The organism is Pseudarthrobacter sp. RHLT3-21, from assembly GCF_059383495.1.
In genome coordinates, this window is record NZ_JBWZCI010000022.1 from 1 (window position 1) to 57,314 (window position 57,314).

Below are 57,314 nucleotides of genomic sequence, written 5' to 3' on the forward strand. Positions count from 1 at the left end.
TCATCCGCTCAAAAAAGGGGGCCAACATCCAGGTTCCGAGCAACTGGTAAGACTCTCACTGCCCGAAATCAGACACCTCCTCACACGGATCGCATGGCCCCGAGACCATAACCCACACCACGTGATCCGCTGCTCATTCTGGCGACGAAAACACCAACACCGCGCCCAACAATGTCACTACAAAACCCGCGGCCACACTACAAACGCGACTGTAGTACTAGGCGGGCGGGCGAACCGAAGCCTTGAACCGCCGTCGGGAATTTGCGAGGTGGCTGCGCATGGCGGCCGAGGCGGCGGTCTCATCGCCGTCGGCGATGGCGGCGGCGATGGACCGGTGCTCGTGCACCACCTGGTCAAAGTGGTCCCGTGCGTAATGTTCGACGCCGGTGAGCAGCCGGGTGCGCGGCATCGCGATCATGGTCTGGCCCAGGGCGGCGAGGCAATCTGAGTAGAAAGGGTTGCCGGAGGCGGCCGCGATGGAACGGTGGAATTCGAAGTCGGACTTCATGGCGTGGCCAGGGTGGTCAGCGCTGGCGGCAAACTGTTCCAGGGCGGCGTTGACCGCCCTCAGCTGGCGGTCGGAGTGGTTGCGGGCGGCCAGAGCCGCGGCCTCGGCCTCCACGCCCATCCGGAACTCGAGCAGATGGAGGCGGTCCTCCACGCTGGCCACGGGGCGGCTGCCCGGGACTGGCTGGGGGCCGTCGTCCGGCGGGGTCAGCGCGAAGCTGCCCCGCCCGCGTTCGGTTTCCACCAGCCCTTCGGCCTGGAGGCGCGTCAGCGCCGAGCGCACCACGGTGCGGCTGACACCGAAGTCGCCCATCAGCGCGTTTTCACTGGGAAGCTTGTCGCCGGGCTGGATGACACCGTCCACGATGCGCGTGCGAAGGTCGGCGGCGAGGTCCGCGGTCAGATTCCGGCTCATGCGTTCAAGGTTACGCGCCGAACTCCACGGACTCGGTGGTCCAGGCGCGGGCCTGGTCGCTGAGGGTCACGCCCAGGCCGGGACGGTCCGGAACCAGCATGCGGCCGTTCTTCGTCTCGAGGCGCTCGTTGAAGAGCGGATCCAGCCAGTCGAAGTGCTCCACCCACGGCTCCCGCGGGTACGCTGCGGCGAGGTGCAGGTGGATCTCCATGGCGAAGTGCGGTGCCAGGCCGAGTCCGCGTTCGTCCGCGAGGGCGGCAAGGCGCAGGAACTGGGTGATGCCGCCGACGCGCGGTGCGTCCGGCTGGATGATGTCGCAGCCGTTGGCGTTGATGAGGCCCTTGTGCTCGGCCACGGACGCCAGCATCTCACCCGTGGCGATGGGCGTGTCCAGGACGTTGGCCAGGTGCGCGTGGCCCTCGAAGTCGTAGGCATCCAACGGCTCTTCGATCCAGATGAGGTTGAACTGCTCTAACTGGCGGCCCATGCGCAGGGCGGTGGCGCGGTCCCACTGCTGGTTGGCATCCACCATCAGGGGAACATCCCAGCCGATGTGTTCGCGGATGCCGGCCACGCGGCGCAGGTCCTCGGCGGAATCCGGCAGGCCCACCTTGATCTTGATGCCGCCGATGCCTTCCTCAAGGAGGACGGTGGCACGGTCCTTGACCTCATCAAGGGAGGCGTTGAGGAAGCCGCCGGAGGTGTTGTACGTCTGGACGGAGTCCCGGTAGGCGCCCAGGAACTTGGCCAACGAGAGGCCGGCGCGCTTGGCCTTGAGGTCGTAGAGTGCAATGTCGATGGCGGCCAGGGCCTGGGTGGCCACACCCGAGCGCCCCACGGAGGCGCCGGCCCAGAGCAGCTTGGTGTAGATCTTGCCGATGTCGTTGGGGTCCTCGCCGAGGAGCCCCTGCGCGACCTCCTTGGCGTGGGCGTACTGGGCGGGACCGCCGGCACGCTTGGAGTAGCTGAAGCCGATACCGCTGTGGCCCAGTTCCGTGGTGATCTCCGCGAACAGGAACACCACTTCGGTCATGGGTTTCTGGCGGCCGGTGAATACCTTGGCGTCACTGATGGGGACGGCCAGCGGCAGGCGCGCAGTGGATAGCTTTACGTGCCGGATGACATCGACGGTACTCATGGGTGCTCCTCGAAAGCAGGCTGTCCGGGCTGCATTGCCCTCCTGCTTAGGGTACAAGTATTCAACTTGTATTACAAGTAGGACTTGCTTATCCCACGAGCCAGGCCACGGCCAGGAGTGCCCCCACGCTCAGCACGGTGGTGCACAGGATGACGTCGCGGGCCACTGTCATACCGCGGCCGTAGGGGGAGGCAAAAAGGAAGACGTTCTGCGCCGTGGGGAGCGCCGCCATGATCACGCTGGCGAGGAGATGCTGGCCCTCGAGCCCGAAGACAAAGCGGCCAAGAACCCACACAATCAGCGGCATTCCGGCGATCTTTAGGAATGTTGCCACAAGTGTTTCGGTACGGCCGTCGTCCTTCTGCAGCGGGGCGCGGCCGGCGAGGGACAGTCCGAAGGCCAGCAGGACCATGGGCACGGCCCCGCCGGCCAGCATGTCGATCGGCTTCTGCAGCAGGTCCGGCGCGGTCCAGCCCGTCAGGGCGACGGCCACACCCAGTGCAGAGGCGATGATCATCGGATTGGCGAACGGCTGCAGCAGCGTCCTCTTCCAGGAGATTTTGGATCCGGAGACCAGCCCCAGGACAGTCAGGTAGAACGGCGCCATCACCAGGAGCTGGACCAAGAGAACCGGCGCCACGTGCTGCGCTGTTCCCACGGCGTATAGGGACACCGGGATGCCGATGTTGTTGGCGTTGGCGTAGCTGCTTGCCATGGCGCCGACGGCGGTTTCCGCCGCAGGACGCCGGAAGAACAGGAAACTCGCCAGCCAATAGAGAAGCCCCACTATCGCTGCGGAGAGTAGCGCGAGCGGGGCATCGGTACCCAGGGCCGCGCGGATGTCACTGCCGGCCACCACCGTGAACAGCAGCGCCGGGTTGGTGACGTAGTAGGCGGTACGCGTCAGCGCTCCCTGGACTTCCGGCCCCAGGATGCGCAGCCGGGCGGCGAAATAGCCCACGGCAATGACGACGGAGACGATCAGGATTCCGGAGATGACGCCGCCCACAGATGAGCCCTTCTATCTAGCTATTGGAATTTCCGCACGGCCGGCACCTGCCCTCAGAGCCGGAAAATCCGACTTCCAAATGCCGTGGGTTACTGCAGGGCGGTCAGCGCGGCGAGGACGGCGGGCAGCAGCACGTCATTGCGGCCCCAGACCGGATCCAGGATTTCCACGTACCAGGAGTCGGCGAGCAGCAGCGCAAGTGTTTCATTGGTTTCGTCCGCCCAGTCCCGGATCTGCTCTTCCTCGACCGGAGTCTCGCTGGAGCCGAGGACGGTAACTACGTCGTCGCCGTCGAGCGTTACCGGGATGGCGGCGCTGCTGGCCTCGCCCGGGGCATGCGCCACAGTCACCAGCTCAGTTCGGGTGGAAAGGGCCAGGAGTTCCACGGCCGCCTCTGCACTGCAGAAGCCGGTCACGTACTGCCGCTGGGCGGAGTTTTCGGTCCGCAGGCCGGGCTGGGACTCCTTGGTGAACAGCCCGCTCCTGTTTAGGGCGGACAGCTCCGCCGCGATGGGTTCAGTTTCGGCGTCATAGCTGACCGTGAAGGTGGCGGCCTGGTACTCGCTCTTGCCCTCCAGCCAGCGCGCCGTCAGTTCCCCGGCCGCTGCAAGGGTGATGGCCTGCCGCCAGGCCCCCTTATCCTCCAGGCGCCTGCCGAACTGGTCACGGATTTCCGCTTCTGTGGGTTCCATCCTCGGATGCTACGGCGCCCCGCCGCCGGACTCCAGCGGCGGCGACACAGCAGTTAATGTCCGCCGGCGGTGATTCCGGCCGGGATCCCGGCCGCCCGTTCCGCCGCGGCCAGGGCAATGCCAAAGCGGACGACGGCGGGAGCGTACCCTTCGTGCGGCACCGCCCGCAGCTGATCTGCCTCCCGCATGGCGCGGATCAGAGCAGAGGTCTCGGGCAGCCGGACGTCCGTCATCGCCGGGTAGTCGATGCACTTGGCAGGGTCCAATTCGTAGCGGCTCCACCGCGACAGGAGCGCGTCATGTTCAGCCTGCGCCGCGGTGTGAACTGGCTGGTCCTGCCGCAGCTGTCGGCGGCGTGACTGCCAGGCCATGATCCGAGGACTGCCACGGTAAGCCGCCACTCCCGCCCCCGTCCCCAGCACAGCGAGGACCGCGCCGGACCACGGTGATGCGAGTGTGGGAATGAGGATCGCCGGAAGTGCCACAGCGGATCCCATAAAGACGTCCCAGAACACGGGGTCCGGGGCGCGGACGGCAGGGTCCGGCGTCGAATGCTGGCGGACAGCCAGGACCGTGGCAGCCACCGCGCACACCAGCACTGCACCCCAGAAACCCAGCTGCAACGCTCCAAACAGGACGGATTCTGCAAATGCCGGCACTGCGGCACCTCCCCGCGTCAGGCCCGGACCAGGATTCCGGACTGCTCCTTCCATTGCAACCCCTCCGGCCGCCGGGGTCAATGGGGGCCGGCTGCACCGGCAGAGTTTCCGCGCTGGAGGTTCCCGCGCCTGCTGCGGGCCGGGTAGCTTGGGACCATGAGACTGAAAATGTGTAGCATCCATGTCCAGGATCCGGCCGCCGCCCATATTTTCTACACCCGGACCCTCGGGTTCGAGACACTCATGGCGATGCCCGAGTACAACCTTTTTATCATCAAGGATCCGGGCGCCGATGCCGGTTCTGTCGGTCTGTTGCTGGAGCCCAGCGACAACCCGATCGGTGCAAACTACATGAAGGCACTGCATGACGCCGGGCTCGCGGCCATCACGTTCGGGGTTCCGGATGTGCAGGCCGAGTACAACCGGCTGGTGGCTGCGGGCGTGACCTTCCAGGGCGAACCGTCAGAGGATCCGTCCGGGATCAGTGCAGTCTTCGACGACGGCTGCGGCAACTTCGTGCAGCTGCACCAGGACTGACGCTGCCGGGACTGACTTCCCGCCAGGAATAACAGTTCACCAGGAACAACAGAGGCTTGTCCGCGGAACCGAATCGTCAAGGTTCGGATCCGCGGACAAGCCTATGAAAAGCGCAGGCTGTTTGGCCAGCGCAGGTGACTCAGAAAGCGGAGGCTACTCGGCCTGGGCGCGGGCCTTCTTGGCGTCCTTCTTGGCAGCCTCGTCCTTGACCCGCTGGGCTTCGGTGCGGACGGCGGCGTGGGTGGAGCGCTCGGTGACCAGCCATGCCGGGGGAGCCTGCAGCAGCGCGGTGATTTCCGCCGTCGTCAGCGCTTCCTCAACACCGCCGCGGGCCAGGCCGCTGATGGAGACGTTCAGCTTCTGGGCCACCACCGGGCGGGGGTGCGGGCCGTTGCGGCGGAGCTCCGCGAGCCACTCCGGCGGGTTGGTCTGGAGTTCGGCGAAATCGGCGCGGCTGATGGTTGAATCCTGGAACTCCTGCGGTGTTGCCGGCAGGTAGATGCCAAGCTTCTTGGCAACGGTGGCCGGCTTCATGGACTGGGAGTTTGCAGAGGTCATGGTTCAAGGGTATCTGCCTGCCTGCCTGAAAGGCACCAGCTCCGCAGCGGCTCAGCGCCAGCCCTGAGCCAGCCCCGCCCCAATTCCGGCATTGCGGGGCCGCGCGGGCGGTACTGTGAAGACGTGCCCGCAGACAATGAATCCCCGCAGAACGCCAGCCCCGACGAATCACCGGAGCAGGAGGCGCCGCGCGTGCTCCGCTTCGCCTATGTGGCCGGCGTGACCCCGGGCAAGTGGATCCGCCGCTGGGAAGAGCGCGTGCTGGACATCCCGCTGGAGTCGTTTATGTCCGACGACGGCGCCCAGCTTTCCGTATTAAGTGACGGTTCTGCGGACCTCAGCTTTGTCCGGCTTCCGGTGGAGCGCGAGGGCCTGAACGTGATTCCCCTGTATGAGGAACAGCCCGTGGTGGTGGCGCCCAAGGGGCACGAGATTTCGGCGTTTGAGGAAGTGGCCCTGGCCGACCTGTCGGCAGAGACTTTCCTGGACGTCGCCGAAATGGGTGGTCCGGAAGCGGCCATGCAAGTGGTGGCGTCCGGTGCGGGCCTCGTGATCCTGCCGATGTCCGTGGCCAGGCACTTCAACGTCAAGGACACCGTGGCCCGCAGGTTGACGGGTGCCCCCGTCACGGAGATCGCGCTGGCCTGGCCCAGCGATTCCACGGACGACATCATTGAGGAGTTCATCGGGATTGTCCGCGGCCGCACCGCGGCGAGCTCCCGGCAGCCCTCGGCCCAGCAGGAGAAGCCCAAGAAGGAACCGAAGCCGGACAGGCGCGGACCGGCCGTCAAGAAGCCGAAGGTGGCCCAGCGCTACGCGCCGAATCCGGACAAGGGCCGCGGCAAGGGTTCACGGAAAAAGGGCAAGCGCTAGCAATTTTGCCGGCGCCGCCGGCAATTTATGGTGGGCTGCTGGCAATGCCAGCCTTGCCGGCGCGGCCGGCAAGGCCGGAACTAGGCCGAGCAGGCTTCCGTCAGTGCGGCGATTGATTCGGCCGGCACCTGGTCTCCGGCCTCGGCGATCTGGCCCAGCGGCGTCGTAATTTCAGCGGGCACACCGGCAGCGTCCGCTGCGGACACCAGCCCGCCCAGCAATGCCTTGTCCTGAACGCTGACCAGCCCGTCCTCCACCACGGTGCAGACCTGCTTCTTGACCTCGTCCGAGGCTGCGGTTGCCACCTTGGAGGCGGCATCGTTCGCGGCGTTTTCAGCCACTTCCTGAACCGATCCGCAGGCGGAGAGCAGGAGCATCAAGGGGACGGCGGACAGGGCGGCAAGGCGGCGTTTCATCACTTCAGCCTAGCCGACCGCTGGGGTCTCGGTCCGCCGGCCGGCCCTGTGAAAGGCACCACCCTGCTGTAACTTGATGTCACGCGGACGTGCCGCAAACGGAGGAAAGGCCAACTCGCATGGGGAACAACAACGACCGGCGGCTGCCCCGGCTCGAAGACGTGGCAGCGCGGGCCAATGTTTCCCACCAGACGGTCTCGCGGGTGATCAACAACCATCCGAATGTCAGTGCGTCGACGCGGGGGCGTGTCGAGGCGGCGATTGCCGAGCTGGGCTACCGGCGCAACACGGCCGCGCGGAGCCTGGTGACCCGGCGCACCCAGACCATCGGCGTCCTTGCCTCCGAACTGGGACAGTATGGGCCGGCCAATACGCTGCTGGGCGTCCAGCAGGCCGCCCGGGAGGCTGGCTATTTCGTGAGCATTGCCGCGATCAAGGGGGCCGGGGCTGAGGCCATTTCCGATGCGGTGGGCCACCTGACGGACCAGGGTGCGGATGGCTTGATTGTCATCGTGCCGCACGACGGAACGCTTGAGGTGCTGGAAGGCCTGAACCTGCATGTGCCGGTGATCGTGGTGGGTGAAGCGGGCCATGGGCAATTGTGCGGGGTGATGTTGGACCAGAAGCTCGGAGCGCGCCTGGCGGTTGCCCACCTGATCAGCCTTGGCCATCAGCGGATCGGCCATGTCTCGGGGCCGCTGGACTGGATCGATGGCCAGGCCCGTGTTGACGGCTGGCGCGAGGAACTGGCGGAAGCCGGGCTGAGCGACGACCTCCTGGTCGAGGGCGACTGGAGCGCCGGCAGTGGGTACCGGATCGGGAAGCAGCTGGCAGAGCAGCGCAACGCCACGGCGGTGTTCGTCAGCAACGACCAGATGGCGCTGGGGCTTTTACGGGCGTTCGGCGAGAAAGGCGTCCGCGTACCCGAGGATGTGTCCGTGATCGGCTTCGACGACCAGCCCGAATCCGCCTACTTTATGCCCCCGCTGACCACTGTCCGCCAGGACTTCGAAGAACTCGGCAAACGCTGCATGGACCTGATGCGCGCCCAGGTCGAGGACGGCGCCGCCGGTGGCACCCTGGTGGTTGGCCCCGAGCTCGTAGTGCGCGACAGCACCGCCGCCCGGCCGCGGCTTACCTGAGGACCGGAGCCCCACTTGCGTAACGCGTCTGCATGAATTCCTTGACATGTTCTTTGTTAGCGCTAACAATTGGAGGGACTTCGCAATGCTGCGGAACACATTGGAGGATTTGATGGACGTCTCAGTGGACGGAACCGAAAACTTTGTCATTGGCGTGGACTACGGCACGCTCTCCGGGCGGGCCGTGGTGGTCCGCGTGAGGGACGGCAAGGAACTTGGCAGCGGGGTCTTCGATTACCCGCATGCCGTGGTAACGGATGTCCTCCCGGCGGATGTCGCGAATGTAGCGGCCGTTGCCGATGGGCCAGCCGCCCGCCTTCCCGGGGAATGGGCCCTCCAGGTGGCCAACGACTACCGAGACGTCCTCCGCCACGCCGTCCCCGCGGCGATCGCCGACGCCGGGATCGACCCGGGCGCCGTCGTCGGCATTGCCACTGACTTCACGGCCTGCACCATGGTGCCGGTCAAGGCGGACGGGACGCCGCTGAATGAGGTGGCCGGCTTTGCCAACCGCCCGCACGCCTATGTGAAGCTGTGGCGGCACCACGCCGCGCAGCCCCAGGCGGACCGCATCAATGCGCTGGCGGCTGAAAGGGGCGAAAGCTGGCTCCCGCGCTACGGCGGACTCATCTCGTCCGAATGGGAATTCGCCAAGGGACTGCAGCTCCTGGAGGAGGACCCGGAAGCCTACGCCGCGATGGATCACTGGGTGGAGGCCGCCGACTGGATCGTCTGGCAGCTCTGCGGCAACTACGTCCGCAACGCCTGCACCGCCGGCTACAAGGGCATCTACCAGGACGGCCGCTACCCCTCCGAGGACTTCCTGGCCGCGCTGAACCCGCAGTTCAAGGACTTCGTCAGCACCAAACTGGAGCACACCGTCGGCCGGCTGGGCGACGCCGCGGGCTACCTCACGGCCGAAGCCGCCGGATGGACCGGCCTGCCCCAGGGGATCGCTGTGGCGGTGGGCAACGTGGACGCGCACGTCACCGCCCCGGCGGCCCGGGCCACGGAGCCTGGACAACTGGTGGCCATCATGGGCACCTCCACCTGCCACGTTATGAACGGCACCGAACTGCACGAAGTTCCGGGCATGTGCGGTGTGGTGGACGGCGGCATCGTGGACGGCCTGTGGGGGTACGAAGCCGGCCAGTCCGGCGTCGGCGACATCTTCGGCTGGTTCACCAAGAACGGCGTCCCGCCGGAATACCACCAGGCCGCCTCCGCCCGCGGGCTCGGCATCCACGAATACCTCACCCAACTCGCCGCAAAACAGGCCATCGGCGAGCACGGGCTCATTGCCCTCGACTGGCACTCCGGCAACCGATCGGTGCTGGTGGACCACGAACTCTCCGGCGTGGTGGTGGGCCAGACCCTCGCCACGAAGCCCGAAGACACCTACCGGGCGCTGCTTGAGGCAACTGCCTTTGGAACCCGCACCATCGTGGACGCCTTCCGCGATTCCGGCGTGCCGGTCAAGGAGTTCATCGTGGCCGGCGGGCTCCTGAAGAACAAGCTCCTGATGCAGATCTACGCAGACGTCACGGGCCTGCAGCTCTCCACCATCGGCTCCAGCCAGGGCCCGGCCCTCGGCTCCGCCATCCACGCGGCGGTGGCGGCCGGCCGCTACCAGGACATCCGGGCGGCAGCGGCAGCCATGGGCTCCGAACCTGGCGCCGTTTTCACGCCCATCCCGGCGAACGTTGCCGCCTACGAGGAGCTGTTCCAGGAATACCGGACGCTCCATGACTACTTCGGCCGCGGCGCCAACGACGTGATGCACCGGCTCAAGGCCATCCAGCGCCGGTCCGTCCGCCCACTCGTCACCGCCGGGGTTTCCGCATGAGCGCGCTGCTGGAATCCATCGCCCAACTCCGGGCCGAGGTGTGCGCCCTGCATGCCGAACTGACCCGCTACGAGCTGGTGGTCTGGACCGCAGGCAACGTTTCCGCACGGGTACCCGGCCACGACCTGATGGTCATTAAACCGTCGGGGGTTTCCTATGACGACCTGAGTCCCGAGCTTTTGGTGGTCACGGATCTCTACGGCACTCCGGTCAGTGGCGCCAACATCGGCAGTGGCGGCACAGTCCACTGGGGCAACCCGCCGCTGTCGCCGTCGTCGGACACCGCCGCCCACGCGTACGTCTACCGCAACATGCCCGACGTCGGCGGCGTGGTCCACACGCACTCCACCTACGCCACCGCCTGGGCCGCGCGGGGCGAGGCGATCCCGTGCGTCCTCACCATGATGGGCGACGAGTTCGGGGGCCCCATCCCGGTAGGCCCGTTCGCGCTGATCGGCGACGACTCCATTGGGCAGGGCATCGTGGAGACGCTGCAGGACTCCAACTCGCCCGCGGTGCTGATGCAGAACCACGGCCCGTTCACCATCGGCAAGGACGCCCGAGCGGCGGTGAAAGCCGCAGTCATGTGCGAGGAAGTGGCGCGGACCGTGCACATTTCCCGGCAACTCGGCGAGCCCGTGCCGATCGACCCGGCCCAGATCGACTCCCTCTACGACCGCTACCAGAACGTCTACGGCCGCTAGGCCGCCTGAACCCCCAGTACTTCACCCGACTTTTACAGGAGAAACCCATGACCAACGCCAACAGCACGTCCCTCGGCCACTACGAGGTCTGGTTCCTCACCGGCAGCCAGCACCTCTACGGCGAGGACGTCCTCAAACAGGTCGCCGCCCAGTCCCAGGAGATTGCCGCCGCTCTCAACGAATCCTCGGATGTTCCGGTCAAGCTCGTCTGGAAGCCCGTGCTGACGGACTCCGACGCCATCCGCCGCACCGCGCTGGAAGCGAACTCGGACGATTCCGTGATCGGCGTGACGGCGTGGATGCACACCTTCAGCCCGGCCAAGATGTGGATCCAGGGCCTGGACCTGCTGCGCAAACCGCTCCTGCACCTGCACACCCAGGCCAACGTCGAGCTGCCCTGGGCGGACATCGACTTCGACTTCATGAACCTCAACCAGGCAGCCCACGGCGACCGCGAGTTCGGCTACATCCAGTCCCGCCTGGGCATACCGCGCAAGACTGTCGTCGGCCACGTGTCCAATCCGGAGGTGTCCCGCCAGGTGGGATCGTGGCAGCGCGCCTCCGCGGGCTGGGCCGCCGTCCGCACCCTCAAGCTCACACGGTTCGGCGACAACATGCGCAACGTCGCCGTCACCGAAGGTGACAAGACCGAGGCCGAGTTGCGGTTCGGCGTCTCCGTCAACACCTGGTCCGTCAACGAGCTCGCCGACGCCGTGCACGGCGCCGCAGAGTCCGACGTCGACGCGCTGGTTGCGGAGTACGAGCGCCTGTACGAGGTGGTCCCGGAGCTGAAGGCCGGGGGAGCCCGGTACGAGTCGCTGCGCTACAGTGCCCGGATCGAGCTGGGGCTGCGCAGCTTCCTGGAGGCGAACGGCTCTGCCGCGTTCACCACCTCCTTCGAAGATCTGGGCGCGCTGCGACAGCTGCCGGGCATGGCGGTCCAGCGGTTGATGGCCGACGGCTACGGTTTCGGCGCCGAGGGCGACTGGAAGACCGCCATCTTGGTCCGGGCGGCCAAGGTCATGGGTGCAGGCCTGCCGGGCGGCGCCTCGCTGATGGAGGACTACACGTACCACCTCGTCCCCGGGGCAGAGAAGATCCTGGGCGCCCACATGCTCGAGGTCTGCCCCTCCCTGACTGCCACCAAACCGCGCGTCGAAATCCACCCGTTGGGCATCGGCGGCAAGGAAGACCCGGTGCGGATGGTCTTCGACACCGACGCCGGCCCTGGCGTTGTGGTTGCCCTTTCGGACATGCGCGACCGATTCCGGCTCGTGGCGAACGCCGTCGACGTCGTGGACTTGGACGAGCCGCTGCCGAACCTGCCCGTGGCCCGCGCGCTCTGGCAGCCCAAACCGGATTTCGCTACTTCGGCCGCCGCCTGGCTTACCGCCGGCGCCGCGCACCATACCGTCCTGACCACCGCCGTCGGCATGGACGTGTTCGAGGACTTCGCCGAGATCGCCCAAACGGAGCTGCTGACCATTGACGACGGCACCACCATCCGCGGTTTCAAGAAGGAACTCGCCTGGAACGCCGCCTACTACAAGCTGGCCGGCGGGCTGTGAACGGAGCCGAATACGGGCTTCGGTACGGGCAGTACACCGCGCTGATTACCGCGCGGGGAGCGGCGGTGCGTGTGCTGCAGCACGGGGGACGGGACCTCGTGGTCCCGTTCCCGGCCGGCGGGCCCAACCCACACTTCCGCGGCGTTGTCGTCGCGCCCTGGCCAAACCGGATCCCCGACGGGAAGTATGCCTTTGACGGCGTGGACTACCGGGTACCGGTGAACGAACCGGCCCGGCAGTGCGCCCTGCACGGCTTCACGCCCGAGCTCGACTGGACGCTGGAGGCCCGGACAGAGTCCGCGCTCACGATGTCCAGCAGCATCGGGCCGACGCCGGGCTACCCCTTCGCGTTGACCATCACGGCCTGCTACCGGCTGGACAGCGACGGCCTGCACACTGCCGTGACCGCAGCCAATGTGGGGGAGCGGGCCGCGCCCTACGGCGTGTGCCCCCACCCCTATCTACTGGCAGGGCCGGCGCCGCTGGACGAATGGAGCCTGGAGGTCCCCGCAGGTACCTTCCTAGAGGTGACGGCCGACAGGCTGCTGCCGCTTGCCACCCGCCCGGTTGCGGGGCACGACTATGACTTCCGCGAGGGCCGCGTTATTGGCCCCACGGCGATCGACCATGCCTTCACGGATATTGCGTTCGACGGCGGAGGGGAGGCCCGCGTGGTGGTCCGGGACCCGGGCGGCACCGCCGTCGGCATGGCCTGGGACCGCAGCTGCGGCTGGGTGCAGCTCTACACCGGGGACACGGAACCGCCGCTGCCCACCCGGCTGGGGCTCGCCGTCGAACCGATGACCTGCCCGCCGGACGCGTTCAACACCGGGACGGACCTTGTGTGGCTCAAACCCGGAGCCTCACACGGCGCTTCCTGGCGCATCTTCGCCACCTGACGCGTCCCTAGACTGTGAGAATTCGCTGTGGATCGGTCTAAGATTAGCGCCGAATGTGTGTTGACTCACATGTCTTGAAAAGCTATGTTTGTACCCAGTTGTTAGCGATAACAATTTGCCGGAGATCCCTCACCGGCTGAATCTCCGTTCCATCCAGACCTACGCAATCCTCCCGCTGTTACCCGCCCCCGCAGGGGGCACAACGACGTGCAGGGCTGCGATCAGCAACTTCGCGGACCACGGGGTCCGCGAAAGGAGAAAATTGTGAAGATCAGAAAAATCCTGGGCACCGTTGCGGTTGTCCTCGCTGTGACCGTCGGGGCCACCGGCTGCGGCAGCCGGGGCGGCTCCGCCGCCGAGCCCACCGCCGCCGACGCGGCCGGCTCCCTCGTGGGGATCTCGATGCCGACGCAGACCTCGGAGCGGTGGATCGCGGACGGCAAGAACGTCTCCGGCTCCGTTTCGAAGCTCGGTTACAAGGCCGACCTGCAGTACGCGAACGATGACATCCCGACCCAGGTGGCGCAGATCGAGAACATGCTCACCAAGGGCGCCAAGGCCCTGATCGTGGCGGCCATTGACGGCACCACGCTGACCGACGTCCTCGCCAAAGCCAAGGAACAGAACGTCAAGGTCATCGCCTACGACCGGCTCATCAACGGCACGCCGAACGTCGACTTCTACACCACCTTCGACAACTACACCGTGGGCGTGCAGCAGGCCACGTCGCTGCTGACCGGCCTGGGCCTGGTTGATGCCGCCGGCAAAAAGGTGGACGGCAAGGGCCCCTTCAACGTGGAGCTCTTTGCCGGCAGCCCGGATGACAACAATGCCAACTTCTTCTGGACCGGCGCCATGGACACCCTCCAGCCGTACCTGGACGCCGGCACCCTGAAGGTACCCAGCGGACAGACCAAGTTCGAGCAGGCAGCCATCCTTCGCTGGCAGGCCCCCGTGGCCCAGAAGCGCATGGAAGACATCCTCACCGCCGCCTACAGCTCCGGCACCAAGCTCGACGGCGTCCTCTCACCGTATGACGGGCTCTCCATCGGCATCATCTCCGCCCTGACCAGCACCGGCGGCTATGCCAAGGGAAGCCTGCCGATCGTCACCGGCCAGGACGCTGAAAAGGGTTCGGTCAAGTCCATCACCGCCGGCGAGCAGTACTCCACGATCTTCAAGGACACCCGCCAGCTGGGTGCGCAGGCCGTGAAGATGGTGGACGCCCTCCTGAAGGGCCAGGAGCCCGAGGTCAACGACACCAAGACCTACAACAACAAGGTCAAGGTGGTCCCGGCCTACCTGCTCAAGTCCGTGATCATCACGGATGAGAACTACAAAAAGGAACTCATCGACTCCAGCTACTACACCGAGGCCGACGTCAAGTAGCCACTTCGAAGGGAGGCGGCCCGCCGTCGGGTCCTGGCCGCCTCCCTTCCCGTAGACCCCTGCAGCCGCAGGCCGTCCCAGGTACTACCAGTCAGTGAGAATTGGCGATGAACACACCCATTCTTCAAATGCGAGGAATCACCAAGACCTTCCCGGGCGTGAAGGCACTCCAGGATGTCACCCTGCAGGTGAACCGCGGCGAGGTCCATGCCATTTGCGGCGAAAACGGTGCCGGAAAATCCACCCTGATGAAGGTGCTGTCCGGCGTCTACCCGCACAGCTCCTTCGACGGCGACATCCTGTTCGAAAACGAGCCCTGCAACTTCTCCAGCATCAGCGACAGCGAGAAACGCGGAATCGTGATCATCCACCAGGAACTGGCGCTGAGCCCCTACCTGTCGATCGCCGAGAACATCTACCTTGGCAACGAACAGGCCAAGCGCGGCTGGGTGGACTGGCGGAAAACCAACCTGGAGGCCGCGAAACTCCTGGCCCGGGTGGGCCTGAGCGAGAACCCGGTCACTCCCGTGCAGCAGATCAGCGTGGGCAAGCAGCAGCTCGTGGAAATCGCCAAGGCGCTCTCGAAGGAGGTCAAGCTCCTCATTCTTGACGAACCGACGGCGGCACTCAACGACGAGGACTCGGGCCACCTGCTGGACCTGATCCTGCACCTCAAAGGCCAGGGCGTTACGTCCATCATCATCAGCCACAAGCTCAACGAGATCCGCAAGGTCGCGGACGCCGTCACCATCATCCGGGACGGCAAGACCATCGAAACCCTCCGCCTGGGCGAGGGCGGAATCACGCAGGAACGCATCATCCGCGGCATGGTGGGCCGGGACCTGGAAAGCCTCTACCCGGACCGGACTCCCCGGATCGGTGGGGAAGTCCTGCGGATCGAGGACTGGTCTGTCCGGCACCCGCAGGACCACAGCCGGATGGTGGTCAACAACGCCAGCCTCAACGTCCGCCAGGGGGAGGTGGTGGGCCTGGCCGGGCTGATGGGCGCCGGCAGGACCGAGCTGGCCATGAGCGTGTTCGGCCGCAGCTACGGCACCGCAACGTCCGGCAAAGTCTTCAAGCACGGTGTCGAAATCAACACCGGCACCGTTTCCGCCGCCATCAAGCACGGGATCGCCTACGCCACCGAGGACCGCAAACGCTATGGCCTGAACCTCATCGAGGACATCAAGCGGAACGTGTCCATGGCCGCCCTTCCCAAGCTGGTCAAGGGCGGCTGGGTGGACAAGAACCAGGAAACCGTCGTGGCCAACGACTACCGGAAAAGCATGAACATCAAGGCGCCGTCAGTTGCGGCCATCACGGGCAAGCTGTCCGGCGGCAACCAGCAGAAAGTGGTGCTGAGCAAGTGGATGTTCTCCGACCCGGACGTGCTGATCCTCGACGAACCCACCCGCGGGATCGACGTCGGCGCGAAGTTTGAGATCTACACGATCATCGCGAAGCTTGCCGCCGAAGGAAAGGCAGTCATTGTGATCTCCTCCGAACTGCCCGAACTGCTGGGTATCTGCGACAGGATCTACACACTGTCCGCCGGGCACATCACCGGCGAGGTCCCCATCGCCGAAGCATCGCAGGAAACCCTCATGCATTTCATGACCAAAGAGAAGGAATAGCGAACATGTCCGCCCTCCGAGAATCCCTGGGCTTCCTGACAAGCCGCCTCCGCCAGGTTGGCATCTTTGTCGCCCTGATCCTGATCGTGCTGCTGTTCCAGGTCCTGACCGACGGGATCCTGCTGCAGCCGCAGAACGTCACCAACCTGGTGGTCCAAAACAGCTACATCCTCATCCTGGCCATCGGCATGGTGATGGTGATCATCGCCGGCCACATCGACCTGTCCGTCGGATCGATCGCCGGCTTCATCGGAGCCGTCGCCGGTGTGATGATCGTGCACTGGGGCTGGGCCTGGTGGATCGCCATCCCCGCCTGCCTGCTGGTCGGCGCGCTGGTGGGAGCCTGGCAGGGATACTGGATTGCGTACGTCGGGATTCCCGCCTTCATCGTCACCCTCGCCGGAATGCTCATCTTCCGAGGCCTGACCCTGATCACCCTCAAGAACCAGCAGATCACGCCCTTCCCGGCCGAGCTGCGGGCCCTGGGCGGCGGCTTCCTGCCGGACATCTCCGGCGGCACCTCGGTGCTGGAATGGCTGACGGTCATCCTGGGCGTGGGCGCCACCCTGGCGCTGGTCATCCAGGCGGTCAAGGAACGCCGGATCCGGAAGAAGTTCGATCTCGAGAATGAACCGATGGCCTGGTTCGTCATCAAGACTGCGTTCATTACCCTGCTCATGCTGATCATCACGTTCCTGCTGGCAAGCTACCGCGGCACCCCGATCGTCCTGATTGTGCTCGCGGTCCTGGTGATCGTCTACACGGCCCTGATGAATAACAGCGTCTTTGGCCGGCACACCTATGCGATCGGCGGCAACCTCCACGCCGCGGAACTGTCCGGCATCAAGACCAAGGCGGTCACGTTTCGCCTCTTCGTGAACATGGGCGTCCTCGCCGCACTGGCAGGCCTGGTGTTCACCGCCAGGCTCAACTCCGCGCAACCGGCCGGCGGCACCGGCTTCGAACTGGACTCGATCGCGGCGGCGTTCATCGGCGGTGCTGCAGTCCAGGGCGGCGTCGGCACGGTGGCCGGAGCCATGATCGGCGGCCTGATCATGGGTGTGCTGAACAATGGCATGTCCATCCTGGGCCTCGGCACGGACTACCAGCAGCTCATCAAGGGCTTGGTGCTGCTTCTCGCCGTCGGCTTCGATATCTTCAACAAAAACCGCAGCGGCAAGGGCGGCGGAGCGGCCATCGGCAAGCGCCTCAAGGTCAAACCGAACCCCGGTGCCGCCGCTGACGCGGGCCGGCCCACAGGCGAGGTTCCCGCTCCGGTGCCTGCCGCGAAGTAGCTCACGGCGGCCGCGGCCCACGGCTTTATTCAGCGTCGGCCGCGTCCCCGTGCACCTCGCTCAGGTTGTCCTCGGAGCGGTCCAGATACGCGAGTAGAAGGTCAGCCGCACGGTCCAGTTCCCCGGACTCCAGGGCCAGGCAGATCGCCTCGTTGTCCGTCAGATAGTGCTGGTAAAACTGTGCGTCAACCGTGGCTTTGTGGAAGAACAGGCGCATCTCGGCCAGCACCTGGCCCATGATGCTGTTCAGCCGCGGGCTTCCGGCCATGGCCACAATGGCGCCGTGGAAGTGCTGGTTCGCGGTGCCCAGGGCTTCGTCATCACCGGCTGCCGCGGCGCGCTTGCCTTCCTCGACGGCGGCCCGGACGGCGGCCACATCCTCCGGGCTGCCTCCGGCGCGCAGGGCGCTGACCTCGATGGCGCGGCGGACCGTATATACGTCGTGGATGTCCTCTGCCTCCAGACTTGCCACAAAGACACCGCGGTTGGGATGACGGACCACCAGGCGTTCGCTGGCAAGTTCAACGAAGGCCTCACGCACCGTGTTGCGTGAGACGCCCAGGTCCTCCGCAATGGTGGATTCGGTGAGCCTCGTTCCCGGGAGCAGGGCTCCCTCCGCCAGCTGCAGGCGGAGTTCACCCGCCACGCGCTCCGCCACGGACGGAACGGACACGCGAAGGCGCCCTGCGGGCGTCCGGGTACCCCGGTCCGCCGTTGTAGCCGTCGAATCGCGGGAAGAGGCGCGGGAAGAGGGGACGGGCGGGTCTGAAGAGGCCATACACGAGAATTTACACGATCGTCACATTGTGGAATCGAAGGATTGTTGAACAATCTGTAAATTTAGTGCATCCTAGTAGGACCACTCAATGAGACGGGGATCACAAATGGCAACGATTGACCTGAACAGCGACGTCGGCGAGTCCTTCGGACGATGGAGCCTCGGCGACGACCTGGCGATGTTCGGCTCGGTTTCGAGCGCGAACGTGGCCTGCGGATTCCACGCCGGCGATCCCAGTGTCATCCGCAGGACCTGCCGCGAGGCGGCTGCTGCGGGCGTCGTCATTGGTGCCCACGTCGGCTACCGGGACCTCGCCGGTTTCGGACGCCGTTTTATGGACATCAGCCCCACAGAACTGGCCGACGACGTGGTGTACCAGATCGGTGCCCTGCAGGCTCTGGCCGCGGTTGAGGGAGCCCGGGTCCGGTATGTGAAGCCGCACGGCGGACTGTACAACGCCATCGTGACGCACACAGCGCAGGCCCACGCCGTCGTCGACGCCGTGAAATCGGTTGACCCCAACCTGCCGATCCTCGGCCTCCCAGGCTCGGAAGTTCTGCGGCTTGCAGAAGAAGCCGGCCTGCGGGCAATCCCCGAAGCGTTCGCGGACCGGGCCTACAATCCGGACGGCACGCTCGTCTCGCGCTCCCAGCCCGGCGCAGTGCTTGAGAATCCCGCACTGGTGGCGGAACATGTCCTACGGATGGCCACTGAATCAGCGGTCCGCGCAATCGACGGTTCCATCCTTCAAATCCGCGCAGAAAGCATCTGCGTGCATGGTGACTCACCGGGGGCCGTAGCGATGGCCACTGCAGTGAAGTCCGCTCTCGGCGACGCCGGTGTCAGCATCGGCTCGTTCCTCTAGCCCCATCCCATGGCCGCACGCAGGCCTCCCGCACCACCCCTCATCCCCCCGGAGGAAACCATGACCAGCACCAACAAGGCAGCAAAGGCCGCGGCAAGGAAGCCGCCGCCCGGTGCGCTCAAGGCGTACGTCGCCAGCCTCACCGGCACCTCGCTGGAGTACTACGACTTCGCCATCTATTCGGTGGCGTCAGCCCTTGTTTTTCCCAAGATCTTCTTCCCCTCGAACGATGAATTCGTGGGGCTCCTGCTGTCCTTCTCTGCCTTCGCGGTGGGCTACCTCGCCCGCCCGATCGGCGGCATCATCTTCGGCCGCCTCGGCGACAAAGTGGGCCGCAAGTACGTTCTGGTCTTCACACTGGTGCTGATCGGCGTCGCCACCGTCCTCATCGGCGCGCTGCCCGATTACTCCGTGATCGGGATATGGGCCCCCATCATCCTGGTGCTCCTGCGCCTGGGCCAGGGCATCGGCGTCGGCGGCGAATGGGGCGGTGCTGTGCTGCTGTCCAGCGAGTTCGGCGATCCCAAAAAGCGCGGTTTCTGGTCTTCCGCAGCCCAGATCGGCCCGCCCGCCGGCAACCTTATGGCCAACGGCGTCCTGGCCATCCTCGCCGCCTCCCTCAGCACTGAAGCATTCCTCTCGTGGGGCTGGCGCGTGGCGTTCCTGGCCTCAGCTCTGCTCGTGGCCTTCGGCCTGATCATCCGCCTCAAGCTTGAGGAAACCCCGGTGTTCAAGGCCATCGCGGCCCACGGCGACCAGCCGAAGGCACCGATCAAGGAAGTCTTCACCACGCAGCCCCGCGCGCTGATCTCCGCCGCACTGTCCCGCGTCTGCCCGGACGTCCTTTACGCGCTCTTCACCGTCTTTGTGGCCGTCTACGCCACCAAGGAACTGGGCATGACCACCGGCGACGTGCTGGCCGCCATCCTGATCGGCTCCGCGTTCCAGCTCTTCCTGATCCCGGCCGCCGGCGCCCTGACCGACCGCTTCAACCGCCGCATGGTGTACGGCATTGCGGCCGCCGCAACTGCCGCCTGGATCCCGGTGTTCTTCCTCATCATCCAGGGCCGGTCCGAGGTCATGCTGATCATCGGCGTTGTGGTGGGCCTGGCCCTGCACGCCTTTATGTACGGACCGCAGGCTGCCTACATCACCGAGCAGTTCCCGGCCCGCCTGCGTTACGCCGGCAGCTCCCTGGCCTACACCCTGGCGGGTGTGATCGGTGGTGCTGTGGCGCCGTTGATCTTCACCGCCCTCTACGCGGCCTCCGGCAACTGGTACCTGATCGCCGGTTACCTGCTGCTGGCGTCCATCGTCACCATCGTGGGCCTGGCCATCGGCCGGAACCCGCAGCCGGAAGAGGACTTCCGCCTGCTGCACAACGACGGCGCCCAGGAGAGCCACGCCTGAGCGGCGCGGCCTGATCCCCATGGAAACAGTCAGCAAGCCCGCTGCCGCGGCCCGGGTGCTCGCAGTCAGGCCGGTAGGTACGACGGCGGTGCTCGCCGAACTCTCAGGGCTCCACGACGTCCTGGCCCTCCAGGCCCTCCTGCTGGAGCAGCCACTGCCCGGCCAGGTGGACGTCCTTGCCGCCGCAGAAACCGTGATGGTCAAGGCGGATTCACCCGCTGCGGCGCGCCGGATGGCGGCCCTGCTGCTGGAGATGGACCTGACGGTCCAGTCCCACGCCGAAGGCAAACTGGTGCAGATTGAGACCGTGTACGACGGCGACGACCTCGCCGAAGTGGGACGGCTCACCGGCCTGGGCGCTGACGGCGTCATCGCCGCCCACACCGGACAGGTCTGGACGGTTGCGTTCGGCGGCTTCGCCCCGGGTTTTAGCTACATGGTGGGGGAGAACCAGGTACTTGAAGTCCCGCGCCGGAGTTCGCCCCGGACAGCTGTCCCCGCAGGTTCCGTGGCCCTTGCCGGCAACTATTCGGCCGTGTACCCGCGGAAATCCCCGGGCGGCTGGCAGCTGATCGGCCGCACCGCCGCACCCATGTGGGACCTCAGCCGGGAGCAGCCGGCCCTAGCCGCGCCCGGTGACCGCGTGCAGTTCCAGGCGGTGCGCGAGCTCATTGAAGTCGCGGCGCCGCACGTTGCGTCGACGGATTCCGAAGCCCTGACCTCCGGGGAAACGGACGTCCGGCCCGGTCTGCTGATCCTGTCGCCCGGACTCCAGAGCCTGATCCAGGACCTCGGCCGCCCCGGTCATGCCGGGCTCGGGGTGTCTTCAGCCGGGGCACTGGACCGCTCCTCCCTGCGCCGCGCCAACCGGATCGTGGGCAACGACCCGTCGGCCGCCGTCGTCGAATCCGTTGCCGGCGGCCTGCGAGTGCAGGCTGTGGGGGACCAGGTGCTTGCTGTGGCCGGCGCGCCGTCGGCACTGACCGTGGTGACGCCGTCGGACGTTCCCGACTCGGACGCTCCGGAAGACGAAGGTGACGAGTCAGAGTTTAACCAGTCCGAGTTTGACCGGCCCGAGCGGGTGCGCGAGGTGCCCATGGCCACGGCGTTTGCCCTGCTCGACGGCGAGATCCTGACCATCGGAGCGCCCGAGCTCGGCTTCCGCAGCTACCTGGCCATCCGCGGCGGGGCGGCTGCGGCTGCGGTCCTGGGAAGCCGGTCCACGGACACCATGTCCGGGATCGGGCCTGCACCGCTGGCCGCCGGGCAGCTGCTGGGCGCCGGCGCCGCCACGTCCTCCAACGTGGTGGGCAACCCCGAGCTGCAGCCCGACTTCCCGGACACCGGCGTCACGGTCCTGGACATCGTTCCCGGACCCCGCGATGACTGGTTTGACGCCGCCGCGCTGGAAGCACTCTGCGCCCAGGACTGGGCGGTGACGCCCCGCTCGAACCGCGTGGGCATGCGCCTGGACGGTGAGGCGCTCAGCCGAAGCCGGGACGGGGAGCTGCCCAGCGAGGGAACCATGGCCGGCGCGCTGCAGATTCCGCCGGAGGGACAGCCGGTTCTCTTCCTGGCCGACCACCCCATCACCGGCGGCTACCCCGTGATCGCCGTTGTGGTGGATCACCAGCTGGACCTGGCCGCCCAGGTTCCCATCGGCGGGTCCATCCGGTTCCGCTGGGCTCCCGGCTACGGGCTGCCCACCAGCTTGTCCGAATCATCCCTAGACATTTCCCAGACAAAGTGAGCAACTCATGCGCAAGGTCCTGATCGCCAACCGCGGAGAAATCGCCGTCCGCATCGCCCGCGCCTGCGAAGACGCCGGACTGGAGTCCGTGGCCGTCTACGCCGACGTCGATGCCGACGCCATGCACGTGGGCGCCGCCACCGAGGCGTACAGCCTGGGCGGCAACGCGCCGTCGGAAACCTACCTCGATATCCCCAACCTCCTGCGCGTGGCCACGGAATCCGGGGCGGACGCGGTGCACCCGGGATACGGCTTCCTGTCCGAGAACGCCGGCTTTGCACAGGCGGTCCTGGATGCCGGTCTGACCTGGATCGGGCCTAACCCGGAGGCCATCCGGCAGCTGGGCAACAAGATCACGGCGCGCGAGATCGCCGTCCGGGCCGGTGCCCCCTTGGTGGCCGGCACCGACGGTCCGGTGGATTCGGCTGCGGAGGTCCGCGAGTTCGCCGAGGAGCACGGCCTGCCGATCGCCATCAAGGCGGCCTTCGGCGGCGGCGGGCGCGGGCTGAAGGTGGTCCGCGAGATGGACCAGATCGAGGAGTCCTTCGATTCTGCGGTCCGTGAAGCGGTGGTGGCCTTCGGCCGCGGCGAGTGCTTTGTGGAGCGGTACCTGGACCGGCCCCGGCACGTGGAGGCGCAGGTCCTGGCGGACCAGCACGGCAACGTGGTGGTGGTGGGCACCCGCGACTGCTCGTTGCAGCGCCGGCACCAGAAACTGGTGGAAGAGGCCCCCGCGCCCTTCCTGACCGAAGTGCAGACCCAACAGATTTACGACGCCGCCAAGGCAGTGTGCCGCGAAGCCTCCTATTCCGGGGCCGGGACGGTGGAGTTCCTGGTGGCTGCCGACGGTACCGTCGCGTTCCTCGAGGTGAACACGCGCCTGCAGGTGGAGCACCCCATCACCGAGGAGACCACCGGCGTGGACCTGGTCCAGGAGCAGTTCCGGATCGCCGCCGGCGAGCCGCTGCGCTTCACCGCCGATCCCACGCCGCGCGGTCACTCGTTTGAATTCCGGCTCAACGCCGAGGATGTGGGCCGGGGCTTCCTGCCGTCGCCCGGCACCATCGCGACGTTCAGCGGCCCGACGGGTCCCGGCATCCGGCTGGACTCCGGGGTCCGCTCCGGCTCGGTTGTGGCGCCGCAGTTCGATTCCTTGCTGGCCAAGCTGATCGTCACCGGTGCCGACCGGCAGCAGGCGCTCCGCCGTGCCCGCCGTGCCCTCGCCGAAATGGAAATCACCGGCGTGGCCACCGTCCTGCCGTTCCACCGGGCCGTGGTCCAGGCGCCGGACTTCACCTCCGAGACCGCGCTTGGCATCCACACGCGCTGGATCGAGACTGACTTCGCGGATTCCATCGCGGCTGATCCGGAGTTCGGCACGTCCGTCCCGGACGGTGAGCGCCGCACCATTACCGTCGACATCGACGGCCGGCGCCTCGCCGTCGGCCTGCCGGCGGACCTGCTGGATGGCTGGGCGCGCTCCGGCGCGGCCGTTCCGGCGGGGGTTTCCCTGGATGGGGCTGGTTTGGATGGCGCTGCCGACGGCGGTGCTGCCGCTGGTGACGCCGCCGATCCCGGCGAGCTGCGGGCAGGCATGGCCGGGACTGTGGTGAAGTGGCTCGTGGAGCCGGGCGCCGAGGTGTCTGCGGGAGACGCCGTCGTGGTTCTTGAGGCGATGAAGATGGAGACCCAGGTGGCCGCCCACCGCGCCGGAACGCTGACCGGGATCCGCGCAGAAGCCGGCGGCGTTGTGAACGCCGGGGCCGTGCTGGCGCTGATCGGCTGACACTTCCCGTCCGGATGCCCGTTCTATACGCTGGTCAAACCCCGGCGATAAGGACGGCCTGACGTGAGTGAACGCATTGGAATCATCGGCGGCGGGATCGTGGGCATCGCCGTCGCCCGGGCCTTTATGCGGCGCGGGATCGGGGACGTCACGGTCTTTGAGAAGGAGGACCGGCTGGCCGCACACCAGACCGGCCACAACTCGGGGGTGGTGCATGCGGGCCTCTACTACGCCGAAGGGTCGCTCAAAGCGCAGCTGTGCGTAGCGGGCCGGTCCGCGCTCGAAGAGTACTGCCGGGAGAAAAGCCTCCCCTACCGTGAGGTGGGCAAGCTGGTTGTCGCCGTCGACGAAACGGAGCTGCCTGCCCTGGCCGAAATCGAAAAGCGATCCAAGGCCAACGGCGTGCCCGGGCTTGCCCGCATCGATGACGTAGCGCAGCTGCACGGCATCGAACCGCATGTGGCAGGCGTGGCGGCGGTCCACTCACCCCACACCGCCGCCGTCGACTATCCGGCCATAACCGAAGCGATGGCACAGGACGTCCGCATGGCGGGCGGCACCATCATCCTCGGGCAGGAGGTGGTGTCCGTGGTCATCGAACCGACCGGAGTGCGCGTGGTGACCCCCGTGTCGGAGCACGTCTTCGACCGGGTGGTGGCCTGCGCCGGATTGCAGTCCGATGCCGTGGCCCGCCTGGTGGGTGCCGACCCTTCGCCGAAAATCCTGCCCTTCCGCGGCGAATACTGGGCGCTGAATCCAGAACGCAACGATCTGGTCAGGGGCATGATCTACCCTGTGCCAGACCCGCGGTTCCCGTTCCTCGGCGTGCACTTCACCCGTGGCGTGTACGACGACGTCCACGTCGGCCCAAACGCCGTCCCGGCCCTGGCCAGGGAGGGTTACGGCTGGCGCACCGTCTCGCTCAAGGACACTTGGGAGTCCCTGACCTGGCCGGGGTCCCTTCCGCTGGCCAGGAAGCATTGGCGGATGGGCATTGACGAGATCAGCGCATCGCTGGTGAAGTCCATCTACTACCGGAAGGCGAAGCGCTTCATCCCCGAGCTCACCGTGTCCGATCTGGCGGTGAAGACGGCGTCCGGCGTCCGGGCACAGGCGTGGGGCCGTGACGGTTCGCTGCTCGACGACTTCGCTGTCGACCGGGTCGGGCCGGTGACCCTGCTGCGCAATGCGCCGTCGCCGGCGGCCACATCGTGCATGTCCATCGCGGACTACGTGATCGATCACTATGTGCAGGTACGGGACTAGGGAGACTTTGACGATGCAGGCCGCCTGGCCTTCGCTGCCTGACTTCGGCTCTGCTTCGCAAGGAAGGTCCGGCCTTTCATCACCGCGGATCCCGGGGCCGCGGAAACTACCCGGTCCCCAGATGAAACACACTCTAGTGCTACAGTCCGCGCCGCGGCCGGGATCCGCGCCGGCCCGGACGGAAGTCCAAGGTGTTTGACTATGCTTCATGACACTAAATCGAAACCCGGTGGTTGATTCGTTTCTTGAGTCGCTGGACCACCCGTTGAGGCCTGTGATTGAGCGCCTTCGGGTGGCTGTCCTGGACGCCGACGAAGCAATTACGGAGCGTATTAAGTGGAGGGCACCGAGCTTCTGCTTCAACTCTGTTGACCGGGTCACTTTCAACTTGCGGCCGCTTCATCACGTGCAGCTGATTTTTCACCGCGGGGCAAAGACCGTCGAGGATGACTTTCATTTTGCTGCGTCCAAGTGGACTGGGCTGTTGGAAATGATCGGGCAGGACCGCGGCCAGGTGATCTTTCCTAGCGCGGAGGCTGCAGCAGCCCGGCAGGACGAATTCGTTGCGCTGGTGCGTGAGTGGGTGCGAGCCTAAGCGGCGGGGTGACCCGCGCGATTCGGCTGATTTGGTTGGGGTGTACTGCGGCGGGATTCTGATAGTCTGCAGTCATCCACGGGCCTCCCGGTCGCTTCTTTGGCCGGTTGTAGATAACGAGTGGGAGCTCGCGATTTATCGCGAATGATTAGGAGGCTTTTATGCATCTGACACCACGCGAAAACGAAAAACTGATGATCGTGGTTGCTGCCGATCTTGCACGACGGCGGCAAAAACGCGGACTCAAGCTCAACCATCCGGAATCCGTCGCGATTCTTACGTATGAGCTGGTCGAGGGCGCCCGCGACGGACGCCGGGTTGCGGACCTCATGAGCTACGGCACGACTATCCTGACGAGGGAAGATGTCATGGAAGGTGTCGCCGACATGATCCAGGACGTCCAGGTCGAAGCGACGTTCCCGGACGGCACCAAGCTCGTCACCGTGCACAACCCGATTCGCTAGGCAAAGGAGCCCCCCATGAAACCCGGCGAATACATCCTCCGGACGGAGCCCGTGACGTGCAATGCGGGCCTCCTTCCCCGCGCCCTCGCCGTGATCAACCGCGGTGACCGCCCCATCCAGGTGGGGTCCCACTACCATTTCTTCGAGGTGAATGATGCCCTCGAATTCGACCGGGACGCGGCCCACGGCTTACGGCTGGACATCCCGGCGGGAACCGCGGTGCGGTTCGAGCCCGGAGATGCCAAGACGGTCAACCTGCTCGCTCTCTCGGGCGAGCGGGCGGTCTACGGGTTCCGGGACCGCATCAACGGCCCGCTCGAGCCGAGCCGCGGCCTGATCTCCCTCCAGGACGACACCAAATGAGCTTCGAACTGAGCCGCAAGGAATACTCGGATCTCTACGGCCCCACCACGGGCGACGCCGTTCGCCTGGCCGACACGGATCTGTTCCTCGAAATTGAGCACGATCACACCAACTACGGTGAAGAGGTCGTGTTTGGCGGCGGCAAGGTCATCCGTGACGGCATGGGCCAGAACGGGCAGCTGGTCCGGGACGACGACATTCCGGACACCGTGATCACAAACGTGATCGTGCTTGACTACACCGGCATCTACAAAGCCGATGTGGCCTTACGCGACGGGCACATCTTCAAAATCGGCAAGGCCGGCAACCCCCAGATTTCCCGGGGCGTGAACATCACCATCGGCGTCGCAACCGACATCATCGCAGGCGAGGGCAAGATCCTCACCGCGGGCGGCATTGATACGCACGTGCACTTCGTGAGTCCCGATCAGGTGCCCGTGGCCCTGGCCTCGGGGATCACCACCCTGATCGGTGGCGGGACCGGACCGAGCGACGCAAGCAAGGCCACCACCGTTACGCCGGGCGCCTGGCACATTTCACGCATGCTTCAGGCCGTGGAGAACCTCCCGATCAATATCGGCCTGCTCGGCAAGGGCCACGCCAGTGCCATCGAGCCCCTCGCGGAGCAGATCCGGGCCGGCGCCATCGGGCTGAAGGTACACGAGGACTGGGGCGCCACCACGTCCTCGATCGACATGTCGTTGCGCGTGGCTGATGAGTATGACGTGCAGGTGGCCATCCACTCCGACACACTCAACGAGTGCGGCTTCGTCGAAGACACCATCCGGGCCATCGGCGGCCGCGTCATCCACACGTTCCACACCGAAGGCGCCGGCGGCGGGCACGCTCCGGACATCATCAAGATAGCGGCGCTGCCCAACGTCCTGCCGGCGTCGACCAATCCCACCCTGCCGTACACGGTCAACACCATTGACGAACACCTCGACATGCTGATGGTCTGCCACCACCTGAGCCCGGACATCCCCGAGGATGTGGCCTTCGCCGATTCGCGTATCCGCAAGGAGACCATCGCAGCTGAGGACGTGCTGCATGACATGGGCATCTTCTCCATCACCAGCTCCGACTCCCAGGCCATGGGCCGGGTAGGCGAGGTGGTCCTGCGGACGTGGCAGGTAGCGGACGCCATGAAGCGCCAACGCGGAAAGCTCGACGGCGATCCCGAGGTGGGAGACAACTTCCGGCTCAAGCGCTACGTGGCCAAATACACGATTAACCCGGCGATCGCGCACGGCATCTCGGACTCGGTCGGAAGCATCGAGGAGGGCAAATTTGCCGACCTTGTGCTCTGGGACCCAATGTTCTTCGGCGTCAAGCCCGAGCTCGTGCTGAAAGGCGGGCAGGCCGTCATGAGCGTTATGGGAGATCCCAACGCCTCGATCCCCACCCCGCAGCCACGCGTCCTGCGAGGCAACTTCGGGGCGCTCGGCACCGCGGTACACGCCTCGTCGATCACCTTCCTCTCCCAGGCCGCCATCGCCGCCGGAGTCCCGGAACAGCTGGGCCTCCGCCGCGTGATTCGGCCGGTGAGCGGGATCCGCACCCTCACCAAAGCAGACATGAAGCACAACGGCGCCACGCCGGATATCGGCGTTGACCCGGAAACCTACTCGGTGACTGTCGACGGCGAGCCAATCACGGCGGAGCCCTCTACGGTGCTGCCAATGGCGCAGCGCTACTTCCTCTTTTAGACACATATCCCCAAGGGGGCATACATGATCATCGACCACATCATCGCCAACCGGCGCGATCTCCCCGACGACGAACTGGCCGGCCTCCACGAGGAACAGGTCCTCCTGCCCAGCGCGGAACTCGTCAAGAAAGTCCAGCGGGTGACCACCGACCACGGCCGTGACCTGGGGATCCGGCTCAGCGATTCCGCGGGCCCGGTGCGGGATCTCCGCGACGGCGACATCCTGTTCCGCGACACCAAAACGGTCATCGTGGTGACTGCCCTGGCAACTGACGTTCTTGTTATTGCCGCGCGAAGCATCCGTGAAATGGGGGTCGTGGCGCACAACCTCGGCAACCGGCACATGCAGGCGCAGTTTTTCGACGCCGACAGTGAGTACGCGGCCGACGTGATGGTGGTGCAGTACGACCACACGATAGAGGACTACCTGATCCACGTTGGCGTGCCGTATTCGCGCCAGGAACGTGTGGTGCCGGTGCCGTTCCGCCATGCCGAACACACCCACTGACCGCGTGAACGAGCCGCCGTCGTACCTGCTGCCGCTGTTGCAGCTCTCTGACTCCGCGCTCCCCACGGGCGGGTTCAGTCATTCCTTCGGAATGGAGACGTTTCTGGAACGCGGGCTCATCGACGGCGAAGCGAGCTTCGCCAACTGGTTGAGCCAGTTTGTGAGCATCCAACTGACCTACAGTGACGGGTTCGCCCTGCGCCTGGCGTTCGAGGCGTCCTCGGCGGACGACATTGCCAGGGTCGACCGGACGATAGCTGCGGCGGCGCTGCCCCGTGAGGTCCGCGAAGCGGGGACCAAGATGGGCGCACGGATGCTCGCAATCGCCGGTACGGTGGCGCCAGGGGCCCGGCTCGCGGGCTACGCGGCCGACGTGGCATCGAGGCGTTGCGCCGGTCATCCGGCTGTCGCGTTCGGCGTTGCCGGCAGGCAGCTGGGCGTCCCGCTGGAGAAATTGCTCGCGAGCTACCTCTTCACGGCGGTCACGTCGCTGACCCAAAACGCCATCCGTGCCATCCCCATCGGGCAGGACGCCGGGCAGCGTGTACTTCTAGGAACGCATCCCAAGATCATGGACGCCGTCCGCCGCATCCAGGCGCTCGAAGCCGACGACTTCGGGATCACGGCCCCGGGCCTCGAAATCGCCCAGATGCGCCACGAACGCCAGCGCGTCCGCATGTTTATGTCCTAGCAGTCCGCGGTTCGCCGCACCCAATACGTAGCAAGGAGCACCATGGAACTCATCAAAATCGGCGTCGGCGGTCCTGTCGGCGCAGGCAAGACCCAGCTCGTGGAACGCCTGACCCGCCACCTCAGCGCCGAGATTTCGATGGCCGCGATCACCAACGACATCTACACCATCGAGGACGCCAAGATCCTCGCGGCCAATGGGATCCTGCCGCTGGACCGCATCATCGGAATCGAAACCGGCGGCTGCCCGCACACGGCGATCCGGGAGGACACGTCGATGAATTCGGCCGCTGTGGAGGAGCTGCGGCTGCGCCACCCCGGCCTCGAAGTCGTCTTCATCGAAAGCGGGGGAGACAACCTTTCGGCCACATTCAGCCCGGAGCTTGTGGACTTCTCGATCTACATCATCGACGTGGCGCAGGGCGAGAAGATCCCGCGTAAGGCGGGCCAGGGAATGATTAAGTCCGACTTCTTCATCATCAACAAAAAGGACCTGGCCCCGTACGTGGGTGCTGACCTCTCCGTGATGGAGGCGGACACTCTCGAGTTCCGCGGCAACAAGCCCTACTGCTTCACGAACCTCAAAACCGACGAAGGCCTGGAGCACGTCATCAACTGGATCAGGCGCGACGTGCTCATGCTTGACCTCCGCCAGTGACGGGTGCGTCTGCGCCCGAACTACCGGTGCGCCGCGCCGCCGTCGAACTCGCCGGTACGCTCGCCCTCACCGTGGGTGTGCGGGGCGACCGCTGCATCGCCACGAGCCAATACCACCAGGGCGCGCTGCGCATCCTCCGGCCGCACTACCTCGATGACACCGGCCAGGTCTGCTACGTGGTGGTCAATCCCGGGGGCGGGTACGTCGGCGGCGACGAGTATGAAATCGACATCGCCGTGGAAACCGGGGCCCGGCTCCTGCTGACCACACAGTCGGCGACGAAGGTCTACCGCACTCCCGGTACTCGTGCCGAACAGCGGACGCACATTCGGCTCGGCCCCAACGCGAGCCTGGAATCTGTGCCAGACCCGCTGATCGCCTACCGCGGGGCAACCTACCGGCAGGCCACCGTGGTTGAGATGCACGGCAGCGCCTCGCTGGTGATGGCCGAGATCGTCACTCCGGGCTGGTCCCCGGACGGCGCCCTGTTCGGCTACGACGAGATTCGCCTGCGGAACGAGGTCTCGGTCGACGGGCGCCTGGCGGTGCTCGACAACCTGCTGATCCGCCCGCTGGCCGGCGCCGCCCCGATCAACGGCATGGCCGTCCTCGAGGACTACACGCACGTCGGTTCCCTCCTGGTCATGGATGCCCGCGTGGACGCCGCGCTGCTGAACGAGCTGCATGAGGAGCTGCTGCCGCTGGCCGGCGGGTGCAACCTGGGCATGTCACTGCTCGACGGCGGCCTGGTCATCCGTGCCTTATCCCGCGCCACCGAGCCGCTGGATGCAGTCATCCGCGCCGGCATCGATTTTCTGCGGTTCCGCTGGCACGGCCAGCCCAGTCTCAACCTTCGAAAGTACTAAATGAAAGCCCTCTTAAACCACCACGAACGGGAAGCACTCCCGACAGCCCGCCGCCTGGCGGTGACCTTCGCGGCCGTCGCTGCCCTCCACGTCATCATGCTTACCCTGCTGGCCGTTTCGCTCCGCACAAACCACAGTCCTCTCGTGCTCGGCCTGCTCATCACCGCTTACCTGGCCGGTGTGAAGCACAGCTACGACTGGGACCACATTGCGGCGATCGATAACTCCACCCGCCGCTTCGCGGCCCAGGGCCGCAGCCCCGTCAGCGTAGGCTTCGCCTTCAGCATGGGCCACAGCATGGTGGTTGTGCTTGCCGGGGTACTTGTGGTCAGTGGTGCCGGCATCATTCGGGACGCACTTAATGACGGCTCGCCCGCGAACGTGGTTTTGCGCATTACCGGGGCATCCGTCTCGGGCCTGTTCCTGCTGACCATCGGTGTTTACAACGCCGCCGCGTTCCGACGGACCGCCCTGTTGTACCGCCGGGTCAAGGACGGCGCCACCGTCACCCGCGAGGAACTGGCACCGACCGGGCTCGTGGCCCGCCTGCTCGACAAACCGCTCTCCCGAGTCAATCGCCCGCGCGACATCTTCGTCCTGGGCTTCCTCTTCGGCCTCGGCTTCGACACAGCCTCAACGATCGCGTTCCTGCTCCTCACGGCGACGGCCGCCCTTGCCGGAATCTCCCCGGCCGCGCTGATGGCGCTGCCCCTCGGCTTTATGGCGGCGATGACACTGTGCGACACGGTGAACGGCGTGGCGATGATGAAGATGTACCGAAGCGCCGTTGTGGACCCCCGGCGGCGTATCGGTTTTAACATGGTCATCACAGGCGTCTCCGCGGCCTCTGCCCTGTTCATCTCGGTCATCACCATCGCAGGCGTACTGCACGGGATGCTCGGACTCACCGACCCGGTGACCACCTTCCTTGCCGAACTCGACCTCGGCCACGCCGGGCTGGTCCTCGTGGCGCTGCTGCTGTTCATCTGGGCTGCGCATACCTGGGTGCGTCGCGCAGGCGAAGCCGCCTCGGCCACAACGGGCGGAAACCCGCAGGGATAGGGCCCGACGGCGGGAGCGACGCTTGGTCCCGCAGGCGCCAGGCTGGACGGCGCTACTCGGCGGACGGCCGCTGCCGTTGCCGTTTCGTCGCCGACCGCTGTTCCTTGGCGGCCAGGCGACGGCGGTTCGAGCCCCGGGTGGGTTTGGTCGCCCGACGGCGGGGGCCTTCGGGTGCCAGACCTTCAGCCACGAGGTCGGCGAGCTTAGCCAGGGCACTCTCGCGGTTGCGCAGCTGGGAGCGCTGCTCGGAGGCGGCCACGGTGATCACCCCGGCGACGAGGCGCCGTTCGAGACGGGTGAGCAGCATCAGCCGCTGGTCATCCGAAAGCGCCGCGGAGCCGGCGATGTTCCACGAGAGTTCTGCGCGGCTGTCCGTCGTGTTGACGTGCTGACCGCCCGGCCCGGACGAACGCGAGAACCGCCAGCCGAGTTCCGACGCCGGAATCGTGAGCGCGGGCGACACCTCCAGATCCATGCAACCAGCGTTGCACAGTATGGGCGCGATAGAAGCCCCGTCGGGCGCAGTAGAGGGGGACTTGCAGGCCGCCGATAGGCAGAGCCCTCGCTTGGACCGGCATAACCGCGTTGTATTGAACGTGCACCCCAGTCTTTGCCCCTACCCATGGAACGGAGCCAGCGTGACCGCCGTCGAAACCACGATTCCCGCACGCGAGCAGGCGGTCGGCCGGCCCCTAGCGATTGTGCTCGGCCTGCTGACCATCTTCGGCCCCATCTCCATGGACCTTTACCTTCCGGTCCTCCCAGCCCTCACCGCTGAGCTTCAAAGCACGACGTCGGTGGCCCAGTTGACCATCACCGCCTGTCTGCTGGGCCTCGCCATCGGCCAATTGGTGGCCGGGCCCCTCTCGGACCGCCTGGGGCGGCGGATGCCGCTGCTGATCGGCGTTGTTGGCTACACGCATCGCACTCGTGTCACCCCTCGGCTTGGCGCAGGTATTGGTACACCGTTTCCCGGCTGATCCCATAGTCGCGGGCAAGAGTGGTTTTTGGAACTCCGCCGGCTGCACGTTGTACCTGCTCGGCAGCCCGCTCTGGAGTGAGGGCCTTCTTGCGTCCGTGGTAGGCGCCTCGTTGCTTCAGCAGAGTAATGCCCTCACGCTGACGTTCCTTAATTAAGGGCCCGTTCGAACTCTGCGAAGGCACCCATGACCGAGAGCATGAGATTGGCTATGGGGGAGTCCTCGCCGGTGAAGACCAGGTGTTCCTTGACGAACTCCACGCGCACGCCTCTTCGGGTCAGAGCCTGGACCAGTGCACGCAGGTCATCCAGGTTGCGGGCAAGCCGGTCCATGCTGTGGACCACGACGGTGTCTCCGTCACTGGCGCAGTAGTTCAGCCAATTGGGGCCTGAGTGTGTCCCGGCCGGAGGCCTTGTCACTGAAAATCCGATCCAGGGCTTGGCCGTCGAGCTGACGCGCTTCACTCTGGTCCAGCGTGCTGACCCTCGTATACCCGATTCGTGACCTGCCACCGGAGTCACCCTACCGAAGCTGTCAGGATAAAACCTATGACTCTCGATAGGGTATGTCTAGAAACGGAACTTCAGATCCTATCCTGACAGCCCTCCCGAGTGGTGCCTGACGTCAGGTTGGGGTGTACCCCAAATTGACACACGTTTGGCACGAGTCGTGATTCCCAAAACGGCATGAACCAGACCTGCGGCGATGCAAGCGGGCTTTGCCGCCGCAAAGGGCGAACACGCTAATTGCGGTTCGTGACAGCACGGTTACCAGCACCCCAACGTGGCCGACTCGCTGCTGGGTATGTCCCAGCAACCCGAAGACACCCGCGGGTCCGTCGCGGCGTCGGCCCGGCGCATGGCCTCGGCCCTGATCCATGACCACCTGATGCAGTGGGTCCGCCCCACACCGGGCATCCCGGTTTTCGAACCAGAGCAGTATCTTCAGGGCAAAGACACCCTCATAGCCCTCTCCAAGGGAAGCTCAGGGGTCGTCACGGGTTTGATGACGATTCTCTGGGAGTCGATCTTCGAAACCGCCGAGCGGCTCTCGGAGGAGAACGGAGGCCGGCTTCCCGTCCCGTTCGTCGTTGACCTGGACGAACTCGGAAACACGGTGAAACTCCGCAAACTGCCCGAGTGGTACACCCATTTCGGCTCCCGCGGGATCCTCGTGTGCTCCTACATCCAGTCGGCCGCCATGGGGCGCAGCCTCTTTGGCGAGTCAGACTGGAAAACCCTCATCGACGCGGCCGGGATCTTCGTCTACGGCGGGGGCGCACGCGATCCTGGATTCCTGCGCGACATTTCAGCGCTCATCGGCCAGCACGACGAAAAGATGACAACGGTAACCAACAGCGGTCACGGGCCCGCAACCCACAGCACCTCCACACGCCGCCAAGACATCCTGTCCGTCGCGGACCTGGCCGGCCTGAGGGAATGGGAATGCGTCGTCCAGGCAGGAAAAGGCGTGGTGACCCTGGGAAAGATCGTCCCGTGGTTCCAAGACCCTGAAATGGCCCCCCACATCAATGAATCCCTGGCCGCATACAAAGCAGTCACCGCGACGGCCGGAGACATCGCATGAACAACGATAACGGCGACCACGCCACCACCAATGAAGCAATAAGTGTCAAAGACCTGGCAGACACCCTGCTGGCCGGTACAGACATTGAAGAAGTAGCCCGCCGCGAGACGCGAAAAGCGATCCGTGCGCGGGTTTCCTCCATGGTCCGGTGGTGACATGGCCGCGTTTCCCAGCGCCGCCCAACTTGCCTCCTGGGCCGGCACCGCACCGGGATCCCACGAATCCGCCGGACGCGTCAAGTCCACCAAGACCCGCCCGGGAGATTCCTATCTCAAAGCGGCCCTGGGTGTTGCCGCCCTGGCAAGAACACGTATTTCTCCGCCAAATACAAACGAATAGCGGCCCAGCGGGGGCGGATGAAGGCCATCGTGGCACTCGAACACGCCATGCTCATCGCTGCCTGGTACATGCTCACCACCGGGGAACTCTACCGAGACCCCGGTGCCGAGTACTTCACCCGCCGCGCCCCGGCGAAGGCCAAGGCCCGTGCCATCGGCCAGCTCGAAGCCCTCGACTACCGAGTCACCATCAGAGACGCCACAGACACCGAACCAGCCCAACCCCACCTCACAGCCGTCTCGCCGCGAGCCCCCGGGGCGGGGCAAGTTCCTGATCAAGGTCGGCGGCCGCCCCGGCATCCCCGTCCAGATCGGCTTGACCTCCATCGAGGCGTCCCTGAACGACACCAACAAGCGCTGGCACGCCCCGGCAGAAACACTCCTGGAACCCGCTGCTCCCGGCCTGATGCAGGATGGTCGATTGTGAGCGCCCCGAACCGCAAGGGAACCGGCCTGGACGACGCGCTGGGGATCTGACTCGCCATTGGCGCCGCTGTCATCTTCGGCGGCGGCTCCTGGGTCGCCGCCCACCTGGGGTCGTGGATGGCCGGGCTGGCTGCCCCTCCAGCAAACCCGATTGATCTGATCGCCGGGCTGGCCAAGGGACGGGTTTCTTGGCCAGTCCAGTCAACGGTCGTGGCCGGCGTCATCGCAGCCCTGCTCGTTGCCGCCGTCGTCCTGGTTCTGATCGTCCGCACCACGAGCGCCGGCAAGAGGGCACGTGTGGACAAGGCTGCCCGCTACCTCGGGAAGGGTAAGTCGCTGGCTGCGTTCTCGGAGAAGGGCGCCATGGCCACCGCTGAACGCCTTGGGGTGAAGGACACTCCAGGAATCACGGTAGGCCGTGTGGTCTCCACGGGGCAGAAGTTCATCCAGCCATGGGAGGACTTGAGCATCGACATTTGGGGACCGCGGACCGGTAAGTCCACCTCCCGCGTCATACCCGCAATCCTGGACGCTCCCGGTGCCGTGGTATCCACCTCGAACAAGCGCGACGTCGTGGACGGCACCCGCAGTGTCCGGGCCGAGGTCGCCCCGGTGTGGGTGTTTGATCCTCAGAAGATCGCTCAGGAGGAACCCACCTGGTGGTGGAACCCCCTGTCCTACGTCACCGATGAAGAGAAGGCGTACAAGCTCACCCAACACTTCGCCGTTGGCTCGCGTACGCCCGGTTCCAAGCCGGATGCGTATTTCGATCCGAAGGCTGAGGACATTCTCTCCTCGTACTTCCTCGCCGCCGCACTGGGGGAGCTGCCCATCACGCAGGTGTACATGTGGGTCACGGAACAGGTCAGCCGCAGCCCCATCGAGATTCTGAAGGAACACGGCTACGAACTCCAGTACAAGGGCCTGGAATCGACACTGAAACTGGCCGACAAACAGCGCGACGGCATTTTCGGCACCGCCGAAAAGATGGTCCAGTGCCTCAAAAGCAGGAACACCCTGCGCTGGGTCGCCCCCGAAACCGGTGCTTCCGTCAGCACGGACTCCCGCCGGCAGTTCAATCCCAAAGACTTCGCCCAGTCCAAGGAAACGATCTACATCCTGTCCAAGGAAGGTGCCGGCTCGGCCGCGCCGCTGACGACAGCACTCACCGTGGCCATCGCCGAAGCCATGGAGGAACGGGCAGAGCGCCGTGGCGGCCGCCTGGACCTGCCCGCACTGTTCGCCCTGGACGAGCTGGCCAACGTCGTCCGCTGGGCCGGCCTGCCGGACCAGTTCAGCCACTACGGCTCCAAGGGCCTGATCGTAATGGCGATCCTGCAGTCCTGGTCCCAGGGCGTGGAACTGTGGGGAGAGGCGAACATGCGCAAAATCTGGTCCGCGGCGAACATCAAGGTCTACGGGGGGGCGTCGCCGAAGACGGCTTCCTCCGGGCCCTCTCAGACCTGATCGGGGACTACAGCTACACCAACGTCTCCATCTCCTCCGGCAAATCCGGCGAAGCCGCTCCCGCCAGGAAGGCAAAGAGCGGATCTTCGATGTGTCCAACCTCGCGAGCTGGACCGCGGACGCGCCGTCGTCCTCGCCTCCGGCGCACCCGTCACCCTCGTCCGCACCCTGCCCTAGTACACCGGCCCCCATAAGGAAGCAGTGGAAGCATCCATCAAGGCAAACAGCCCGCAGCACGAAGACGATGATGTGCCGGTACCCGCCGGTGAAGCCGCAGTAGCCAATCCTTGGATCACCAAGTAGGAGAAAGACATGCCAGAGGAAATAGGGCTATTCGCTGAAACCGGCAACGACAGAGGTCACACGCACGAGACACCTGCAGCAGTGCCGGCAGAAGCGCCTCAACTGGTGTTCGGCTCGGCCGAGGAGTTCCTGCACGAACAACTGCTGCCCACCTACGTCCGGGACGTCGATGACCGCAGCGCCAAGTGGTGCATGGAATGGTACTTCCACCCCGAAGCCGTGTCCCGCATAGAGGCCCTGTGGCGGGCCTGGGAACACCTGCGCCTCGATGGAGCCACCGGAATCAGCGTATGGTGGCGCGACCACGCCGACCACCACATGCGCGTACTCCTCGACCCCCACGGTCCCTTCTACAACTGCGACAAAGCCGGACACCGCGATGCCGCCCACCTCGAGCCAAAGCACGCACCAGCCGGATGGTTCCCCGACGTACGACTCCCAGGGTTAACACTGAAATGCCAGTAGAGGCGGTCCAATTCGGCCGCCTCCACGTTTCCTGCCGTTAAGGAAGGCCCGTCACATGACGCATCACAACTGTCGCCCTCTGGATCGTTGAATCGTTCTGCAGCTCCTGTATTCAGATAGATCCAGTCATCCGAGGGTTATTGACTTTGCCAAGGGGTGCGTTTCATACATGGCCGGGTGCCGGATGACCTTCGCAGCGTGCGAAGTACCTTCCATTGACCACTGAACAGTCTTTCCTTAGATCGCCTTAAATGACTGCGGTCGGGCGACAGAGCATCTGGTCCATGATTAACCGTGTCATCGCGTCGAGAATATCGGCCTTATGCAAGCGACCGTCTGGTGAATACCACTCCACCACCCAGTTGATCATGCCCAGAATCGAAAGCCGAACAAGCGTTGGATCGCCGGCCGGTATCTCCTTCTCCTCCATCGCCCGCCGGACAATTTCGGTGAACAGGTGGTCATAGCGGTCAATCCTGGACTGATACAGGTCTAGATACTCCGGCTCCAGAAAGCGACGTTCACGCAGAAAGACGGCGACGGCCTTCTGGTTATTTAGCACAAAATCCAAGTGGTTTTCCACGGCTCGGCGAAGCTTTGTCCGCGGATCCGTCTCCGCCCCATCAATCTCTTCCAAGCGTGTCAGAAAGTTGGCCATACCTGTCTCAAGGACCCGGAACAGAAGTTCGGGCTTCCCGTTGATGTGGTAGTAGAGGCTCGCGGTCGTCAGCCCCAGTGCCTGTGCCAGGTCGGTGATTGATGTGCCGTAATAACCCTTCTCGGCGAACAAATCGGTCGCGACGGCGATGAAGGCCCGCTCTGTGTGCCGGGTGGACCGGCCCCCGACGTCTTGACTTTTTGGCATAACGTCAACCGCTCCTGAAGCTCAACTTACTAAACGTCCAATAGAAATGGTAGCGCATTGCGCGGCTTCCTGTTTTCAACAGCCCTCGCGGATTTTTTGATGGGACTTAACCTATGGGTGCCCGAGACTCCTGCGACGTTAACCCCAGGTCGGTGGCTTCCGAGGGGGAAGCGCTTGCAGTGGCGCTGTTCTGAAGATCCGCACGCAACGCCAAGCCGTACTCCCGAGGGTCGAGCTCCAGACCGTACCGGGGCTTATCCGGATACAGCGAGGCCATCAGGCGTTGTTCCGCCTGGAAAGAGACCCGCATCTTGTCTTCGTCGGGCAGCTCGATCCGTCCCTCAACGAGTGCGGCGAGCCACCTGCATTGGATGTCCATCATCCGGATATTGGCCCCGCCGCTAACGTCGAACAGGCCCACGAAGTACAGCCCCTTCCAGTGGGGGTGCACCATCCTTCGGTAAAGGTCGATGCGGTGGCCCACGACCGGAGAGAGTTCGTCGGTGAGGAAAGGGAGGTCAACCTCATAACCGGTTGCCGCAATGATGGCGTCGTAGGAAGCCGAACTGCCATCGGCGAAGCGCACCTCGTGGCCTTGGACTCCCGTGACGCCCGAACGCACGTCGATACGATTCCACGCGATCTGGGAAATGATCGTCGGGTGGCTGGCCGGATGCGTTCGTATCTTGGGCGTCGAAAATCCCCATTGCTCCATCGATCCATGGACGAGCCGGGTGACAAGTTCCCGAATCCTCCGCCTGACCGGCCAGGGTACCCACGGCCGCTCCACCTTGGCCAAAATCCGGGAAAGAGGCACGCCGAGCACCATCCTCGGCATGATCAGTACGGGCGAACGAGCCGAAATGGTCGTGGATTTGGTCACGGTGCAGACGTCAGCGGCAATATCGAGGCCGCTGTTTCCGGTGCCGATAACTAGGACGTTCTTGCCAGTGAAGGGTTCGGGGGTGCGGTAGTTGAGGGAGTGGAGGTATTTCCCGCTGAAATCCTTGGCGAACGGCGGGTCCATGGGCACGGCCTGATGCCCGTTGGCGACGACTACCCGGTCGAAGTCATGGCTCGAGCCGTCGCCCAGCGTGATCCGCCATTTCGGGGAGTCTGCAGCACCCCTTGGCACAATAGCCGTCACCTTTGAATTGAACCGGATACGGCTGGTCAATCCAAAGCGCTCGGCATAGGCTTCCAAGTACGCCCGGATCTCCTCGTGGGAGGGGAACAGAGCCGAATCCTTCGGCAGTGGGAAGTCCCGATAACCAGTGACCTTGGCTTCGGAGTTGATGTGAAGTGAACGGTAGGCCGGGCTTCGGCCGCTGTCATTCTCGTAGACCCACAGGCCGCCTACATGGGATCCCAGTTCAAACACAGTGACGTCCTGGTTGAGCGTAATGAGGTGTTTGGCGGCGCACAGCCCGGCCGCGCCGGCGCCGATTACAGCGATATGTTCGGGGTTAGGACCCATGTCATTTCCTGCCTTCAGATTTACTTGCGGAAGTTACGGTGGCGAGGGCGCGGCGCAAGGCGGCCACTCGGTTGTCGCGGGCCGTCTTGGCGGTATCGGACCCGGGCGCGATTTGGTCGAAACCGTGGTAGGCGCCGGGATAGACGTGGAGCTCCAAGGGAACCCCGCAGCTGGCGAGCCGTTGTGCCAGTTGGATGTCCTCGTCGAGGAACAGGTCGAGGTCTCCCACATCCAGGTACGTCGGCGGGAGTCCGGACAGCTCCATCTCCCGGGCCGGCGCAGCGTAGGGCGGGACATCGGTGCCGCCGGCATCCTCACCCAGCAGGTGCCGCCAGGCTTCCAGGTTTGCGGCGCGGTCCCAGACTCCCAGGTCCACGATCGCATGCGAGGACGGTGTGGCGCTACGGTCGTCGATCATCGGATAGATGAGCATTTGGTACGCAGGCCGGGGCGTCCCGCGGTCCCGGGCCAGTAGCGCGATCCCGCAGGCAAGGCCTCCTCCTGCACTGACGCCGAACACTGCGAGCCGTCCGGTGTCCACGCCGATCTCCGGGGCCTGGGCGAAGAGCCAGCAGAGGGCGTCGTAGCAGTCTTCGACCGGTCCGGTACCGGGGTTTTCCGGAGCAAGGCCGTACTCGACGGACACCACTGTGCAGCCCACGTCCTCGGCCAAAGCGGCGGCGTAGCCGTCGTCCGCGGCAATGCTGCCCATTACCATGCCGCCGCCGTGGATGTACAGGATCCCGGCCGACGGGGTCACCAACCCCTGCGGCCGGTAGATCCGTACGGCAAGGGAGGGCTTGCCGTTGTCCCGCATAACAGCGACGTCCTGACGCTGTACCCGCGTCTCATCCGGCGCACGGCCCGCCGCCAGATTCATTACCTCGGCATGGCGCAGCCTGCGAAGATTCAAATCAGGAATTCCCTGAAAACCGCCAGGCCCGACGAGAGCCAGCAGTCCGTCGAGCTGCGGGCGCATCTGGGGATCGATGCGCTTACTGGGCGCGGTCCGCCCTGTCCTGTCGTCCACGGTCCTAGGCAACGGCGCCCCCTTTCCGGAGGTCCGCAATCCGCTGCGGGCTGAGACCTGCCTCGGCAAGGATCTCGTCAGTGTGCTGGCCCGGATCGGCGGCCGGCCGCTGGACGGCCGCCGGAGTCCTGCTGAATCTGGGTGCCGGGGCAGGCTGAGTTATGCCGCCGACCTCCGTAAAAGTGCCGCGGTGCACGTTATGCGGATGGTGAGGCGCTTCCGTCATAGTGAGCACGGGCGCGAAGCAGGCATCCGTGCCCTCCAGGATTTCGCACCACTCGTCCCGTGTCTTAGTACGGAACAGCTTGCCGAGCCTCTTCTTCTCGGGCATCCACTGCGACTGGTCCCATTGCTCGGGCAGCTCCTGCTGGTCTAGCCCCACACGAGCGATCAGTTCAGCGAAAAACTTCGGCTCCATTGCCGCTATGGAAACGTACTTTTCATCGGCCGTCTCATAGACGTCGTAAAACGGAGCACCGCCGTCGTTCATATTGGCCTCCCGTTCCTCGTCCCACTGGCCCCGGCCCAACAGCTCATACATCATCGTCATCAGAAGTGCGGAGCCGTCCACCATGGCAGCGTCAACGACCTGTCCCTGTCCCGAGCCCCGTGCCTCGAACAATGCGGCCACCACCCCCAACGCAAACAGCAATCCTCCGCCTCCGAAATCGCCGACCAAGGGGAGGGGCGGAACCGGCCGCTCGCCCCGCCGACCGATGTGCGCGAGCACGCCGGCCAATGCGATGTAGTTGATGTCATGGCCGGCGGACTGGGCATAAGGCCCGTCCTGGCCCCAGCCGGTTATGCGACCGTACACCAGCGCGGGGCTGCGCTTTAGGCAGACCTCCGGGGCAAGGCCCAGCCGTTCCATGACCCCGGGCCTGAAACCTTCGATGATCGCATCAGCGCCGGAGATCAGTTCGAGCAGCGTTGCCAACCCGTCAGGATGCTTCAGATCGATCCCGACCGAACGGCGGCCCCGTGCGAGGGTTCCCTGGGTCATGGCGGCGACGGGATCGGTTACCGGCTCACCGACCATCGATGACCGATGCACGGTAATGACATCGGCGCCCATATCGCTTAGAAGCATTGCGCAGAAAGGCGCCGGCCCGATTCCGGCGAGTTCGATGACTTTCACGCCTGCCAGGGGTCCCGTACCCCGCCCGGCTTTCAGCCCGCTCATCATGTGCTTGGCTTCGATCCGACGGCGTCTGTGCGCTGGGCGGGGTCGGGGCTGGCCATGTACTCTTTGGCCAGCGACTTCACCGTCTTCCGGGCAAGCTTGCCGGTATCGGTGCGCGGCAGCCCCTCCCGGGAAATCGATATCCGGACCGGAATCTTGAAGGACGCGATCCGCGAACGGCAGTAGGACTTCAGTTCGGCTTCATCAACCATGTCCGCGTCCGGCGCCAGGGTGACGAAGGCAACGGCGACCTCGCCCTTGAGGTCATCCGGAACGCCGACGACGGCCACTTCCTCCACGGCCGGATGCGTGCGGAGGAATTCTTCGATCTCGGCCGGTGCAATGTTAATTCCACCCGTGCGGATCATTTCACTCGCCCGGCCAATCAGGTGCAGGAAGCCGTCCTCGTCGCAGAAACCAAGGTCCCCGGTACGGAATTCGCCGTCGTCGGTGAAGGCTGCCTGGCTCTGCTCCGGCGCTCCGAGATAGCCGCTCGTCACATACCCGCAGACGGTGATTTCCCCGACCTCACCCACCGGCATGTCCTCACCGGTAATGAAATCCCGGATGACGAGCGTGTTGCCGCGAAGCGGAGGGCCCTGGCAGGCCATCTTCTTTTCAAGGCTCCAGTCCCACGGCGTCACGGTGCAGCCGCCATAGAGCTCCGTTGAGCCGTAGGCGTTGCAGATTCCGGTGATGCCCAACCCCACCGCTGCCATCTCCACGTCCTTCGGCGATCCGATGGTCATGCCCTTGGACAGACTCCGGACCCGGTCGAGCGAGAATTCTTCATGGTGTACCAGGGCGGCTGTGATGTTCGGCAGCGTGTAGGCGACCGTGCACTGCTGCTGCTCTATCATGGCGAGGGCTTCCGCCGGCTCGAATACCTCCTGCAGGACCAGGGTGGCCCCTGCGGTGAGGCCGACCATCAGGGCATTGGCGCCGCCGTAGCTCCAGAAGAGCGGGACGGGAAGCCAGATGGAGTCTGCCGCTGTCACGGCCATGCGCTCCGCTATGGCTTCGCCATGGATGAGGGCAGTGCGGTGATGGATGGGGACGGCCTTGGGCCGCGCCGTTGAACCGGAGGTGTACAGGACGAAGATCGGCTCGTCGTCGTCCCGGGACTCCTGGTCCACTGACTGGGCGGTGTCCGCGTCCGAGACAAAAAGGTCCGGGAAGGACAGCAGTCCCGGCGCCGGTTCGCCGCCGTCGATCAGGACGATCTCCCGCAAGTGCGGGTAATCCTCCGACTGCCAGCCCCGCTGGCCAGCGTCCCACGCCTCGGGAACCAGCTCATGCAGCAACGGCTCTATGCTGCCTGTCTTGAAGCGGGAGAGTGCGATGAGCACCTCGCAGCCGCTCTCGGCCAGCAAATGCTCCAAGTCCCACTTCTTAGCCCAGGTGTTGAACGCGGCAACCCGGCCTCCGGCCAGGACCGTTCCCAGGGCAGCTACAATCCATTCAGGACGGTTGGTGCACATCAGCCCGACGGTGGTGCCGGGGGAGACGCCGATCCCGCGGAGTCCTGCTGCGAACTGGCGAACCTGCCGGTCCAGCTCCGCGTAGCTCAACGTGCCCTGCGCGGAGACTATGGCAAGTTTGGATCCGCGCGATGCCGCGTGCCCGGCCAGCAGTTCCGGGATCCGTGAGATCGACTCTTCGTTCATGGACTCTACACCTTCTCGTTCGCGATGGTCGAGTGAAATCATTTCGGTGCCATCCGGATAGCGCCATCAAGACGGATCACTTCGCCGTTCAGCATCGGATTCAGCACGATGTGTTCCAGCAGGGCCGCATACTCTGCCGGGGCCCCCAGCCGGGCCGGGTGCGGCACCTGCGCCGCCACCGAAAGCCTCGCCTTTTCCGGCATGGACGCCATCAGTGGCGTGTCGAAAAGTCCGGGCGCCACCGTCATGACCCGGATCGCATGCCCAGCAAGCTCCCGGGCCGCTGGCAAAGTCAGGGAAACAACCGCACCTTTGGACGCGGCATAGGCAACCTGTCCGACCTGCCCCTCATAGGCGGCAATGGACGCGGTGCAAACCACTACGCCGCGCTCCTGGTCTTCGGGCTCGTTGAGGGACATGGCGTGGCTGGCGTAGGACAGCAGATGGTAGGTGCCCATGACGTTGACATCGATAATGAGCTTGGCCTTGTCGGAACCGGCCACGCCGTCGCGTCCGAACAGGCGGACGGGAGGCCCGATACCTGCCGCCGCCACGGCAACGCGCAAGGGGGCAAGGGAGACGGCCGCCTCGACGGCGCGTTCGACGTCGGCGGGTACCGTGACGTCGCCGGCGACGAATTCAGCGTTGTCCCCCAATTGCTGCGCCAGTTGATCGCCGGGGGAGCCTGGCAAGTCCATGATCACCACACGGGCGCCGGCGCCGTGGAGCATTTCGACGGCGGCACGGCCCAGGCCGGAGGCCCCGCCCGTCACCACCGCGGAACAGTTGGAAATACGCACTACGAGGCCCTTCCCGTCGCGGACGCGCCCGCTCCGACCCGCACTGCCGGTTCGACGATGTATTCGGCCAGATCCGCGTGGCGGAGCCTGTGCCAGAAGTCGACCACTTTGAACGGGTTGTTCACCACGACCCGGCCCCGTGAGTTGCGGTAGTAAACGTCCATGCCGGGATGCGTCCAGACCATGGCGTTATGGGCTGCATCAACCTGCTCGTTGTACTTGTCGTGCACGTCCTGACGGCATTCCACCGAGGCATAGCTGTTGTCGAACATCTGCTTGAGGAGGTCCATGATGTAGTGCATCTGCAGCTCCATGAGGAAGAGCAGGCTCCCGCCGTGGCCGAACTGGGTGTTCGGGCCATAGAGGCAGAAGAAATTGGGGAACCCTGGAATGGCAAGGCCAAGGTAAGCGCGCGCGTCATCGCCATCCCAGGTCTCGTCCAGGGTCTGCCCGTTGCGACCGATGATGTTCATGGGGGCGAGGAAACGCACGACGTCGAATCCCGTCGCCAGGATGATGATGTCGACCTTGTGCTCCGTGCCATCGGCGGTGACCACGCCGTCCGGGCGGACCTCGGTGACCCGGTCCGTCACGGGATGCACGTTCTCCTTCGTCAGGGTCCGGAACCAGCCGTTGTCGAGCAGCATGCGCTTTCCAAAGGGCGGGTACTTCGGCAAAACCGAGTCGAGGAGGTCCTGGCGGTCGCCAAGCTCTGAGACGATGTGCCTGGTGAAGTACCGCCGGTGCCCGTCATTTACTTCGTTAATCGACCGGTCCGGGTGCGGCCAGTCGGGGTCCTTCTGGAGAGATTCATGGATCCGGTCGTTGAAGATCCATGCCAGGCGCAGGCGGTACCACTCCTCATACAGGGGCACTGCCAGGAACAACTGCCGCACCCGCTCCGGCACCGGCACCTTGAACTTCTCGAAAGGCGCAGCCCACTGCGGCGAACGCTGGAACACCACGAGGGACTCCACCGTGTCGGCAATAGCCGGAACGATCTGCATCGCGCTGGCGCCATTGCCGATCACGGCCACCTTCTTGCCGGTCAGCTCCAGGCCTTCGGGCCACCTGGCTGTATGCGCGACCGGACCCTTGAAGCTGTCCAGACCCTTGATTTTCGGCATCTTGGGCTTGTTGAAGGCACCGACGGCACTGATCACGATGTTGGCGGTAACTGTCTCGCTGGTGCCGTCTTTCTTCCGGACTTCCAAGGCCCAGCTGGCTGCGTCTTCGTCGTACGCCGCGGAGGCCACGTCAAGGCCGAAGCGGATGTTGGGACGGACCCCGAAGTCGTCGGCTACCCGGTTGAAATACTCCCGCAGCTCCTCCTGGGCCGCGAAAAAGCGCGTCCAGTCGTTCTTCGCGAAGGAGTACGAATAAAGGTGGCTGGGAGTGTCCACCCCCGCTCCCGGGTAACGGTTTTCAAACCAGGTCCCCCCGACATCGTTGTTCCGCTCGATGATGACGTAGGGGATTCCGGCCTCCTGCAGTTTTACTGCCGCGCAGATGCCGGACGCGCCCGCGCCGATGATCACGGCGTTGAAGCCCCCCGGCACCGTCGCCCCGGACGGGGCTGCGGCGGCCTCAGTCTGCTGCCCCTCATCCAGCCCAAGCTCGTGGGCCATCATGTCGGCATATTCCAGGGGGACGTTCTCGCCTACCGAAACACTAAGCATGTCGACCAGCATCTGATGCGGGGGAGCGGGAATTGCCAGCGGCGTGCCTTGACGCCAAGCGAGGATGGCGTCCAGTGCGTTGCTGCGGATCTCTGCCTGCACATGCCGGTCAAGGCCGCCGTCGTCGTTGTCTCCCAGGCCCCTGTTGCGGGTTGGGCGGTACGGATCTTCCAGCCACCGCTGGTTGCCGGTCATCTGTACGAGGACCATGAGCAGCGATGGAATATTGGCGATCTCGATGGCTTCTGCGATCTGCTGATCGCTCACGCTGGCTGGGCCGTCAATCATGGTTCCTCCTGGTGTTGGGGCGGTAGCATTTTCCGGCACTTATTGATCGTTTAGTAATTGAAATCGTAGAGGGCTGTGCCGCCCCTCGTCAATAGAATTCGGGGACATGCAAAACGCCGTATTCAGCTGTCCGCGGCGTGGGTGCTGAAGTACGCCTCCTGGATGAGCTCGGGGCGGGCGATCGCTTCTTCCCGGGTCAGGGAGCGGGCGATTTCGCCCCCGGAGAGCACATAGGCGCGATCCGAGATCTTCATGGCGGCGTCGACGTTCTGCTCCACCAGGACGATGGTGGTACCCAACTGCCGGATGTTCTCCACCGCCTGCAGGACGCTGTCGACCAGCAACGGGGCAAGGCCCCAGGAGGGCTCGTCAAGGATCATGAGCCGCGGCTTGGCCACCAGGGCCCTGCCGATGGCGACCATCTGCTGTTCGCCGCCACTGAGGGCGCCTCCACGGTTTCCCAGCCTACCCTCCATTTGGGGGAACACATCAAGCACCCATCGCCACTCACGGTGTCCGGCTGCTTCTGCGCCGATCCTCAAATTTTCCGCCACCGTCAGCGAGCTGAAGAGCCGCCGGCCCTCGGGGACCAGCCGGATACCCTTGGCCGCGATCAGGTGGGGTTTGGCTCCCGCGATGTCTTCGCCGTCGAAGGAGATCCGGCCCTTGCGGGGGTTGTGCATGCCGACGATGGTTTCCAGCAGCGTGGTCTTTCCCGCGCCATTCGGCCCCAGGATCGCCAGTATCTCGCCGCTGCGTACTTCGGCCGTGAGCCCATGCAAAACCGGGCCTGCGCCCCGGGCTACAACCAGGTCTGTAATCTCCAGGAAAGTCATCCGACAGTGCTCCCAAGGTAGGCATCGATCACAGCTCGGTCGGCGGTGATCTCGCGCGGCGTCCCGCTGGCGATGACGCGGCCTCTGTCGAGCACCGTTATCTCGTCTGCGAGGGCCATCATGACGCGCATGAGGTGTTCCACGAACAAAATGGTCATATCCGGATGAGAATCGGCCAGGGACCGGATTGTCTCCGTCAGTGCATCGATCTCCTCGGCGCCCAAACCGGACATGGGCTCATCAAGAAGAAGTACCCGAGGCTCCTGTGCCAACGCTCGCGCCACTTCCACCCGGCGCTGCTGGGATCCGTTGAGGCTGTTCCATGCACGCGCGCTGTGGGCGGTGAGTCCGACCGCTTCGAGGGCCCTGTCAGCTGCTGCGGACGGATCCTGTGGCCGTCCGCTTGCGACAGCAGCGACCAGGACGCTGTCCCTGACTGTAAGGTCTCCCAGCGGCCGGGGAATCTGGAATGTGCGTGCGACGCCCGCCCGGACGAAGCCGTACGGAGCCAGCCCACGAAGGCTGGTTCCCTCCAGTAACACGTCTCCGGTGTCACGCTGGATGGTTCCGGTCAACATGTTGATCAGTGTGGTCTTTCCGGCGCCGTTGGGGCCGATCAAGCCGTGGATCTTACCGGCCTTCAGGGTGAGGGAGACCCCGTCAACCACTTTCAGGCCGCCGAACCGCTTGCTGAGATCCATCGCTGTCAAGACAGTGGGACCGCCCTCATGCAGCCTTCGTGTTGTAGCACCGGCTAGGGCATCGGTCTTGGCCGGAGCCTCCGATGCAACGGCGGGTGGTGCGGCCTCAGCCGGACCTGGCAGCTGCTTCCGCGCCCGCTGGGACCGGCGCCACGCCAGTCCGCGCGGCAGGAAGGTCACAGCTACGATGAGCAACAGGCCGAAGGCGATGCCATCGACGCCCGGCTGCCCGCGGAAGGTCTCCAGGGCGAGGGTTTCCAGGGCCGTGACAACGGTGGATCCGAGCAGCGGGCCCCACAGCATTCCGACGCCTCCGAGGAAGCCGATGAGGATAAACCGTAAGTTCATTCCCATCCCGAAGACGGTGTCGGGTTCTACAAACAGCTGCAGCTGGGCGTAGTATCCGCCAGCGACCGCCGTAACAGCGGCGCTCAGGCCGAGGGCGATCACCTTCACGCGCATCGTGTTGATGCCCGAGGCCTCGGCTGCAACCTCGTCATGCCTCACCACGGCTAACTGGCGGCCCAGGCGGCTCCGCGACAGGGCCGCGGTTCCGACCATGACGAGGGCAAGGGTGATGCCGGCGAGCACCGCGAACCAGCGTGGATCCTCAAAGCTCAATCCCGCGAAGCTGTCCTCGCCTACTCCGCTGAACAGGCCCGTCGTCCCGCCAAGGAAGTCGATGTTCGCTACGACCACCAGCAGGAGTTCGGACACCGCGAACAGGATGAGGGCGAAGTAAATGCCCTGGATCTTGAGCCGCCAGGAGACGAATCCCACCAGCATCGCGACGACGCTGGCCAGAAGTGCGCCGAGCGCGATTCCGAGCCAAGGGCTAAGCCCGAGCTGGATGTTGAAGACTGCAGCGCCGTAAGCACCGAGGCCGAAGAACGCGGCATGACCGAGGGAAGCCTGGCCGGCATAGCCGCTGACAATGTTCCACCCGGCAACGGCAAGGGCGTAGATCAGGACCAGTGCCATCAGCTGGCTGCCATAGGGCGATGCGGCGGTGACCAGCAGCGCAACCACGGCCAGGGCGGAGACGATGTACGTGCGATACCGGTTCCAGGCGGTGCTAAGGCCGGAGAGGCGCTTCATATTCTCTGTTGCCATGTCGTTTCCGTACCTCAATGGCCCACAGGCCGGTAGATGAGATCTTCCCGCTTGCCGCCGAATAAGCCGTATGGCCGGAACATCATCACGACAATCAGGAGCACGAACAAGAGTGCCGCTTCGAGCGAACCGGGTAGGAAGAGGCTGCCGACGCCGGTGAGGACGCCGACCATGAGCCCCCCGATTCCCGCGCCGACGATACTGCCGAGGCCGCCGATCAGCACGATGACGAAGGCATTCACCATAAAGCGGTCCCCAATGAACGGGCTCGCCTGGAAGATCGGCAGAATCACCGCACCGGCGAACCCTGCCAGCCCACAGCCAAGGCCGAACGCGAAGCGGTCCACCCTTTTTACGTTGATGCCGGACAAGGCTGCCGCCGTTGGTTCGGATGATGTGGCCCTCATGAAACGGCCGATCCGCGTGTAACGGACGATCAAAACAAGGGCGACGACGGAGGCCGCGGCCAGGCCAAAGGCCACAACCCGGGATACCGGGATGGTCACCTCACCGAGGCGCCAGGTCTCATTGCTCCACAGTGCGTTTGCCCGCCGTGGGGTTGCTCCCAGGGTCGCGACCATAAGATTCTGCACTGCAACGGCAATACCGAACGTGGCTATCAGAGGCAGAACCGGATCCTTCCCGAGGAGCCGCTCCAGTACGGTCCCCATGACAAGCCAACCCACTGCGAACAGTGCCAAGAGCGCCACGATGGAACCGAGATAGGGGTCAATGCCGAAGCTTGTGCTCAGGAAGAGTGCAATGTAGGCGCCCAACATCAGAAACACCCCCTGGGCGAAGTTGATCACCCGCATCACACTGAACTGGACTGCCAATCCCATGGCGATAATGCTGAAGATCCCGCCCATCAGCAATCCCGACACGATACCTTGCAACAACAGGTCCACGTTTTGCCTCTTTTCGTCAGTTCCGGTACCGGAGTACCTGGGAGCCCGGCCGTCCGGCCGGATGAATGGTTGTCACCGGGCCGGGAGCTCGTACGTTGCGAGGGGGTCAGTGAAGACCGGCTTGGCCTTCGCGAAATCGTTTGGGAAGACAATCTGGGGACCGTCTTCGAAAAGCTGCGTCAGCGGAGACTGCACATCCTCATTCTGGCCGTTCTCGCCGAACTTGATCGGGCCCTTCTGTGGCAACAAGTGCTTCTCAAGGGAGGTCGAGGAAAGGGCCTCGCGCAGCTTCGGTCCTTCGGTGGTTCCCGCACGCTCAAGGGCATCCATGACGATCATCGCGGACTGGTAACCCTGGGCAGCATGCGTCGTGGGGACGGAGCCATACTTCTCCTTGTAGGCGGCAGAGAACTTCTTCCATGTTTCGCTCTGGCCGTCATACCAGTAGGTGACGTCACCGATGTTCTGGCCGAGTTTCGGCAGGGACTTGGCAAAGCCGGGGTGGGTGAAGCCTGCGGCAATGCCGACCGTCAAGGGAGGACGGAAGCCCTGAGAGTTCATCGTGTTCACGATTTCAAGGCTTTGGGCCAGGAGGGCACTGATGATCAGCACATCGGGCTTAGACTGTCGGATCTGCGTGACCTGGGTGGAGAAGTCAGTGGCGCCCAAGGGAGCCGACACCACGTCCACCAGTTCCATCCCGGCTGCGGGAAGCTTCTCTTTCAGCAGCTCTGACACGGCCTTGTAGGCGGAGATCTCCAGCCGCAGGTGGGCAACGCGCTTGACCGGCTTGCCGGCCGCCTCTGAAACGCCCTTGAGGGCCTCGACTGCTCCGTCGACGGACATGGCCACGTCGGGGTGAGCCCTGAAGGTGTACTTAAGGTTCCGCGCGGTCAGCTGTGGGTCGGCCGCCGCCGTGATCATGAACGGTACCTTGCTGCGCTCGGCGATGGGCTGCACGGCCAGCGCGACACCGCTGGACATAGTGCCCAGGAGTGCTGCCGCGCCATCCTGGATCATGCGGGTGGCCTGGCCGGAGCTGCGTTCCGGGTCGCCTGCGTTGTCTTCGGAAATGACCTTCACCTGTGAGCCATTCATGGACTTGATGCCGCCGGCCTTGTTGATCTCGTCGACGGCGGCAAGGACGCCCTGGTGGGCTTCCTTGCCCTCGAACTCCAAGCCGCCGGACAACGGATGCAAGGAACCGAGAGTGACCGGTTTCTGCTCTGCTCCTCCGCCGCTTGGTGCCCCGGCACCACATGCGGCGACGAATAACGGCACCAGCGCGAGGGCTGCCAAGCACCGGGTCCTGACAGGAATGCGCCGGACTGGCGCGCTTCGTGGGGTCTTACTGAACATGTGATTTCCTCTCAAGGGAATGGTTGTTGAGGGCTGTTTCCCGTAGTTTGAACCGTTGGATCTTGCCGCTGGGCGTGGTGGGCCATGAATCGACAAAAATGAAGCTCCGCGGGATTTTGAATGAAGCGAGCCGACTTCGGCAGTATTCGGTGATCTCTTCGGCGTCCAGGGTTGCACCGGGCACCGTCTCCACGAAGGCCACCGCCACTTCACCGAGGCGTTCGTCCGGCCGGGAGACCACGTGGGCCTGCTTCACCTGCGGATGGGCAGCGAGGACATGCTCGATGTCTGCCGGGTGGACGTTGAAACCGCCGACAATGAACTTGTCCGAAAGGCGGCCCGTAATCGACAAGTAGCCGTTCGAGTCGAAGACTCCGAGATCCCCCGTGTAGAACCAGCCATCCGGATCGAGAACTGCCGCTGTGGCTTTTTCGTCGCGGTAATATCCCTTCATGACCGTGTAGCCACGAACGGAGACCTCGCCTTCCGCGCCGGCCGGGAGCGGCTCGCGCGAATGGGGGTCCACGACCCTGACCTCGTAGCCGCCCAAGGGAACGCCTTTGGCTGCCATCAGGCTTTCGATTGAATCGCTCGGCCGTCCGAGGGTCGTCGTGGAGGTCGTTTCGGTCATTCCGTATACAGGCAGCAGGGCACTCATGCCGAGGGTCTCCCTCGCTCCAGCGATGACCTCCGCCGGGATGGTCGAGCCTCCGACCCAACCGGTGCGAAGGCTGGAGGTATCGAAGCTCCTGACGTCCGGGTGGCGCAGCAGGTCGATAAAGTGGGTTGGGATGCCGGAGAGGACGCTGATCCCCTCGTCCGCGATGAGCTGCAAGGCGACAGTGGGATCCCACCGATCCATCTGGACCAGGGCGCCGCCCGTGATGAGGGCAGGCAGAAAGCTGGAGAAGACTCCTGAGACATGGAAGAGCGGCAGGTGGCCCAGGATCCTGTCCTCGGGGCCGATCCCGAGTGTCTGCACCACGGAGCGCATCATCCGAAGGGCACTGTGGCTATGCATTACGCCCTTGGGGTTGCCCGTCGTTCCTGACGTGAAGACGATGATTATGGTGTCTTCGCGTTCAGCTCTGGCGGCTGCGATTTCGAGCTCCGCGTCGCTGACATTGTTGGAAGAGGCGAGGAAATCCGCATAGGGAGTCATTCCCTCTGCGTTGTTTCCCAGCAGGATCACGGTGCTCAACTCCGGCAGTTGCGCCGTGTTCCGGCCGTTCCAGTCCGGGCACATTTCCCGGAACGACTCCACGAAGTCTTTGCCGAGGAAAGACTCTTCCATGATGAGCACCTTGGCCTCAGATTTGGCGAAAATGTAGGCGGCCTCAGCGGGTTTGTACTGGGTGTTGATCGGAACAACGGCAGCGCCGATCCGCACGGCCGCGAGCCAGATCAAGAGCCATGCCGGGTGGTTGGGAATCCAGAGAGCAACGTTGTCGCCTCGCGTGACACCGTGGGCCAGCAGAGCTTTAGCCAACCGCCGGCTTTCTTCGGCTACTTCGGCCCAGGTCAGCCGGGTTTCGGCATGGATGATGCCCGGATTGTCGCCAAATTTTTCCGCTGTGGCATCAAGCTGCTGGCCGAGCAGGAAGATCTCAGAAGTGCACGCCATTGTCCGTCCTCCGGTTTCCCCGCTTAGTGTGGATGCCGCACGAGGCGGCAACTTGCTAAACGATCAATAAGTACGGTATCCGTGACTTCTGTCACTGTCAACAGTTTGACTTTCGCTGCAGGCCCGGCCGCCCCGGAGCTCCATCCGGGAGTGCGGATATTCCTTGCGCCAACAGGAAAGCGTCGGCAACTTTCGCGTTTACGAAACCACTCTCCGTTCTATCGAAACCCGCCTTTGAATGCCCGCGGCCAGGGTGCCCTCCGCAGGCATGACTCCTTCAGGGGCAGCTGTGATAATGGGCCGGATCTAGTTGTTCCAAGTGAGGAAATGCACAAAACCAAGCAGCCGCGTGGCCGTCATTGGCGCCAGTGCAGCAGGTCTTAGTTCCGCACGGCACCTTATGGAGCGAGGGCAGGAAGTAGCGCTTTTTTGAGAAGGGTTCGAAGATCGGCGGCCTGTGGTGTCTCCGACAACGACAACGGCCTGAGTGCGGCCTACATGTCCTTGCAATCAGTTCCGAGCCGCGCGTGACCCACTTCCGGAACTATCCGTTCCCTAAGGGATCGCCTCTGTTCCCCTCCCACGGTGACATCGTCAGCTACCTTAAGGACTCTGCCCGGCAGACCGGGCTCGAAGAGCTGATCCGGTTGAGCGCGTACGTCACCGCAGCAGAACTTCTCGAAGATGGCGCCCGCGGCGGCCGGCGCATTCGCCTGGAAGACCGAACCGAAAAACTATTCGACGCAGTGGTCGTCGCCACAGGTCACCAAGGACCTCCTGGCATCCCAGCTTTGCAGCAACCTTTGAGGGTGAGTATCTGCACTCCACTCCTACCGGTCCGCACATGAATACCGGATTGTGCGCATGCGCAGGCGCATGGACCAGATCCTTGCCGGCTAACCTGAGTGTTCCTGCCGAAGTATTTCGAGTCCTCGCCGCGCAAAACCCGAGCAGCATATGGCTCACCGTCCTACGCCTTTTGTCATTTTCCCGAGATTCTTCACCCGAGAAAGCATGATCGTGCGCATGATCTCGGAATCGAGGATTTCAGCCAAAGGCCGTACACTGGCCTCACCCCAGAGCCGAGCAGCGGGTGGCTGTTGCGGGCGATCTCCCGGCTGACCGAGCCCGGCGACCGGCCCAGGGCCCGTCCGATGACACACCTCAATGGTCTTAGATTGCGGCCCTACCCTGGCCGGGGAATTCATCAGGACTCTGACTGCCACGGACGTGTTCACCGGCTGGACCGAGAACGTCGCGGTCCGAAACAGCGCCCACAAATGGGTGCTGGAAGCCATGGATGAGATCGTGGCGCGGCTGCCGTTCCCGCCACACGATCGTGTGATCACGGCCAATATCCGCACCGATCCGCCGGTCCGTCCACCCAGCCTTGATGCCTACCGCAATATCCGCCCTGTCAGACATCGTCAACGCCCTGCGAACCACCAGCAACTCCCACCGCTCAAACCAATGTTGTTGCTACGACGGTATGACACCGCCATCTACTTCACCCGCTCCCGGCCGTACAAGTCCAACGACAACGCCCACGTCGAGCAGAAGAACGGCGACGTGGTCCGCCGGCACGCCTTCCACTACCGCTACGACACGGCAGCCGAGCTGAAGCGGCTCAACGCCCTCTACGCCCTGGTCCGGGTCCGGCTGAATCTCTTCACCGCCACCACCAAAGCAATCGGCTGGCGCTCGAACAAACACGGGAAGAAGACCCGCATCTATGACAAACCACAGACCCCGTACCAACGCGTCACCGACTCCGGGATCCTGACCGCAGCCAAAGCTGCTCAACTCGCGGAACTGATGGAGATCACCAACCCGGCCGACCTCACCCGAGGGATCACCACCATCCCGACCCAGCTGATCGCCCTCTTTGCGGCGAAACACGGGCCCTGGAAGCATCATCCACGCGAGCACAAATAGCTGAGGCAAGCACAACACTTTCGCGCGCATCTTGACGGTGATGATGGTACGAAGCCGTGAAGCGGCGTGACTCACATCTTGACTGACGCTTCTTGAAGTTGTCCTTAGCATGATCCGTCCGCCGCTTCACGGCCTGCAATGAACACGTTGGCCAGGCGGACATGACTTCATAGGAGCTTGACGAATAAGTCCCATCACCGTCTTGTCTGCCCACCTGGCCAACGCGGACCCAAGACACTCTTACACGCGAGTCAAGGAGCCAGTTCCATCATGACAAACGAAAGCACCGAAGTCATCGCCGGGGTAGATACCCACGCGGACACCCATCATGTGGCCCTGATCAATAAGCACGGTAAGCACCTTGCCGACCAGAAGTTCGCTGCCACCGGTTCCGGTTACCGGGCCATCATCGACTACATCACCAGGGATGGGCCCGTTGCCGCCGTCGGAGTCGAAGGCACAGGCAGCTACGGTGCCGAACTTGCCCGCGTCCTGGCCACCGAGGGCTTTCGTGTCGTGGAAGTGAACCGGCCCAACCGGCAGGAGCGCCGGCTGCGCGGAAAGTCAGACCCGCTCGACGCCTACCAGGCAGCCCAGGCTGTTCTCTCCGAACGCGGTACCTCAACCCCGAAAACCCGGAACGGATACGTCGAGGCCCTGCGCGTCCTGCGAACCGCCCGGACGAGCGCGATGAAGGCCCGCACGGCAGTACTGACCCAGATCAGCAGCCTCCTGGTCACGGCACGGGAGGAAGTGCGGGCCAAATACCGAGGACAGGGCACCGCTGCGCGTCTGACCGCGATGGGCGGCTCACGCCCAGCCGATGACCCGGCTGACCCGGCGACAGCGACCGCGATCACGCTCAAAAGGCTGGCGAAACGGCACCAGCACCTCACCGTTGAAATCACCGACTGCGATACCGACCTTTCCCGCATCATCAGTGAGAACGCGCCGGCACTCATGGAGATCACCGGCGTCGGCACGGCAGTCGCGTCCCAGCTACTGGTCACCATGGGCGATAACCCTGAACGGCTCACCAGCGAGGCTCAGTTCGCCGCACTGGCCGGCGTGGCACCGATCCCGGCATCCTTGGGCAAAACGACCCGCCACAGGCTCTCCCGCGGCAGAGACAGGGACGCGAACGCGGCCATCCACCGCATCGCTCTGGTGCGCATGGCCAAAGATCAGCGCACCAGGGACTACGTCAGCAAACGCACCCGCGAAGGCAAAAGCAAGCGTGAGATCATGCGCTGCCTCAAGCGATATCGCACGGGAAATCTACCGGGTGGTGCGAAACCCCAGACCCGTTCCGCGGACCAAGGACCTGCGGCCACAACGACAAGCGCACCACATCACCCTGACAACAGCCGCCCAGCAATTAAGCGTCTGGCCATCAACCATCTCTCGCATCGAACGCGGCAGCTCACGCGACCATGCACTCACGGAAAGGTACCGGACCTGGCTGGAGGGACAGACAAAAATCACCGCTTGACAACAATAGGAGCATCATGAGTCGTTACGGCATCGAAAGATCTCCACAGCCCGATGATTCCGGATCCGGAGTCTTTGTTGGCTGTGTACCTGGCCGCCGCCAGGGCTTGGAGGAATGATAGCTGCGGCGCTCACTGATGCCACTTCCTGCAGCCTTGACCCTTGCAGGGCAGGTTCGGGGCCCGTAGCTTTGGGGCAGCGGAAGACACCTTCCGCCGCGTCTGCCGTCAGGGCCGGCGGAGAAGCAGAGCCACCGAAGGACGCAGCGATGGCAACAGGCACGGTCTAATGGTTCAACTCCGAGAAGGGTTTCGGCTTCATCGCCCCCGATGACGGGTCAGCGGATTTTTTCGCCCACTACTCCGCAATCGCCAGCAGCGGCTACCGCTCCTTGGAGGAGAACCAGAAAGTCCAGTTTGACATCATCGCCGGCCCGAAGGGCCCGCAGGCGGAGAACATCCATCCGATGTGATGCCCGAACGCGGACAAACGCAGCACCCTGGAAGGGCGCCGGGGATTGGTCCGGTCCATTGTGTGGGACCAACCCTGGATGTCGGGGTCTGGAGGGCGGCGCACCTACAGGTTGTACCCGAAGGGAGAATCAGGGAGTGGCAGAGATGGATAATCAGGACATCCTGGACCGGATTCAGGTCCTGGTCGATAAGGAACATCAGCTCCGGGCGTCGGCGGGAGCGGGGCCTGAAGCCGAGGACGCTGGACAGCGCCGGCCGCTCAG

At 64.7% G+C, this 57,314-nt stretch carries 52 protein-coding genes and 6 pseudogenes (1 of these 58 running past the window's edge); 36 read left to right on the forward strand and 22 right to left on the reverse strand.

Translation table 11 applies throughout. The features are described from left to right. Positions 1-217: 217 nt before the first annotated feature. The 5 genes from AC50YA_RS18320 to AC50YA_RS18340 form a co-directional block, all read right to left on the reverse strand. Positions 218-922, reverse strand: a complete 705-nt coding sequence (locus AC50YA_RS18320; RefSeq protein ID WP_494983646.1) for a FadR/GntR family transcriptional regulator — start codon at positions 920-922, stop codon at positions 218-220. Positions 923-932: 10 nt separating this feature from the next. Then, a complete protein-coding gene (locus AC50YA_RS18325) occupies positions 933-2,060 on the reverse strand; it encodes an L-talarate/galactarate dehydratase (RefSeq protein WP_494983647.1) in 1,128 nt (375 codons plus the stop codon). A gap of 88 nt (positions 2,061-2,148) precedes the next feature. Beyond that, positions 2,149-3,069: an AEC family transporter gene (locus tag AC50YA_RS18330; protein WP_160675929.1), complete on the reverse strand. Its 921-nt coding sequence runs from the start codon at positions 3,067-3,069 to the stop codon at positions 2,149-2,151. An 89-nt stretch (positions 3,070-3,158) separates the two neighbouring features. Next, positions 3,159-3,761, reverse strand: a complete 603-nt coding sequence (locus AC50YA_RS18335) for a DUF6919 domain-containing protein (RefSeq protein WP_494983648.1) — start codon at positions 3,759-3,761, stop codon at positions 3,159-3,161. Positions 3,762-3,814: 53 nt separating this feature from the next. Beyond that, the gene (locus tag AC50YA_RS18340) at positions 3,815-4,420 is read right to left on the reverse strand and encodes a hypothetical protein (protein ID WP_494983649.1); all 606 of its coding nucleotides are present in this window, start codon (positions 4,418-4,420) and stop codon (positions 3,815-3,817) included. 156 nt (positions 4,421-4,576) lie between these two features. Between AC50YA_RS18340 and AC50YA_RS18345 the strand changes: the two genes are divergently transcribed. Then, complete coding sequence (locus AC50YA_RS18345) at positions 4,577-4,957, forward strand: VOC family protein (RefSeq protein WP_494983650.1); 381 nt, start codon at positions 4,577-4,579, stop codon at positions 4,955-4,957. 153 nt (positions 4,958-5,110) lie between these two features. Here AC50YA_RS18345 and AC50YA_RS18350 read toward each other — a convergent pair whose 3' ends face one another. Then, positions 5,111-5,515 carry a DUF5997 family protein gene (locus tag AC50YA_RS18350; protein ID WP_160675920.1) on the reverse strand — a complete coding sequence of 135 codons (405 nt, stop codon included), beginning with the start codon at positions 5,513-5,515 and terminating at the stop codon, positions 5,111-5,113. Positions 5,516-5,638: 123 nt separating this feature from the next. On the opposite strand from AC50YA_RS18350, the gene AC50YA_RS18355 reads away from it, so the two are divergent. Beyond that, complete coding sequence (locus tag AC50YA_RS18355) at positions 5,639-6,388, forward strand: LysR family transcriptional regulator substrate-binding protein (RefSeq protein WP_494983651.1); 750 nt, start codon at positions 5,639-5,641, stop codon at positions 6,386-6,388. An 80-nt stretch (positions 6,389-6,468) separates the two neighbouring features. Here the strand turns inward: AC50YA_RS18355 and AC50YA_RS18360 are convergent, their stop codons facing one another. Next, complete coding sequence (locus tag AC50YA_RS18360; protein ID WP_494983652.1) at positions 6,469-6,804, reverse strand: hypothetical protein; 336 nt, start codon at positions 6,802-6,804, stop codon at positions 6,469-6,471. 119 nt (positions 6,805-6,923) lie between these two features. Here AC50YA_RS18360 and AC50YA_RS18365 point away from each other — a divergent pair, with 119 nt between their 5' ends. The 8 genes from AC50YA_RS18365 (at position 6,924) to mmsB (ending at position 17,284) form a co-directional block, all read left to right on the forward strand. Continuing rightward, complete coding sequence (locus AC50YA_RS18365; protein ID WP_494983653.1) at positions 6,924-7,946, forward strand: LacI family DNA-binding transcriptional regulator; 1,023 nt, start codon at positions 6,924-6,926, stop codon at positions 7,944-7,946. A 112-nt stretch (positions 7,947-8,058) separates the two neighbouring features. Then, entirely contained in the window at positions 8,059-9,792 is a 1,734-nt protein-coding gene (gene araB, locus AC50YA_RS18370; RefSeq protein WP_494983654.1) for a ribulokinase, read from the forward strand. Beyond that, positions 9,789-10,496, forward strand: coding sequence for an L-ribulose-5-phosphate 4-epimerase (locus AC50YA_RS18375; RefSeq protein ID WP_494983655.1), 708 nt, complete (start codon positions 9,789-9,791; stop codon positions 10,494-10,496). Before araB ends, AC50YA_RS18375 begins: the two co-directional genes overlap by 4 nt. A 47-nt stretch (positions 10,497-10,543) precedes the next feature. Further along, a complete protein-coding gene (araA, locus tag AC50YA_RS18380) occupies positions 10,544-12,064 on the forward strand; it encodes an L-arabinose isomerase (protein WP_494983656.1) in 1,521 nt (506 codons plus the stop codon). Further along, positions 12,061-12,963: an aldose 1-epimerase family protein gene (locus AC50YA_RS18385; protein ID WP_494983657.1), complete on the forward strand. Its 903-nt coding sequence runs from the start codon at positions 12,061-12,063 to the stop codon at positions 12,961-12,963. The genes araA and AC50YA_RS18385 overlap by 4 nt, the downstream gene beginning before the upstream one ends. A gap of 261 nt (positions 12,964-13,224) precedes the next feature. Continuing rightward, positions 13,225-14,352, forward strand: coding sequence for a multiple monosaccharide ABC transporter substrate-binding protein (gene chvE / locus AC50YA_RS18390; RefSeq protein ID WP_494983709.1), 1,128 nt, complete (start codon positions 13,225-13,227; stop codon positions 14,350-14,352). 107 nt (positions 14,353-14,459) lie between these two features. Next, the gene (gene mmsA, locus AC50YA_RS18395) at positions 14,460-15,989 is read left to right on the forward strand and encodes a multiple monosaccharide ABC transporter ATP-binding protein (protein ID WP_494983658.1); all 1,530 of its coding nucleotides are present in this window, start codon (positions 14,460-14,462) and stop codon (positions 15,987-15,989) included. 5 nt (positions 15,990-15,994) lie between these two features. Beyond that, a complete protein-coding gene (gene mmsB, locus AC50YA_RS18400; protein WP_494983659.1) occupies positions 15,995-17,284 on the forward strand; it encodes a multiple monosaccharide ABC transporter permease in 1,290 nt (429 codons plus the stop codon). A 25-nt stretch (positions 17,285-17,309) separates the two neighbouring features. Here mmsB and AC50YA_RS18405 read toward each other — a convergent pair whose 3' ends face one another. After that, a complete protein-coding gene (locus AC50YA_RS18405) occupies positions 17,310-18,062 on the reverse strand; it encodes a GntR family transcriptional regulator (protein ID WP_494983660.1) in 753 nt (250 codons plus the stop codon). A 106-nt stretch (positions 18,063-18,168) separates the two neighbouring features. Here AC50YA_RS18405 and AC50YA_RS18410 point away from each other — a divergent pair, with 106 nt between their 5' ends. The 14 genes from AC50YA_RS18410 to AC50YA_RS18475 all read left to right on the forward strand — a co-directional run bounded on the left by AC50YA_RS18410 (position 18,169) and on the right by AC50YA_RS18475 (position 32,056). Next, positions 18,169-18,927 carry a LamB/YcsF family protein gene (locus AC50YA_RS18410; protein WP_494983661.1) on the forward strand — a complete coding sequence of 253 codons (759 nt, stop codon included), beginning with the start codon at positions 18,169-18,171 and terminating at the stop codon, positions 18,925-18,927. Positions 18,928-18,987: 60 nt separating this feature from the next. After that, entirely contained in the window at positions 18,988-20,337 is a 1,350-nt protein-coding gene (locus tag AC50YA_RS18415; RefSeq protein WP_494983662.1) for an MFS transporter, read from the forward strand. A 19-nt stretch (positions 20,338-20,356) separates the two neighbouring features. After that, on the forward strand, positions 20,357-22,087 hold the full coding sequence (locus AC50YA_RS18420; protein ID WP_494983663.1) for a 5-oxoprolinase subunit B/C family protein: 1,731 nt from the start codon (positions 20,357-20,359) through the stop codon (positions 22,085-22,087). A 7-nt stretch (positions 22,088-22,094) separates the two neighbouring features. Next, complete coding sequence (locus AC50YA_RS18425) at positions 22,095-23,873, forward strand: acetyl/propionyl/methylcrotonyl-CoA carboxylase subunit alpha (protein ID WP_494983664.1); 1,779 nt, start codon at positions 22,095-22,097, stop codon at positions 23,871-23,873. A 63-nt stretch (positions 23,874-23,936) separates the two neighbouring features. Further along, positions 23,937-25,139 carry an L-2-hydroxyglutarate oxidase gene (gene lhgO / locus AC50YA_RS18430; RefSeq protein WP_494983665.1) on the forward strand — a complete coding sequence of 401 codons (1,203 nt, stop codon included), beginning with the start codon at positions 23,937-23,939 and terminating at the stop codon, positions 25,137-25,139. Positions 25,140-25,347: 208 nt separating this feature from the next. Continuing rightward, on the forward strand, positions 25,348-25,734 hold the full coding sequence (locus AC50YA_RS18435; protein WP_494983666.1) for a DUF1801 domain-containing protein: 387 nt from the start codon (positions 25,348-25,350) through the stop codon (positions 25,732-25,734). 161 nt (positions 25,735-25,895) lie between these two features. Continuing rightward, positions 25,896-26,198, forward strand: a complete 303-nt coding sequence (locus tag AC50YA_RS18440; protein ID WP_354252082.1) for an urease subunit gamma — start codon at positions 25,896-25,898, stop codon at positions 26,196-26,198. 15 nt (positions 26,199-26,213) lie between these two features. Next, complete coding sequence (locus AC50YA_RS18445) at positions 26,214-26,561, forward strand: urease subunit beta (protein WP_494983667.1); 348 nt, start codon at positions 26,214-26,216, stop codon at positions 26,559-26,561. After that, complete coding sequence (gene ureC, locus AC50YA_RS18450) at positions 26,558-28,270, forward strand: urease subunit alpha (protein WP_494983668.1); 1,713 nt, start codon at positions 26,558-26,560, stop codon at positions 28,268-28,270. Before AC50YA_RS18445 ends, ureC begins: the two co-directional genes overlap by 4 nt. Positions 28,271-28,294: 24 nt before the next feature. Next, entirely contained in the window at positions 28,295-28,780 is a 486-nt protein-coding gene (ureE, locus tag AC50YA_RS18455; RefSeq protein ID WP_494983669.1) for an urease accessory protein UreE, read from the forward strand. Beyond that, entirely contained in the window at positions 28,761-29,471 is a 711-nt protein-coding gene (locus AC50YA_RS18460) for an urease accessory protein UreF (RefSeq protein WP_494983670.1), read from the forward strand. Before ureE ends, AC50YA_RS18460 begins: the two co-directional genes overlap by 20 nt. Before the next feature lie 42 nt (positions 29,472-29,513). Beyond that, complete coding sequence (ureG, locus tag AC50YA_RS18465) at positions 29,514-30,128, forward strand: urease accessory protein UreG (protein ID WP_494983671.1); 615 nt, start codon at positions 29,514-29,516, stop codon at positions 30,126-30,128. Further along, complete coding sequence (locus tag AC50YA_RS18470) at positions 30,125-30,994, forward strand: urease accessory protein UreD (protein ID WP_494983672.1); 870 nt, start codon at positions 30,125-30,127, stop codon at positions 30,992-30,994. Before ureG ends, AC50YA_RS18470 begins: the two co-directional genes overlap by 4 nt. Beyond that, the gene (locus AC50YA_RS18475) at positions 30,995-32,056 is read left to right on the forward strand and encodes a HoxN/HupN/NixA family nickel/cobalt transporter (protein ID WP_494983673.1); all 1,062 of its coding nucleotides are present in this window, start codon (positions 30,995-30,997) and stop codon (positions 32,054-32,056) included. A 52-nt stretch (positions 32,057-32,108) separates the two neighbouring features. Here the strand turns inward: AC50YA_RS18475 and arfB are convergent, their stop codons facing one another. After that, positions 32,109-32,531 (reverse strand): alternative ribosome rescue aminoacyl-tRNA hydrolase ArfB, encoded by a 423-nt coding sequence (gene arfB / locus AC50YA_RS18480; RefSeq protein ID WP_494983674.1) that lies wholly within the window; start codon positions 32,529-32,531, stop codon positions 32,109-32,111. A 184-nt stretch (positions 32,532-32,715) separates the two neighbouring features. Here arfB and AC50YA_RS18485 point away from each other — a divergent pair. Then, positions 32,716-32,973 (forward strand): annotated as a pseudogene (locus AC50YA_RS18485) (MFS transporter); the annotation flags it as partial. A gap of 16 nt (positions 32,974-32,989) precedes the next feature. Here the strand turns inward: AC50YA_RS18485 and AC50YA_RS18490 are convergent. Next, a pseudogene (locus AC50YA_RS18490) lies at positions 32,990-33,534 on the reverse strand (recombinase family protein). Positions 33,535-33,819: 285 nt separating this feature from the next. Here AC50YA_RS18490 and AC50YA_RS18495 point away from each other — a divergent pair. The 6 genes and pseudogenes from AC50YA_RS18495 to AC50YA_RS18520 all read left to right on the forward strand — a co-directional run bounded on the left by AC50YA_RS18495 (position 33,820) and on the right by AC50YA_RS18520 (position 37,622). Next, the gene (locus AC50YA_RS18495; protein WP_494983675.1) at positions 33,820-34,623 is read left to right on the forward strand and encodes a type IV secretory system conjugative DNA transfer family protein; all 804 of its coding nucleotides are present in this window, start codon (positions 33,820-33,822) and stop codon (positions 34,621-34,623) included. Continuing rightward, positions 34,620-34,778 (forward strand): hypothetical protein, encoded by a 159-nt coding sequence (locus AC50YA_RS18500; protein WP_494983676.1) that lies wholly within the window; start codon positions 34,620-34,622, stop codon positions 34,776-34,778. Before AC50YA_RS18495 ends, AC50YA_RS18500 begins: the two co-directional genes overlap by 4 nt. Then, a pseudogene (locus AC50YA_RS18505) lies at positions 34,768-35,171 on the forward strand (transposase); the annotation flags it as partial. The gene AC50YA_RS18500 and the pseudogene AC50YA_RS18505, both read left to right, overlap by 11 nt. A gap of 37 nt (positions 35,172-35,208) precedes the next feature. Beyond that, positions 35,209-35,388 (forward strand): annotated as a pseudogene (locus AC50YA_RS18510) (ATP/GTP-binding protein); the annotation flags it as partial. Between the two features lie 209 nt (positions 35,389-35,597). Continuing rightward, positions 35,598-36,854, forward strand: coding sequence for a type IV secretory system conjugative DNA transfer family protein (locus AC50YA_RS18515; protein WP_494983677.1), 1,257 nt, complete (start codon positions 35,598-35,600; stop codon positions 36,852-36,854). Between the two features lie 312 nt (positions 36,855-37,166). Further along, positions 37,167-37,622: a DUF4913 domain-containing protein gene (locus AC50YA_RS18520; RefSeq protein ID WP_494983678.1), complete on the forward strand. Its 456-nt coding sequence runs from the start codon at positions 37,167-37,169 to the stop codon at positions 37,620-37,622. A gap of 247 nt (positions 37,623-37,869) precedes the next feature. Here the strand turns inward: AC50YA_RS18520 and AC50YA_RS18525 are convergent, their stop codons facing one another. From AC50YA_RS18525 to AC50YA_RS18580, 12 genes are all read right to left on the reverse strand, one after another. Next, complete coding sequence (locus tag AC50YA_RS18525) at positions 37,870-38,487, reverse strand: TetR/AcrR family transcriptional regulator (protein WP_494983679.1); 618 nt, start codon at positions 38,485-38,487, stop codon at positions 37,870-37,872. 106 nt (positions 38,488-38,593) lie between these two features. Continuing rightward, positions 38,594-39,964, reverse strand: a complete 1,371-nt coding sequence (locus tag AC50YA_RS18530; protein WP_494983680.1) for a flavin-containing monooxygenase — start codon at positions 39,962-39,964, stop codon at positions 38,594-38,596. Position 39,965: 1 nt separating this feature from the next. Further along, positions 39,966-40,994: an alpha/beta hydrolase gene (locus tag AC50YA_RS18535; protein WP_494983681.1), complete on the reverse strand. Its 1,029-nt coding sequence runs from the start codon at positions 40,992-40,994 to the stop codon at positions 39,966-39,968. A gap of 4 nt (positions 40,995-40,998) precedes the next feature. Continuing rightward, on the reverse strand, positions 40,999-42,180 hold the full coding sequence (locus AC50YA_RS18540) for a CaiB/BaiF CoA transferase family protein (protein WP_494983682.1): 1,182 nt from the start codon (positions 42,178-42,180) through the stop codon (positions 40,999-41,001). Further along, positions 42,177-43,844 carry a class I adenylate-forming enzyme family protein gene (locus AC50YA_RS18545; protein WP_494983683.1) on the reverse strand — a complete coding sequence of 556 codons (1,668 nt, stop codon included), beginning with the start codon at positions 43,842-43,844 and terminating at the stop codon, positions 42,177-42,179. Before AC50YA_RS18545 ends, AC50YA_RS18540 begins: the two co-directional genes overlap by 4 nt. Before the next feature lie 38 nt (positions 43,845-43,882). Next, positions 43,883-44,644, reverse strand: a complete 762-nt coding sequence (locus AC50YA_RS18550; protein WP_494983684.1) for an SDR family NAD(P)-dependent oxidoreductase — start codon at positions 44,642-44,644, stop codon at positions 43,883-43,885. After that, complete coding sequence (locus AC50YA_RS18555) at positions 44,644-46,611, reverse strand: flavin-containing monooxygenase (RefSeq protein WP_494983685.1); 1,968 nt, start codon at positions 46,609-46,611, stop codon at positions 44,644-44,646. Before AC50YA_RS18555 ends, AC50YA_RS18550 begins: the two co-directional genes overlap by 1 nt. A gap of 122 nt (positions 46,612-46,733) precedes the next feature. Beyond that, complete coding sequence (locus AC50YA_RS18560; protein WP_494983686.1) at positions 46,734-47,447, reverse strand: ABC transporter ATP-binding protein; 714 nt, start codon at positions 47,445-47,447, stop codon at positions 46,734-46,736. Then, positions 47,444-49,261: a branched-chain amino acid ABC transporter ATP-binding protein/permease gene (locus AC50YA_RS18565; protein WP_494983687.1), complete on the reverse strand. Its 1,818-nt coding sequence runs from the start codon at positions 49,259-49,261 to the stop codon at positions 47,444-47,446. The genes AC50YA_RS18560 and AC50YA_RS18565 overlap by 4 nt, the downstream gene beginning before the upstream one ends. A 14-nt stretch (positions 49,262-49,275) precedes the next feature. After that, the gene (locus AC50YA_RS18570; RefSeq protein WP_494983688.1) at positions 49,276-50,169 is read right to left on the reverse strand and encodes a branched-chain amino acid ABC transporter permease; all 894 of its coding nucleotides are present in this window, start codon (positions 50,167-50,169) and stop codon (positions 49,276-49,278) included. Positions 50,170-50,241: 72 nt separating this feature from the next. Beyond that, positions 50,242-51,528 carry an ABC transporter substrate-binding protein gene (locus AC50YA_RS18575; RefSeq protein ID WP_494983689.1) on the reverse strand — a complete coding sequence of 429 codons (1,287 nt, stop codon included), beginning with the start codon at positions 51,526-51,528 and terminating at the stop codon, positions 50,242-50,244. Beyond that, positions 51,518-53,152 (reverse strand): class I adenylate-forming enzyme family protein, encoded by a 1,635-nt coding sequence (locus tag AC50YA_RS18580; RefSeq protein ID WP_494983690.1) that lies wholly within the window; start codon positions 53,150-53,152, stop codon positions 51,518-51,520. The genes AC50YA_RS18575 and AC50YA_RS18580 overlap by 11 nt, the downstream gene beginning before the upstream one ends. A 440-nt stretch (positions 53,153-53,592) precedes the next feature. Between AC50YA_RS18580 and AC50YA_RS18585 the strand changes: the two are divergent. The 5 genes and pseudogenes from AC50YA_RS18585 to AC50YA_RS18605 all read left to right on the forward strand — a co-directional run. After that, positions 53,593-54,000: pseudogene (locus tag AC50YA_RS18585) on the forward strand (hypothetical protein); the annotation flags it as partial. A gap of 319 nt (positions 54,001-54,319) precedes the next feature. Continuing rightward, positions 54,320-55,087 carry a hypothetical protein gene (locus AC50YA_RS18590; RefSeq protein WP_494983691.1) on the forward strand — a complete coding sequence of 256 codons (768 nt, stop codon included), beginning with the start codon at positions 54,320-54,322 and terminating at the stop codon, positions 55,085-55,087. Positions 55,088-55,357: 270 nt separating this feature from the next. Beyond that, a complete protein-coding gene (locus tag AC50YA_RS18595; RefSeq protein WP_494983692.1) occupies positions 55,358-56,599 on the forward strand; it encodes an IS110 family RNA-guided transposase in 1,242 nt (413 codons plus the stop codon). A 247-nt stretch (positions 56,600-56,846) separates the two neighbouring features. Further along, positions 56,847-57,050 (forward strand): annotated as a pseudogene (locus AC50YA_RS18600) (cold-shock protein). Between the two features lie 136 nt (positions 57,051-57,186). Then, positions 57,187-57,314, forward strand: partial view of a hypothetical protein gene (locus AC50YA_RS18605; protein ID WP_494983693.1) — the 5' portion only. 7 nt of this gene lie beyond the right edge of the window; the window shows 128 of its 135 coding nt (coding positions 1-128); it begins with the start codon at positions 57,187-57,189; its stop codon lies beyond the right edge, outside the window.

Coding starts and splice junctions, on each gene's coding strand:
- AC50YA_RS18335 (WP_494983648.1), bottom strand. CDS start 3,761: ATGGAACCCACAGAAGCGGAAATCCGTGACCAGTTCGGCAGGCGCCTG.
- AC50YA_RS18325 (WP_494983647.1), bottom strand. CDS start 2,060: ATGAGTACCGTCGATGTCATCCGGCACGTAAAGCTATCCACTGCGCGC.
- AC50YA_RS18540 (WP_494983682.1), bottom strand. CDS start 42,180: ATGATGAGCGGGCTGAAAGCCGGGCGGGGTACGGGACCCCTGGCAGGC.
- AC50YA_RS18375 (WP_494983655.1), top strand. CDS start 9,789: ATGAGCGCGCTGCTGGAATCCATCGCCCAACTCCGGGCCGAGGTGTGC.
- AC50YA_RS18590 (WP_494983691.1), top strand. CDS start 54,320: ATGGTCTTAGATTGCGGCCCTACCCTGGCCGGGGAATTCATCAGGACT.
- AC50YA_RS18365 (WP_494983653.1), top strand. CDS start 6,924: ATGGGGAACAACAACGACCGGCGGCTGCCCCGGCTCGAAGACGTGGCA.
- AC50YA_RS18350 (WP_160675920.1), bottom strand. CDS start 5,515: ATGACCTCTGCAAACTCCCAGTCCATGAAGCCGGCCACCGTTGCCAAG.
- AC50YA_RS18555 (WP_494983685.1), bottom strand. CDS start 46,611: ATGATTGACGGCCCAGCCAGCGTGAGCGATCAGCAGATCGCAGAAGCC.
- AC50YA_RS18565 (WP_494983687.1), bottom strand. CDS start 49,261: ATGGCAACAGAGAATATGAAGCGCCTCTCCGGCCTTAGCACCGCCTGG.
- AC50YA_RS18545 (WP_494983683.1), bottom strand. CDS start 43,844: ATGAACGAAGAGTCGATCTCACGGATCCCGGAACTGCTGGCCGGGCAC.
- AC50YA_RS18345 (WP_494983650.1), top strand. CDS start 4,577: ATGAGACTGAAAATGTGTAGCATCCATGTCCAGGATCCGGCCGCCGCC.
- araB (WP_494983654.1), top strand. CDS start 8,059: ATGGACGTCTCAGTGGACGGAACCGAAAACTTTGTCATTGGCGTGGAC.
- AC50YA_RS18475 (WP_494983673.1), top strand. CDS start 30,995: ATGAAAGCCCTCTTAAACCACCACGAACGGGAAGCACTCCCGACAGCC.
- AC50YA_RS18560 (WP_494983686.1), bottom strand. CDS start 47,447: ATGACTTTCCTGGAGATTACAGACCTGGTTGTAGCCCGGGGCGCAGGC.
- ureC (WP_494983668.1), top strand. CDS start 26,558: ATGAGCTTCGAACTGAGCCGCAAGGAATACTCGGATCTCTACGGCCCC.
- ureE (WP_494983669.1), top strand. CDS start 28,295: ATGATCATCGACCACATCATCGCCAACCGGCGCGATCTCCCCGACGAC.
- AC50YA_RS18525 (WP_494983679.1), bottom strand. CDS start 38,487: ATGCCAAAAAGTCAAGACGTCGGGGGCCGGTCCACCCGGCACACAGAG.
- AC50YA_RS18320 (WP_494983646.1), bottom strand. CDS start 922: ATGAGCCGGAATCTGACCGCGGACCTCGCCGCCGACCTTCGCACGCGC.
- AC50YA_RS18445 (WP_494983667.1), top strand. CDS start 26,214: ATGAAACCCGGCGAATACATCCTCCGGACGGAGCCCGTGACGTGCAAT.
- AC50YA_RS18405 (WP_494983660.1), bottom strand. CDS start 18,062: ATGGCCTCTTCAGACCCGCCCGTCCCCTCTTCCCGCGCCTCTTCCCGC.
- mmsB (WP_494983659.1), top strand. CDS start 15,995: ATGTCCGCCCTCCGAGAATCCCTGGGCTTCCTGACAAGCCGCCTCCGC.
- mmsA (WP_494983658.1), top strand. CDS start 14,460: ATGAACACACCCATTCTTCAAATGCGAGGAATCACCAAGACCTTCCCG.
- AC50YA_RS18460 (WP_494983670.1), top strand. CDS start 28,761: ATGCCGAACACACCCACTGACCGCGTGAACGAGCCGCCGTCGTACCTG.
- AC50YA_RS18435 (WP_494983666.1), top strand. CDS start 25,348: ATGACACTAAATCGAAACCCGGTGGTTGATTCGTTTCTTGAGTCGCTG.
- ureG (WP_494983671.1), top strand. CDS start 29,514: ATGGAACTCATCAAAATCGGCGTCGGCGGTCCTGTCGGCGCAGGCAAG.
- AC50YA_RS18530 (WP_494983680.1), bottom strand. CDS start 39,964: ATGGGTCCTAACCCCGAACATATCGCTGTAATCGGCGCCGGCGCGGCC.
- arfB (WP_494983674.1), bottom strand. CDS start 32,531: ATGGATCTGGAGGTGTCGCCCGCGCTCACGATTCCGGCGTCGGAACTC.
- AC50YA_RS18520 (WP_494983678.1), top strand. CDS start 37,167: ATGCCAGAGGAAATAGGGCTATTCGCTGAAACCGGCAACGACAGAGGT.
- AC50YA_RS18575 (WP_494983689.1), bottom strand. CDS start 51,528: ATGTTCAGTAAGACCCCACGAAGCGCGCCAGTCCGGCGCATTCCTGTC.
- AC50YA_RS18360 (WP_494983652.1), bottom strand. CDS start 6,804: ATGAAACGCCGCCTTGCCGCCCTGTCCGCCGTCCCCTTGATGCTCCTG.
- AC50YA_RS18500 (WP_494983676.1), top strand. CDS start 34,620: ATGAACAACGATAACGGCGACCACGCCACCACCAATGAAGCAATAAGT.
- AC50YA_RS18440 (WP_354252082.1), top strand. CDS start 25,896: ATGCATCTGACACCACGCGAAAACGAAAAACTGATGATCGTGGTTGCT.
- AC50YA_RS18425 (WP_494983664.1), top strand. CDS start 22,095: ATGCGCAAGGTCCTGATCGCCAACCGCGGAGAAATCGCCGTCCGCATC.
- AC50YA_RS18595 (WP_494983692.1), top strand. CDS start 55,358: ATGACAAACGAAAGCACCGAAGTCATCGCCGGGGTAGATACCCACGCG.
- AC50YA_RS18410 (WP_494983661.1), top strand. CDS start 18,169: ATGGCAACGATTGACCTGAACAGCGACGTCGGCGAGTCCTTCGGACGA.
- AC50YA_RS18420 (WP_494983663.1), top strand. CDS start 20,357: ATGGAAACAGTCAGCAAGCCCGCTGCCGCGGCCCGGGTGCTCGCAGTC.
- araA (WP_494983656.1), top strand. CDS start 10,544: ATGACCAACGCCAACAGCACGTCCCTCGGCCACTACGAGGTCTGGTTC.
- AC50YA_RS18415 (WP_494983662.1), top strand. CDS start 18,988: ATGACCAGCACCAACAAGGCAGCAAAGGCCGCGGCAAGGAAGCCGCCG.
- AC50YA_RS18580 (WP_494983690.1), bottom strand. CDS start 53,152: ATGGCGTGCACTTCTGAGATCTTCCTGCTCGGCCAGCAGCTTGATGCC.